The sequence below is a fragment of the Shewanella putrefaciens genome (assembly GCF_016406305.1).
GTDB lineage: Bacteria > Pseudomonadota > Gammaproteobacteria > Enterobacterales > Shewanellaceae > Shewanella > Shewanella putrefaciens_C.
The window spans coordinates 3,566,756-3,624,426 of sequence record NZ_CP066369.1 but is presented as its reverse complement, the minus strand read 5'-3'; the positions used below and the strand labels follow the sequence as shown (position 1 = coordinate 3,624,426).

Annotated in this window: 48 protein-coding genes and 1 pseudogene; 18 read left to right on the top strand and 31 right to left on the bottom strand. The window is 47.5% G+C overall.

The window, feature by feature from the left end:
- Positions 1-34: 34 nt before the first annotated feature.
- The gene (locus tag JFT56_RS15810; protein ID WP_198780960.1) at positions 35-1,021 is read right to left on the bottom strand and encodes a ketopantoate reductase family protein; all 987 of its coding nucleotides are present in this window, start codon (positions 1,019-1,021) and stop codon (positions 35-37) included.
- An 87-nt stretch (positions 1,022-1,108) separates the two neighbouring features.
- Complete coding sequence (locus JFT56_RS15805; RefSeq protein ID WP_198783609.1) at positions 1,109-1,471, bottom strand: VanZ family protein; 363 nt, start codon at positions 1,469-1,471, stop codon at positions 1,109-1,111.
- A 163-nt stretch (positions 1,472-1,634) separates the two neighbouring features.
- Here JFT56_RS15805 and JFT56_RS15800 point away from each other — a divergent pair, with 163 nt between their 5' ends.
- A complete protein-coding gene (locus JFT56_RS15800; protein WP_198780959.1) occupies positions 1,635-2,120 on the top strand; it encodes a YajQ family cyclic di-GMP-binding protein in 486 nt (161 codons plus the stop codon).
- 97 nt (positions 2,121-2,217) lie between these two features.
- On the opposite strand, the gene JFT56_RS15795 is transcribed toward JFT56_RS15800, so the two are convergent.
- From JFT56_RS15795 to JFT56_RS15780, 4 genes are all read right to left on the bottom strand, one after another.
- The gene (locus tag JFT56_RS15795; protein WP_198780958.1) at positions 2,218-3,633 is read right to left on the bottom strand and encodes an AmpG family muropeptide MFS transporter; all 1,416 of its coding nucleotides are present in this window, start codon (positions 3,631-3,633) and stop codon (positions 2,218-2,220) included.
- Positions 3,634-3,819: 186 nt separating this feature from the next.
- Complete coding sequence (locus JFT56_RS15790; protein WP_007645459.1) at positions 3,820-4,140, bottom strand: hypothetical protein; 321 nt, start codon at positions 4,138-4,140, stop codon at positions 3,820-3,822.
- Between the two features lie 69 nt (positions 4,141-4,209).
- Entirely contained in the window at positions 4,210-4,794 is a 585-nt protein-coding gene (locus tag JFT56_RS15785) for a peptidylprolyl isomerase (protein ID WP_198780957.1), read from the bottom strand.
- Between the two features lie 27 nt (positions 4,795-4,821).
- Entirely contained in the window at positions 4,822-5,394 is a 573-nt protein-coding gene (locus JFT56_RS15780) for a YajG family lipoprotein (RefSeq protein WP_198780956.1), read from the bottom strand.
- Between the two features lie 154 nt (positions 5,395-5,548).
- On the opposite strand from JFT56_RS15780, the gene JFT56_RS15775 reads away from it, so the two are divergent.
- From JFT56_RS15775 to JFT56_RS15735, 9 genes are all read left to right on the top strand, one after another.
- Positions 5,549-6,112, top strand: coding sequence for a porin family protein (locus JFT56_RS15775; protein ID WP_198780955.1), 564 nt, complete (start codon positions 5,549-5,551; stop codon positions 6,110-6,112).
- Positions 6,113-6,319: 207 nt separating this feature from the next.
- On the top strand, positions 6,320-7,351 hold the full coding sequence (locus tag JFT56_RS15770) for a DUF2804 domain-containing protein (RefSeq protein WP_198780954.1): 1,032 nt from the start codon (positions 6,320-6,322) through the stop codon (positions 7,349-7,351).
- Positions 7,352-7,396: 45 nt separating this feature from the next.
- The gene (locus JFT56_RS15765) at positions 7,397-8,263 is read left to right on the top strand and encodes a sterol desaturase family protein (RefSeq protein WP_198780953.1); all 867 of its coding nucleotides are present in this window, start codon (positions 7,397-7,399) and stop codon (positions 8,261-8,263) included.
- A 238-nt stretch (positions 8,264-8,501) separates the two neighbouring features.
- Positions 8,502-9,146, top strand: coding sequence for a hypothetical protein (locus tag JFT56_RS15760; protein WP_198783608.1), 645 nt, complete (start codon positions 8,502-8,504; stop codon positions 9,144-9,146).
- A gap of 156 nt (positions 9,147-9,302) precedes the next feature.
- On the top strand, positions 9,303-10,697 hold the full coding sequence (gene mpl, locus JFT56_RS15755) for a UDP-N-acetylmuramate:L-alanyl-gamma-D-glutamyl-meso-diaminopimelate ligase (protein ID WP_198780952.1): 1,395 nt from the start codon (positions 9,303-9,305) through the stop codon (positions 10,695-10,697).
- 4 nt (positions 10,698-10,701) lie between these two features.
- Positions 10,702-11,361 (top strand): flavin prenyltransferase UbiX, encoded by a 660-nt coding sequence (locus JFT56_RS15750; RefSeq protein ID WP_198780951.1) that lies wholly within the window; start codon positions 10,702-10,704, stop codon positions 11,359-11,361.
- Positions 11,362-11,368: 7 nt separating this feature from the next.
- Complete coding sequence (gene hpt, locus JFT56_RS15745; protein ID WP_198780950.1) at positions 11,369-11,896, top strand: hypoxanthine phosphoribosyltransferase; 528 nt, start codon at positions 11,369-11,371, stop codon at positions 11,894-11,896.
- A 238-nt stretch (positions 11,897-12,134) separates the two neighbouring features.
- Positions 12,135-13,073, top strand: a complete 939-nt coding sequence (locus JFT56_RS15740; protein WP_198780949.1) for an ABC transporter ATP-binding protein — start codon at positions 12,135-12,137, stop codon at positions 13,071-13,073.
- Positions 13,070-13,840, top strand: coding sequence for an ABC transporter permease (locus JFT56_RS15735; protein WP_007645477.1), 771 nt, complete (start codon positions 13,070-13,072; stop codon positions 13,838-13,840). The genes JFT56_RS15740 and JFT56_RS15735 overlap by 4 nt, the downstream gene beginning before the upstream one ends.
- A gap of 64 nt (positions 13,841-13,904) precedes the next feature.
- Here JFT56_RS15735 and JFT56_RS15730 read toward each other — a convergent pair whose 3' ends face one another.
- The 3 genes from JFT56_RS15730 to rluA all read right to left on the bottom strand — a co-directional run bounded on the left by JFT56_RS15730 (position 13,905) and on the right by rluA (position 18,974).
- Positions 13,905-17,534: a S8 family serine peptidase gene (locus JFT56_RS15730; RefSeq protein WP_198780948.1), complete on the bottom strand. Its 3,630-nt coding sequence runs from the start codon at positions 17,532-17,534 to the stop codon at positions 13,905-13,907.
- Between the two features lie 205 nt (positions 17,535-17,739).
- A complete protein-coding gene (asnC, locus tag JFT56_RS15725; protein WP_007645479.1) occupies positions 17,740-18,201 on the bottom strand; it encodes a transcriptional regulator AsnC in 462 nt (153 codons plus the stop codon).
- A 95-nt stretch (positions 18,202-18,296) separates the two neighbouring features.
- The gene (gene rluA / locus JFT56_RS15720; RefSeq protein WP_198783607.1) at positions 18,297-18,974 is read right to left on the bottom strand and encodes a bifunctional tRNA pseudouridine(32) synthase/23S rRNA pseudouridine(746) synthase RluA; all 678 of its coding nucleotides are present in this window, start codon (positions 18,972-18,974) and stop codon (positions 18,297-18,299) included.
- Positions 18,975-19,165: 191 nt separating this feature from the next.
- On the opposite strand from rluA, the gene JFT56_RS15715 reads away from it, so the two are divergent.
- Together JFT56_RS15715 and JFT56_RS15710 are read left to right on the top strand one after the other, a co-directional pair.
- The gene (locus JFT56_RS15715) at positions 19,166-21,082 is read left to right on the top strand and encodes a peptidase U32 family protein (protein ID WP_198780947.1); all 1,917 of its coding nucleotides are present in this window, start codon (positions 19,166-19,168) and stop codon (positions 21,080-21,082) included.
- Between the two features lie 172 nt (positions 21,083-21,254).
- Entirely contained in the window at positions 21,255-21,629 is a 375-nt protein-coding gene (locus JFT56_RS15710) for a PH domain-containing protein (protein WP_198780946.1), read from the top strand.
- Positions 21,630-21,715: 86 nt separating this feature from the next.
- On the opposite strand, the gene JFT56_RS15705 is transcribed toward JFT56_RS15710, so the two are convergent.
- Complete coding sequence (locus JFT56_RS15705; RefSeq protein WP_198780945.1) at positions 21,716-23,896, bottom strand: toxin-antitoxin system YwqK family antitoxin; 2,181 nt, start codon at positions 23,894-23,896, stop codon at positions 21,716-21,718.
- A gap of 184 nt (positions 23,897-24,080) precedes the next feature.
- On the opposite strand from JFT56_RS15705, the gene JFT56_RS15700 reads away from it, so the two are divergent.
- Complete coding sequence (locus JFT56_RS15700) at positions 24,081-24,398, top strand: cupin domain-containing protein (protein WP_198780944.1); 318 nt, start codon at positions 24,081-24,083, stop codon at positions 24,396-24,398.
- 63 nt (positions 24,399-24,461) lie between these two features.
- On the opposite strand, the gene JFT56_RS15695 is transcribed toward JFT56_RS15700, so the two are convergent.
- From JFT56_RS15695 to JFT56_RS15680, 4 genes and pseudogenes are all read right to left on the bottom strand, one after another.
- Positions 24,462-25,628, bottom strand: coding sequence for a membrane dipeptidase (locus tag JFT56_RS15695; protein ID WP_198780943.1), 1,167 nt, complete (start codon positions 25,626-25,628; stop codon positions 24,462-24,464).
- A 117-nt stretch (positions 25,629-25,745) separates the two neighbouring features.
- A complete protein-coding gene (locus tag JFT56_RS15690) occupies positions 25,746-26,186 on the bottom strand; it encodes a SufE family protein (protein ID WP_198780942.1) in 441 nt (146 codons plus the stop codon).
- Positions 26,187-26,279: 93 nt separating this feature from the next.
- Complete coding sequence (locus tag JFT56_RS15685) at positions 26,280-27,590, bottom strand: cysteine desulfurase (protein WP_198783606.1); 1,311 nt, start codon at positions 27,588-27,590, stop codon at positions 26,280-26,282.
- A 233-nt stretch (positions 27,591-27,823) separates the two neighbouring features.
- Positions 27,824-29,218: pseudogene (locus JFT56_RS15680) on the bottom strand (DEAD/DEAH box helicase); the annotation flags it as partial.
- A 473-nt stretch (positions 29,219-29,691) separates the two neighbouring features.
- Between JFT56_RS15680 and JFT56_RS15675 the strand changes: the two are divergent.
- The 3 genes from JFT56_RS15675 to cydC all read left to right on the top strand — a co-directional run bounded on the left by JFT56_RS15675 (position 29,692) and on the right by cydC (position 34,666).
- A complete protein-coding gene (locus tag JFT56_RS15675; protein ID WP_198780941.1) occupies positions 29,692-30,738 on the top strand; it encodes a DUF3626 domain-containing protein in 1,047 nt (348 codons plus the stop codon).
- A gap of 248 nt (positions 30,739-30,986) precedes the next feature.
- Positions 30,987-32,918, top strand: coding sequence for a heme ABC transporter permease/ATP-binding protein CydD (cydD, locus tag JFT56_RS15670; protein ID WP_198780940.1), 1,932 nt, complete (start codon positions 30,987-30,989; stop codon positions 32,916-32,918).
- A complete protein-coding gene (gene cydC / locus JFT56_RS15665; RefSeq protein ID WP_198780939.1) occupies positions 32,915-34,666 on the top strand; it encodes a heme ABC transporter ATP-binding protein/permease CydC in 1,752 nt (583 codons plus the stop codon). Before cydD ends, cydC begins: the two co-directional genes overlap by 4 nt.
- A gap of 96 nt (positions 34,667-34,762) precedes the next feature.
- On the opposite strand, the gene JFT56_RS15660 is transcribed toward cydC, so the two are convergent.
- From JFT56_RS15660 to JFT56_RS15620, 9 genes are all read right to left on the bottom strand, one after another.
- On the bottom strand, positions 34,763-34,939 hold the full coding sequence (locus JFT56_RS15660) for a helix-turn-helix domain-containing protein (RefSeq protein ID WP_198780938.1): 177 nt from the start codon (positions 34,937-34,939) through the stop codon (positions 34,763-34,765).
- A gap of 91 nt (positions 34,940-35,030) precedes the next feature.
- A complete protein-coding gene (locus JFT56_RS15655) occupies positions 35,031-35,765 on the bottom strand; it encodes a DUF599 domain-containing protein (RefSeq protein ID WP_198780937.1) in 735 nt (244 codons plus the stop codon).
- A gap of 584 nt (positions 35,766-36,349) precedes the next feature.
- Complete coding sequence (locus JFT56_RS15650; protein ID WP_198780936.1) at positions 36,350-37,324, bottom strand: DNA-processing protein DprA; 975 nt, start codon at positions 37,322-37,324, stop codon at positions 36,350-36,352.
- A gap of 13 nt (positions 37,325-37,337) precedes the next feature.
- Complete coding sequence (locus tag JFT56_RS15645) at positions 37,338-37,946, bottom strand: hypothetical protein (protein WP_198780935.1); 609 nt, start codon at positions 37,944-37,946, stop codon at positions 37,338-37,340.
- Positions 37,933-38,565 (bottom strand): HAD family hydrolase, encoded by a 633-nt coding sequence (locus tag JFT56_RS15640; protein WP_198780934.1) that lies wholly within the window; start codon positions 38,563-38,565, stop codon positions 37,933-37,935. Before JFT56_RS15640 ends, JFT56_RS15645 begins: the two co-directional genes overlap by 14 nt.
- A 767-nt stretch (positions 38,566-39,332) precedes the next feature.
- Positions 39,333-42,527, bottom strand: a complete 3,195-nt coding sequence (putA, locus tag JFT56_RS15635; RefSeq protein ID WP_198780933.1) for a bifunctional proline dehydrogenase/L-glutamate gamma-semialdehyde dehydrogenase PutA — start codon at positions 42,525-42,527, stop codon at positions 39,333-39,335.
- A 259-nt stretch (positions 42,528-42,786) separates the two neighbouring features.
- The gene (locus tag JFT56_RS15630; protein WP_198783605.1) at positions 42,787-43,335 is read right to left on the bottom strand and encodes a TIGR04211 family SH3 domain-containing protein; all 549 of its coding nucleotides are present in this window, start codon (positions 43,333-43,335) and stop codon (positions 42,787-42,789) included.
- Between the two features lie 195 nt (positions 43,336-43,530).
- Positions 43,531-44,820 (bottom strand): inorganic phosphate transporter, encoded by a 1,290-nt coding sequence (locus JFT56_RS15625; protein ID WP_198780932.1) that lies wholly within the window; start codon positions 44,818-44,820, stop codon positions 43,531-43,533.
- A 25-nt stretch (positions 44,821-44,845) separates the two neighbouring features.
- Positions 44,846-45,526, bottom strand: coding sequence for a TIGR00153 family protein (locus JFT56_RS15620; RefSeq protein ID WP_007645532.1), 681 nt, complete (start codon positions 45,524-45,526; stop codon positions 44,846-44,848).
- Between the two features lie 231 nt (positions 45,527-45,757).
- On the opposite strand from JFT56_RS15620, the gene JFT56_RS15615 reads away from it, so the two are divergent.
- Positions 45,758-47,269 carry an inorganic triphosphatase gene (locus JFT56_RS15615; RefSeq protein WP_198783604.1) on the top strand — a complete coding sequence of 504 codons (1,512 nt, stop codon included), beginning with the start codon at positions 45,758-45,760 and terminating at the stop codon, positions 47,267-47,269.
- Between the two features lie 35 nt (positions 47,270-47,304).
- On the opposite strand, the gene JFT56_RS15610 is transcribed toward JFT56_RS15615, so the two are convergent.
- The 8 genes from JFT56_RS15610 to JFT56_RS15575 form a co-directional block, all read right to left on the bottom strand.
- A complete protein-coding gene (locus tag JFT56_RS15610; RefSeq protein ID WP_198780931.1) occupies positions 47,305-48,129 on the bottom strand; it encodes an ion transporter in 825 nt (274 codons plus the stop codon).
- A 145-nt stretch (positions 48,130-48,274) separates the two neighbouring features.
- Complete coding sequence (locus JFT56_RS15605) at positions 48,275-48,604, bottom strand: hypothetical protein (protein ID WP_007645538.1); 330 nt, start codon at positions 48,602-48,604, stop codon at positions 48,275-48,277.
- 183 nt (positions 48,605-48,787) lie between these two features.
- Entirely contained in the window at positions 48,788-49,441 is a 654-nt protein-coding gene (locus tag JFT56_RS15600) for a hypothetical protein (RefSeq protein ID WP_198780930.1), read from the bottom strand.
- Between the two features lie 224 nt (positions 49,442-49,665).
- Positions 49,666-50,355 carry a PspA/IM30 family protein gene (locus JFT56_RS15595; protein WP_198780929.1) on the bottom strand — a complete coding sequence of 230 codons (690 nt, stop codon included), beginning with the start codon at positions 50,353-50,355 and terminating at the stop codon, positions 49,666-49,668.
- Between the two features lie 11 nt (positions 50,356-50,366).
- Positions 50,367-50,780 carry a YjfI family protein gene (locus JFT56_RS15590; RefSeq protein ID WP_007645549.1) on the bottom strand — a complete coding sequence of 138 codons (414 nt, stop codon included), beginning with the start codon at positions 50,778-50,780 and terminating at the stop codon, positions 50,367-50,369.
- 78 nt (positions 50,781-50,858) lie between these two features.
- A complete protein-coding gene (locus JFT56_RS15585; RefSeq protein WP_198780928.1) occupies positions 50,859-52,583 on the bottom strand; it encodes a polyamine aminopropyltransferase in 1,725 nt (574 codons plus the stop codon).
- A 4-nt stretch (positions 52,584-52,587) separates the two neighbouring features.
- Positions 52,588-53,487 carry a DUF350 domain-containing protein gene (locus JFT56_RS15580; RefSeq protein WP_198780927.1) on the bottom strand — a complete coding sequence of 300 codons (900 nt, stop codon included), beginning with the start codon at positions 53,485-53,487 and terminating at the stop codon, positions 52,588-52,590.
- Between the two features lie 13 nt (positions 53,488-53,500).
- Positions 53,501-54,472: a hypothetical protein gene (locus JFT56_RS15575; RefSeq protein WP_198780926.1), complete on the bottom strand. Its 972-nt coding sequence runs from the start codon at positions 54,470-54,472 to the stop codon at positions 53,501-53,503.
- Between the two features lie 238 nt (positions 54,473-54,710).
- Here JFT56_RS15575 and glnE point away from each other — a divergent pair, with 238 nt between their 5' ends.
- Positions 54,711-57,572 (top strand): bifunctional [glutamate--ammonia ligase]-adenylyl-L-tyrosine phosphorylase/[glutamate--ammonia-ligase] adenylyltransferase, encoded by a 2,862-nt coding sequence (glnE, locus tag JFT56_RS15570; RefSeq protein ID WP_198780925.1) that lies wholly within the window; start codon positions 54,711-54,713, stop codon positions 57,570-57,572.
- The last annotated feature ends 99 nt before the right edge of the window (positions 57,573-57,671 follow it).

The window sequence follows — 57,671 nt, the reverse complement described above, 5'->3', positions numbered from 1 at the left end:
CTTTAAATGAGTGCAAATGGGAATAAAGTTGCCCTCATTTGGTGCATTCTTGGCGGTGTTTTGCTTCTAGCTGTTTAACTAATTCCCATAGTTGTGCATTGACTGGTGCACTTAAATTGTGCGCTTGCGCTCGTTCACAGATATAGCCATTGATTTGATCTATCTCTGTCCGCCTTTGGTGGGCAATATCTTGGTGCATAGAAGAATAGTTTGCCGCCGTGAGTTCGATAACACGGTAAACCCTTTCCTGCAAATTGTGTCTATCTAGGCTGATGCCATCATGGGCGGCGACATTTACTAGCTCATCGAGTATGTTGCTAATAGTGTCGCAAAACTCGGATTGGGCAAGTGCGCCATTATTGCAGCTATGGATGGCGGTTAAGGGGTTGATGGCGGCATTGACAGCAAGTTTTTGCCACAGGCAAGGAATGATGGCGTCCACCCATTCACTGCCGGGAATGGCATGTAACAGGGCATGACGGTAATGCTCACCGAGGGGGAGCCCTGTAAAATGACCGAACTGAGTGAGCCCTTGTCCGGTTTGTTTAATTTGCCAAGGGGCTTGGCGTAACACTCCTTGGGAAGTGGTTCCTAGGCTTAATCCTTTGCCATCCGCTTGCGCATCAATGAGCGGTGCCAGAGCTAAGTGAGGCCCCATACCATTATGCAGCAGTAAAATATGGCATTGGCTGGGTAGGTGCTTGAGTAAGGGCGAGAGCGCATCGAGCACTTGATAGGCTTTAACGCACACAATCAGCAGACGAATATTGTCGAGTGCATCGACCGCTAAGATAGGCACCGAATAGTGAATGGCTTGGGCCTGCTGCTGATCGCTATGTTGATTGCCATTTTGATAGTCATTGGCTGACACTAATGGGCTGAAGCTGAGTGTCTGCTCGCTAGAGCCGAGGGCATTGCGGCCGATAAAACCGACCTTCATGCCCGCAGCAACCAGTTGGCGACAAATCAGCTGCCCAACGGCACCTGCACCTAAAATGGCAATATCCACAGCTTGGTTCATCTTCACTGCTCCATCTTCACTGCTCCATCTCACTGTAATGGTCATATTTGCGGCCTTTTGCATTAGTGCCAGTGTGAAGTGTTTGGATTAATCTTCCCGCAACTGCGCGGCGCGGAAATATTTACCATAGGCCCAAAGGCTAAAGTAAAATAATGCGATACCCGTAAAATCGGCGAGCACATCACCTATGGATGCACTGCGATAGGGTAAACGGGATTGCACTAATTCAATCAGAATGGCATAACCGGCAAGCACTGAGGATAACCAATACCACCGAGGGCGAAAGGCCAGATAGGTGAGATAAGACAGGCAAAAGAAGCTGCCAAGATGGCCAATCTTATCGAGATTAGGGATGCTTTGCGAATAGCTCGGTCTGGAAAACACCAGATAACTGATCACAACAACGGCTACGGCTAATGCCAGTTTGAATAGGGTGTTTTTAGTTATCACAAATACGGTTTTATTATCTTCGAGTGGGGCAATAATAGGAAAATGCGCAGTCAAAGTCACCCATAAGCCGAGTTTTATCTTGCTGAGGGTGAAGTTAACCTTCAACTTGTAGTGGGGAGTCGGTAAACTATCGGCATTTATCATCACCTAAGGGGCGGCAACCATGCCTTCATTTGATATTGTGTCCGAAGTGGACGAAGTTGAGTTACGTAATGCGGTCGATAATTCTCGCCGTGAGCTCAGCAGCCGATTTGATTTTCGCGGTAAAGATGCCAGCATCGAATATAAAGACCATGTTGTGACGCTAACGGCGGAAGACGACTTCCAATGCAAACAACTCGTGGATATTTTGCGTACCCAGCTGAGTAAGCGAAATGTCGAACCCTCTACGATGGATGTAGATGAAAAGTCTGTCCATAGTGGTAAAACCTTCTCCCTGAAGGTGCGTTTTAAGCAGGGTATTGAAACCGATATCGCTAAAAAAGTCGTTAAGATGATTAAAGACAGCAAGCTTAAAGTACAGTCCTCTATCCAAGGTGACACTGTACGGGTAACGGGTAAGGCCCGTGATGATTTGCAAGCGGTAATGGCCTTGATGCGTCAGTCAGAACTGGGGCAACCTTTTCAATTCAATAACTTCCGTGATTAACTCTGCTTGATGCAGGCTTAACTCTGGCATAAAAATAAAGCCCCCAATGCTAAGCATTGGGGGCTTTTTGTTAGGAATGTGGTGCCTCAGTGACAGGCTAAGTCTCTGATTTATTGATGTTGTCCTCAGCGTCATTCATTAACGATGTACTTGGGTGCGGCGCATACTTATTGACTAAGACAATTAAAAACAACACGGGAAAGCCGATCACACTGGCGGCGACAAAGAAGTTCACATAGCCAAAAGCATCGACATAGGCGCCAGAGAAGCCGGCAATAAACTTAGGAAATAACAACATGATAGATGAAAGTAGCGCATATTGGGTCGCACTGTAACCACTGCTCGTTAGGCTCGATAGATAGGCAATAAATGCCGCTGTGGCTATCCCGGCACTGAAATTATCGACCGAAATCGCAAAGGTTAAAAAGGGCACGTCATAGCCAATCACCGCCTGCCAGGCGAATAACAGATTGGTGACGGCCACCAGCAAAGCGCCGAGGAAGAGGATTTTCATAGTACCAAAGCGGGCTAGCAGTACACCGCCGAAGGCGGCGCCGACCAAGGTCATGATCAAACCGTAGATTTTACTGAGATAGGCAATTTCTTCCTTAGTGAATCCCATATCGACATAGAAGACGTTCGCCATAATCCCCATCACAATATCCGAGATCCGGTAGCAGGAAATCAGCAGCAAAATAAGGATTGCACTGCGGCCATAGCGCTTAAAAAAATCGATAAAGGGCAGCACACTGGCGGTATAAATCCATGAAATACTGGCGGCAACAGGTTTAGGATAACTGGCGCTTAGACGTTGTTTTAATGCGAGTTCGGTTGCATCGGCGGCGCGGGTGTCGACCTTGGGCTCGCGGCTAAAGAGGGTGGTTAATATCCCAATCGACATTAAGCCCGCCATCACTAGGTAGGATGTTTGCCATGCCACTAAGTTGTATGCCGTGTTACCGGGTTCAACCCAGGCCGCTATGGTGAGCGCACCTGCGGTGGCGACTATCATGGCGCTGCGATAACCCACTTGATAGGCGGCGGCTAATGCGGCTTGCATCTTCTCCGGCGCGGATTCAATCCGAAAGGCATCGATCACTATATCTTGGGTGGCCGAGGCAAAGGCAACCATAAGTGCGAAAACGGCGAGGCGTTCGAGATCTTTTAAGGGATCGCTGAACGACATTCCGAGAATAGCGACAACCAATAGCAGCTGGGCAAATAATATCCAACTGCGCCGCCGTCCCAAAAAGCGCGTGAGCAAAGGCAGAGAAAGCCTGTCAACTAAGGGAGACCAAGCCCACTTAAAGGCATAGGCTAAGGCTATCCAACTGAAATAGCCGATAGACGTTCGGTCGACCCCAGCCTCGCGTAACCAAAAGGACAAGGTTGAAAACACGAGCATTAAAGGCAGGCCTGCGGAAAAACCAAGCAGTAGCAAGATTAACACGCGCTTATGGTTGTAAACGCTTAAAGCATTGAGAGTACGTTGAATAAAACCTGGTGCGGACATAAGCATAAGCCGAAGAATCGAATCCGCCTAGCTTACGGGCAAGGTGCTATTGGGTTCAAGGACTAACTTTGGGCGCATATGGCTCGCGTCCATATTTTGTAGGGGCGGATCTCGCCTGCGCTGCGCTACTTGGCATAAAAAAAGACTCAGCAAGCTGAGTCTTTTTAGGGCGATGTGATTTGAACACTAAGGTCGAATACCGATACAACCCGCTGGCATTCGGCCCCCTAAACTGAGGAAGTCACAGCAATCATCAATGTGTTTACGCAGATAATGATTGCCGCGGATCATCCAGTCTGGCCACTTGTTAAAACTGTGGAGCACATGCCAAAACACTTTTTCTGTTTCCGTTTGCGCTTCGCCTGTCGGGACTAGCTGTTGCCATTCCTCAAGGGTATCCCAAAGATAGAGCTGGACTTCATGGAAATCGAGTTCGTCGCTCAAAAACGCTTTTCCATACAGCGCAAGTTGGGGCGCTTTATTATCGATGAATTCTACTACCGTCATCGTTGCCTCCTTTCTATTGCTCCCTGAGTATAGGTGTTGAATTAGCGCTTTTGCTCGAATTTTTTTGGATTATTTTTTCGGGAGTAATTTTGCTGTTTTTAAAATAATGGGAGTGACTGGGACATCGGGCCAATTGAGTTTGGCGTTGGTCGTGGTTTCGACCACGGCCATTGCCTCTAATACGGTTTTTCCTTCGATGATTTCGCCAAACACAGCATAACCCCAACGGCGTTTCGACGGGTCGAGTTTAGTGTTGTCGGCCACGTTGAAATAAAACTGGCGAGTCGCCGAATGGGGTTCATTATCCCGAGCCATGGCAATAGTGCCCATGCTGTTGGTTAAGCCATTACCCGATTCGTTAACGATTGGCTTGCCGGCTGGTAGCTCCTCTAACTTGGTATTTAGTCCGCCCCCTTGCACCACAAAGTCACTGATCACGCGGTGGAAAATGGTGTTGTCGTATTCGCCTTTGACAACATAAGTTAAAAAGTTATCGACGGTAATGGGCGCGCGGGTTCTATCTAGCTCGACCACTATTTTGCCTAAACTGGTATCAAACTCGACTTGGGGATAGAGAGTGTCGGGCTGAATGTCGACAGCCCAGCTACAGTGACTGGCGCCTAGGAGTAAGAGTGCAGATATCCAACGAAGCATTTTGATTTCCTTATTAATTGCTGAGCATTACTGTTGTTGCTGCAAAAATTGGTTGAGTTCAGGGTCGTTTAAAATTTCCCCTGTGAGCTGGCCAAGAAGCTTATTCATATCCAGTTCTAGGGTGGCAAAATCCGGTGTTAAAGGGCCTTTGAGTACGCCTTTTGCCTTGTAACGCTTAACCAGTTCTTGGGTTGCATTGCGAGCCTGTACCGAAATTAAGATGCTGTGCTTTGCTTCATAGCCGAAGGTGTTTTTGGTCACATCCATCTGTAATTCTGCCAATTGAATTTGGACAGAATGGGCGGCACTGGGATCGATTTGGTAGCCCGCCTGTGTAAACCCATTGCGAAACACTTCATCGAGTTGCAACTTAGGCGGTTCGCTCGGGCCCACTAAGCGTGTCTTAGTGCCTTCTTCTATAAAGCTGGCCACATAGTCGACATTACGAGTATCAATAGTGTCGAGTGAAATCGAAATAGGTCTAGGTGTTTGTTGGCTGACATCGGGCACTTGGGGACTGAAAGCCATATGGGTTGGATTTTGGCTTGCGCAGCCCACGAATAGCAGGGGAAAAGTTAAGGTCAGTAATAGCCGTTTCATGGGATCTCTCGTGCAAATATAAAGTGGCTACAGCATACCAGAAATCACTTTTGATGCCACGGAGCACTTTTTTAAGGGCGCTTAGGTTCAGTTGCGATACAGGATGGAGGAGTATGATGAACGCTTTTAGAGCTGTAGATAGGAAAGCCGAAAGATGAAAAAATGCTACTTAATATTGGGAGTTTTAGCCCTAGGCATGAATGTTGGGATGTTTAGCCTTAATGCCAATGCTAACGAGTCCTCACACATTTTGGGCGGAAGTTTAGGTTACGGTAGCCAAGAGCTTAAAGCGAAAAGTGGCGATTATGATGCGGGCGATAGTTTTACGAGTGACATTTATTATCGCTATATGCTCAATGAACATTTTGGCATTGAAGCTGGCTATTTTGCGGGGACGGGCGGGGTTGTTAGCGCGTTTAGCGAGGCCATAGGCGACATTAAAAACCTGAGTTATCAAGGTGTTCGTGGGGCTGTGTACGGTGAATATGCATTGTCTAGTGGTAACAGTCTTTATGCTAAGGTCGGTACTGGTTATAGCAAAGTGAGTTATGAAGTCGGGCAGCAGGATAAAGACTCAAATGACATGGGTTTTTATGGTGCTGCGGGATGGCAATACCGCTTTAAATCCGGTTTAGGCCTTAATGTTGAATATCAATATGTGCCGATGGACGAGTTGCAAGTGCAGGGCGTCAGTTTGGGTATGAGCTATCGTTTCTAAGATGAGTGTTAAGCGCCTTTAAGGCGCTTTTTTTTTGCTTATATTTTAAACGTGCGAGATTAAATAGTGTGGCGTTCTATAACAAAGTTACAACAATTTGATGTTGCACTCTTTTAATGCAGAGGGGGACAGGTTAGAGTAAAAATTCAACGTTGAATTAGAGCGCATTTATGCTCCAAATTACTTATGCAAGCGCAAGGCGAAGTCATGTTACCCATCACCACTCAAATTGCCCCTGATAGTTTAATCAATCCTAAAGGTGTCCCGCATTTCGGTCATTTCGATGGCATAGTTAAGTCCTTAGGTGTGGCCAATTTTGCCTATTTTGACACTATGGATAGACCCGCTTCGGCCTGGGCAAGACGCTTTGACTACAAACAATTCCAGTTCGTTTCCTTGGTTACACCCAGATACGTGATTGGCGTAGCGCTGGCCGATATTGCCTATCTTGGCAGTGCTTTTTGCTATATATATGACATAAAAAACAATCGTTTAACCCAGCAAAGCTGGCTAAAACCCTTAAGGTTTGGCTATCGGATGAGCGCCTCTCCCGCCAATGGCAAGAGTGGCATTGGCCGCAAAGGGGCTGGGTTTAGTTTTGAGATAGTCGATGGTGGGTGGCGCTTGCTCCTCGATACGCAACACCTTCAAGCCGACCTTAAGTTGCAGCCAGCGCCACTCAGTTTACCTATGGCGATGTGCAGTCCAACGGGTTACAACGGCTGGACCTATACGCAGAAACACAATGGCCTCACCGTTAAAGGCAGTTTGACCGTTGAACATGAGCCACAGCCACTCAATCAAGCTTTAGCAGGATATGATTTTTCGGCGGGTTTTATGCGCCGCGATACCAGTTGGCGCTGGGCTTCGATTAACGCCCAAATCGAGGGTGGCATTATGGGGCTTAATCTTGCCGCGGGAGTCAATGAAACCGGCGCCAATGAAAATGTCTTTTGGATTAATGGTGAGCGACATTTACTTGGGCCTGTCCAGTTTGAATTTGACCGTCATGCCAGCCAAGGGGCTGAAGTGTGGCGCATCTATAGCCATAACGGGCAAGTCGAGCTGCAGTTTTCAGCTAGGAACTGTCGTAGCGAAAAACGCAATTTGCTCCTACTAAAGAGCAATTTTCGCCAGTATATCGGCCATTTTAGCGGCACTATTATCGATAATCAGGGACGACGCCATTCGTTGAATAATGTACTTGGTTTAACCGAAGATCATTACGCTCGTTGGTAATTAATCTCGTAGACAATAAATAATAATAAAAATAGGAAAAATCATATGGATATCGCCGCATTAATTCAGCATCCCGAAGTGCTGTTATTAGTCTTAGCTCCGATTTTTTTCGTGTGTATTTTGCTGGAATGGTATTTGGGTGATAGGCAACAAAAACTGCCCTTGAGTGCAGGTTATCGCGGCCCTGAAGTACTCTGTAATTTTAGCCTTGCGGCCATGCACCAAGGCGCCGATCTGCTTACCGGTTTGCTGATCGCTAAGCTATATCTCGCGGTCTTTGGTTGGAAACTCTTCGATATTGAAATGGGTCCCCTCAGTTTTATCGCCCTAATGGTCGCGCAGGATTTTTGTTATTACTGGTTTCACCGGGCGAGCCACCGAGTACGTTGGATGTGGGCGGCACATGTGGTCCACCATAGTTCTGAAAATATGAATTTTAGCACTGCGTTTCGCCAGAGTTTAATGTACCCCTTTGCCGGTATGTGGATCTTCTGGTTACCGCTGGTGATAGTCGGTTTTGATCCTAATTGGGTGGTTTTTGTGGTGTTACTCAATCTTGGTTTGCAATTTTTTGTGCATACCCAAGCCGTTAAATCCCTTGGCCCCTTGGAATGGATTTTTAACACCCCATCACACCATAGAGTTCACCATGGCCGCAACCCACAGTATATCGATAAAAACTATGCAGGGATTTTGATCATTTGGGACAAGCTCTTTGGGACTTTTGAGCTTGAGGTTGACACTGTGATTTACGGCATCACTAAACCGATAAACAGTTTTAACCCCCTAAAAGTCACTTTTAGCGAATGGCGCGACATGTTCACTGAAGTGACGGCGACGGGATTAAGCCTTAAGCAGAGGTTGCAGGTCCTCTTTGCTCCCCCGGCGGCGACCGTCAAACACGACGACTAAATTCTGCAGGTTCTGCTACGGTAAAGTTTAGCTACGAGAAAGTTTGTCTACGCACAAGCTCAGTTCCGTATAAGCTCAACCATCAAGCGCTATCAATAAATAGTCTAAATGGCTAATGGTGCAAGGGCATTTGCACCGTTAGGCTAGGGTTCTTTTTTGTGTGGAGAACAAAAAATGTACAGCGCCAGGCTTTGGTGGTAGTTTTTTGGATAAGTCTCTCGTTTTAGGTGATGGTCGTATGGTGGATGAACCCCATTTATCCCTAGAGGAATTAGCTTGTTTTAGGGAGTTATTTACCCCTACACGGCTCGATAGTGGATTGAGCCGAGATAATTTCCCTCAAGAGCCTATGGTCAACCATGTGTTGACTGTATCGACTGAGGTTCCGCAGGTGATTGCCTCTATTTTAGGTAAGGCCAAATTGACCTTACTCGCTGAAGTCGGCCCCTATAAACTTTGGTTCCCCCTGTGCCTGAAAGTGGATGATTTTGGACAACTGCAACCGACATTAGGTGTGCCCGAAGTGTTAGATGCATCGGGCGTCGAACGTAGCTGGCGTTTAACTCAGGCCGAAGATGTGTGGATATTTGACCATGATCAGGGCGAGCAATGGTCAGTGGTATCCCTATCGAGTTCGGGAATGGCTATTCGGGCTAAGTCGCAGCAACAATTCACCCAATTGCTTGGGAGTAAAGATTTACAATTGCAGCTTCCCGATGGTGAGACTCTGCGAGTGGATATCGAGCCCATCCGCAGTGAGAAGGGCTTAGCCATAGTGAAATTTCAAGCTGAGGCCGAAGAGCGTGAGGCGCTACGTCAGTTCCTGTTTAATCGTCACCGTAGCCAACATGCTAAACTTTACGCCAGTGTACAAGCCAAGTGATTCGGCGCTGTTAGAGAAAAATCATTGAATTGTAAAATATCCTCGCGCCCCTTCAGATCTTTTCTTATTGAGCCGCTTTTCCGTGATCCTAACCTGCCAATCTGCCCTGTGATGGATTAGAATGGCCTTGAATTCAAAAACATCAGAGCGAGCGGTATGCACGTACATATTTTAGGCATTTGCGGAACCTTCATGGGTGGCTTAGCATTATTAGCTAGGGCAAAAGGGCATAGAGTGACGGGCTCAGACGCCAATGTCTATCCCCCGATGAGTACACAGCTTGAAGATCAAGGCATTGAACTTATTCAAGGTTTTGACCCAAGCCAATTGGGTGATGCAGGGCACTATCCTGACTTAGTCGTTATTGGCAATGCCATGAGTCGTGGCAATCCTTGCGTCGAAGCTGTATTGAATCTGGGCATACCTTATACCTCTGGCCCGCAGTTTTTAGCCGACCATATTTTACCTGAACGTTGGGTTTTAGCGGTTGCGGGTACCCACGGCAAGACCTCAACCTCGAGCATGCTCGCTTGGATTTTAGAAGATTGCGGCTATGAGCCTGGTTTTTTAATCGGTGGCGTTCCGCAAAATTTCGGGGTTTCGGCCCGTTTAGGTCAATCCGCTTTCTTTGTGGTTGAGGCCGATGAATACGACAGTGCCTTCTTCGATAAGCGTTCCAAATTCGTGCACTATCATCCGCGTACCTTAGCCATTAATAACCTTGAGTTTGACCACGCCGATATTTTTGCCGATCTTGCTGCTATCCAAAAACAGTTTAATCACCTTATCCGCACCGTTCCCGGAGAAGGCAAAATCCTCTGGCCAGCCGATTCCCAAGCGGTAAAACAAACAATCGATATGGGTTGCTGGAGCGAGCAGGAAACCTTCCATGGCGGCGAATCGGCAACGGGTTGGTATGGCAAAGCGCTCAGTGATGATTGCCATCAATTTGAAGTGTTTTTCGATGGCGGATCCCAAGGGGTACTCGAGTGGGATCTTATCGGGCAACATAATATCGAAAATGCCATTATGGCCATTGCTGCGGCGCGCCATGTGGGTGTACAGCCGAGTGCTGCGATTGCGGCATTGGCAAAGTTTGTTCCGCCTAAGCGCCGTCTCGAGTTGTTAGGTACTGTTAATGGCGTCAGTGTGTACGATGATTTTGCTCATCACCCAACGGCAATCGCAACGACCCTAAAGGGCATGCGTGCTAAGGTTGGCCAGAGCAAAATCACTGTGGTGTTGGAGCCGCGCTCGAATACGATGAAGAGCGGAGTGCATAAAGACACTTTAGCTTATTCTATGATGCAGGCCGATGAAGCCTTTTTATATCAAGCCGATACCATCGACTGGAATATGAAAGAAGCTATGGAAGCCGCGGTGATCCCTGTCACTGTGCTGCACCAGATTGATGATGTGGTCGCTAAAGTGGCCAGTACGGCAAAAGCGGGAGATACCATAGTGGTGATGAGCAACGGCGGGTTTGGTGGCCTACATAAAAAGCTCTTGGCTGCCCTCGAGGTGAGCCCGCAATTGATGGAACAGGTTTAATCCCATGGCCTATGTAAAGTCCGCTAAGGCGATAAGCTTAGCTTGGACAGGTGCCTCGGGCGCCCCCTATGGGTTGAAGCTACTCGAATGCTTATTGGCCTCGGGTTATCAAGTGTTTTTGATGATCTCCAGTGCCGCGCGCGTCGTGCTGGCTACCGAGCACGGGGTGCAGCTCAGCGCCAATAGCGATAAAGCCAAAACACAATTGCTGGAACTGCTTGCCCAAAGACATGTGGCGATAGCGGGTGAGCTGGTGGTGCTGGGTAAGGATGAATGGTTTTCACCGCCAGCCTCGGGCAGTGCTGCACCTAAGCAAATGGTGATTTGCCCTTGTTCCACCGGGACATTAGCGGCGGTTGCTACGGGAATGAGCAATAATTTGCTCGAGAGGGCGGCGGATGTCGTCATCAAAGAACGCGGGCAACTCATCCTTGTCCCTAGGGAAACTCCCTTTAATTCCATTCACTTAGAGCATATGCTTAACCTTTCTCGCCTAGGCGTCACTATTATGCCTGCCGCGCCAGGTTTTTATCATAATCCCAAATCGGTGGAAGATCTGGTAGACTTCATGGTCGCTCGGATCTTAGATCATTTGGGCGTTGACCATGCATTAACGAGTCGCTGGGGTTACAGCAAGATAACTGACCGCGACATCGACAATTGAGATTAATATGAAACACACCACCGAAGTGATGATCTCTGCAGAAGAGATCAGCCAAAAATTGGATCAAATGGCCGAGCTTATTAATGCCCACTATGCCAACAGCGAACGCCTGCTGATGGTAGGGCTGTTAAAGGGCTCAGTGGTTTTTATGGCTGATTTATGCCGCCGTATCAAAGGCCATGTTGAAATCGACTTTATGGCGGTTTCCAGTTATGGCAATGCTATGACCAGTTCACGGGATGTGAAAGTGCTGAAAGATGTACAATCGGATATCGCTGGCCGAGACGTATTGATTGTGGAAGATCTGATTGACTCGGGTAATACATTAAGCAAAGTACGTGAAATGCTGTTGCTGCGCGAACCTAAGAGCTTAGCCCTGTGTACGCTGCTCGATAAACCCGAGCGCCGCGAAGTGGATGTTAAAGTAGACTTTATCGGTTTTACCATTCCCGATGAGTTTATCGTTGGCTACGGTATCGATTACGCCGAGCAGTATCGCAATCTGCCTTATATTGCCAAAGTGGTACCGCTCTAATTAAGGCCCCGTTCGGTCTTGAACAAAACTCCCGCCCTGTGTGGGAGTTTTGCTTTTATCTATCCGGCGGTTTGAGCCGTGACGCAACCAAGGTTAAAGTTAAGCATATTTAATAAATTTAAGCGCTTACAGTTCAACTGATTAGCCCTAGCTTTGACTTTTAACCCTGTTAACGTATTGCATTTGGTTTTTTTGCCACCATCTTATAACTCTCGCTATTGAAAGATCAGGAATCACTATGGCCAATACAGCCCATGCTCTGGTACTCGAAGGACTTAAAAAAACCTATAAAGGCGGTGTCGAAGCGGTAAAAGGCATCAGTCTTGAGGTTAAGCAGGGGGACTTTTTTGCCTTACTCGGCCCGAATGGGGCGGGAAAATCAACCACCATTGGGATTATCAGCTCCTTGGTGCAAAAGACTGAAGGGACGGTAAAAGTCTTTGGTTATGATATAGATAAACAGCTAGAACACGCTAAGCTTTGCATAGGTTTAGTGCCGCAGGAGTTCAATTTCAATCAGTTTGAAACCGTATTGCAAATTGTGGTGAATCAGGCGGGCTACTATGGTGTGCCAAAAACTGTGGCCCTCGAGCGTGCCGAAAAATATTTAAGCCAATTGGATCTATGGGAAAAACGTAACAGCCAGTCGCGGGAGTTATCCGGCGGTATGAAACGGCGTTTAATGATTGCCCGCGCCCTGATGCACGAACCTAAGCTACTGATTTTAGATGAGCCTACCGCCGGGGTGGATATAGAACTACGCCGCTCTATGTGGGCATTTCTCAAGCAAATCAATCAACAGGGCGTGACGATTATCCTTACCACCCATTACCTCGAAGAAGCGGAAATGCTCTGCCGTAACATTGGCATTATCGATAAGGGGATACTGGTTGAGTGCACGAGTATGAAGGCGCTACTCAGTAAGCTCAATATGGAGACCTTTATCCTCGATCTGCGCCGGGATATACCCGCGGCGCCTTCGCTCAATGGTATGGTCTGTCGTTTAACCGATCCCCACACCTTAGAGGTAGATGTAGCCAAAGAGCATAATCTGAATGATGTTTTTAGCCAGTTAACTGCCGCCAATGTGGAAGTGTTATCGATGCGCAATAAGTCGAATCGTTTAGAAGAACTCTTTGTTGAATTAGTGAAGAAAACGCCGGGGGCCAAGGCATGAAACAGCTCTACTTTATCGCCTTTAAAAGTATTTTAACGAAAGAAATTAATCGGTTTACACGGATTTGGATCCAAACGTTAGTGCCGCCTGCGATTACTATGACCTTGTATTTTTTGATTTTTGGTAATTTGGTCGGCAGCCGAATAGGGGAAATGGGCGGGGTGTCCTACATGGAATTTATTGCCCCTGGTTTGATTATGATGTCGGTGATCACTAACTCTTACTCGAACGTGGCCAGTTCCTTTTACAGTGCAAAGTTTCAGCGCAATCTAGAAGAACTCATGGTCGCGCCTGTGCCCCATTATGTGATGATTGCGGGCTATGTTGGCGGTGGCGTCGCCCGAGGTTTATGTGTGGGGTTGATAGTGACACTCGTCGCTATGTTCTTTGTCGATATTAGCCTGCATCATGCCGGTTTAGTGGTGATGACGGTCTTTTTAACCTCAGTGTTATTCTCATTGGGTGGGCTTATCAATGCGGTATTTGCTAAAAGTTTCGATGATATCAGCATCATACCGACTTTTGTGCTCACACCATTAACTTACCTTGGTGGCGTGTTTTACTCCCTGTCACTCTTGCCATCCTTCTGGCAGGGCGTTTCATCCCTTAACCCCGTTGTGTATATGATCAACGTATTCCGCTACGGATTTTTAGGGTTTGCCGATATTAGCATTCCCTTATCCATCGCCATTATGGTGGGTTTCTGTGCCGCGCTATGGGGCGTTGCTTATTACCTTATCTCCCGAGGAATAGGATTGCGAACTTAGTTGGTAGGTTGATAACCAAATAAGAAGGGAGCCATTAGGCTCCCTTCTTCATGTCCGTAGATTATTACTTCATACGACGACGCATTGCCGCTAATGGTAATAACAGGGCTGTTAACCAACCAAGAGCACCACCAGATGATTCTGCTTCTTTAGCATTCACTGTAATAGTTGCCGTGCCTGCATCACTTTCTAGTTTTCCATCCGAAGCTGTCACTGAGAAAGTTAACACATGATCGCCACTAGGAGCAGCGAAGCTTATTGCGTTTCCACCGTTAGTAAACGCAACTTTAGTTCCGCCAGTCTGTACCCAGTTATAAGTTAAAACATCTTTATCAGCATCTTTACCATTTGCCTGGGCCGTTACAACAAAGCCTTCAGTACTTGTCATCCCTGTAGGCGCCACTGTTGGCTTAGTATTGTTGATTAAGACAGTGATCTTAGCTGGCGTAGAAGTATTGCCCATAGTATCTATGGCAGCGACTTCAAGCTCAATAGTGCCACTTTGTTGGTTAATAACAGCATCGTCACTCAATCTGACTGTACCGTCTTTAGCAACTAATACCATACTGCTATTGGAGCTGAGTGTCACAAACTCTGAGAATGGGCTGGTCAGCATATCAGGGTCTGTAGCCGTTATTTGGCCTAACACTGTGCCTGCAGCTGTGCCTTTATCTACTGTCAGAGTTGTATCTGCTACTGTTGGAGCTGAGTTACCCTCATCGGTTGTATTGGCTACAACTGACATAGATCCCGAATCGGATAGGAACATAAAGCCCTTCACATCATCGCCGACTTCAGCTTCTAAAAGAGCACTTGCTCCTGGCTTCAACTCAGTCACTTCTTTACCATCAGAATCCACTAACATTGCTGATGTGCCTGAAGCGTCAAGAACGAGTGTCGCAACTGTGCTGTCCTCATCCCCTGATGGTGTTGGAGCCCAGTCGCTATCTTCGACACGGTAGCGAACTTTAATCGTTTTTCCTAAGTCGGTTTCGGTCAAACCTACATCTTCAAAGCACACTTTACTGGTTAAAAAGTCATTGCCAGTAACATGGAAAACGGGCTCTAAAAATCCGTCTGATGTGCCGTATGGAGAGACTAAACCGTAAATCGATCTTGGGTACGCATCGTCAAACCAGTTTAAGTTTACTGTTGCTGCGGTATAGTCCCAAACACCATCATTATTGAGGTCATAGTCAACATTGTAACTTGCAGTTAAGGCATGAACGATAGGATCGCGCATTTGTAGCGTGTTATAGATGGCAATACCTGCGTCACATGAACTACTTAATAAGAGTTCACTTGATGCATTGAGTAAATCGTGACGCTTTGATGCATCAACGGGGCTTGTTGCAATTAACGGTGCAGTGAATGGATCTGTGATGGACGTAGCACCAATGTTGGTTAGTGTACGAACTAGGCCCGCTTCAGTTGCTTCCGTTGAGACTGAAATTGCCGCAGCAGCTTTTGGCAAAATATGATAAACCAAATGCAGTGCTTTTTCTTCGCCATCCATAAACTGGATCGCACCATCATACTCAGACAATGTCAGCGCAGTAGAAGCATCTGCTGCAGTGCCATCAAGTTCATATGATGAAGTTAGTGACCATTCAGGCAGTTTGGTGGGGTCAATGGTCGCTGTAACGTCAAAATCAATAGTTTGCCCAGCAGGAATGGTCACGCTTGTTGGTAACGCAAAGCTGAGTGCACCGGAATCTAAGTCATTCTGGAAACGTTGATCGACTTTTAATGTGTAAGTTTTTTCAGCCGTTGAGAAGTTTTTAACTGTGACTGTTTTAGTCATAGTGGTTGTTTTATTAAGAGCAAGCAAACCAAAAGCGAGTGCTGCTTGGTTTGTTTCTTTGTTCCAAGCTGCGACAGGAAGATTTATCGCTTTCTCAACATCGACCAGTCCTGAACCAATATAACTAATCGGCGCTAACTCAGTGTCTGGGTTAATTTCTTTTGGCTCAAGCGTTATATCTAAGTTAGCTGCGTTCATTATCGTAGCTTTAACTTCAAATGCATTGCGATGGGGTAAAGCTTCACGGATGATGCTGACTGCACCAGCTGTGATAGGGCTGGAGAATGAAGTACCACTAATTGGCGATAATTTATCCCCGTAACCAGGGTGAGCGGTCAGAATATCTGTGCCTGGAGCCGTAATTTCTGGCTTTAAAGTGCCTGCAATTGATGGTCCACGTGAAGTAAATGTTGCTATTGCACCTGCAGTAGTGACTTCAGTTGATGAAATGCTAAATGGTACATCTCCAGCTGCTAGGGCCGTTTTGATTACATCACCATCTTCTTTTGAAACCATTACCGAAGGTATAGTGATATTATCGTCTGTGCCACCCATGACAATGGCACCAGCGCCAGCGGCGTTATTGGCGACGATAACAAATGACGCGCCTTTCAATTGTGCATTTAATACCTTGACAACGAAGCCGCAAACACCACGATCAATTAATACGGTTTTGCCCGTTAAATCTTCGCTATAGGCTGCGCAACCATTCTTATTAGCTGCGGGATAGACAATCGGAGCTGTTGTATTAGTGAAGCTATACACATTCGACTTGTTAAAACCTGCAGCAACAGCCGTGACTGAATTACCCGCAATCAGTGCTTCTACTTTACCGACTTTTGTCGTTGGGTGTGTCATTGCACCTACAGATAGTGCGCTGTTCGTCGTACTAGGGCCTCCGACCACAAAAGGTGTTGGGCCATCATTTCCCGCAGAAATAACTAGGTTCACACCCAGCTGAACCATCTCATCAATCATCACTTGAACGGCACCGCCGTCAGTATCACCAAAGTCACCGCCTAATGACATGTTCACTGTATCCACGCGGTCACTAATATCGCCATCACCGTTTGGATCCATAGAGGCTTCAAGTGCGTTTAATTGAGCGATACCAGGACAACTCAAGTTAGTACAAACGGAATAAACGAGTAGTTCTATATCAGGAGCTACGCCAACCACAGAATGGCTCACATGGGTGCCGTGGTTGGTGCCAGCATCAATTGGATTTGGATCGTTATTAATAAAGTCCCAACCACCAATGATTTTACCTTGCGGCCAGTTTGGTTGTTCACTCTTTGCCGCAACGGCCGCTTGGTAATCTGCAACTAAACCTGAACCGCCGAGGGCTTTATGAGTGTAGTCAACACCAGTATCCAAAACTGCAACTTTTTGGCCTTTACCCGAGGCAACACCTGCCTCAATGACTGCTTTGGCTTTTATATATTCAGCGCTATCTGCGACATCTAGTTTGTAGTCATAGATAGGTAAAATATCTGCGACTTCAGGATTTTTAAGTAAAGAGACAAATTTTTTACGATCGCCTTGAACAACAATGGAATTCACTAATTTTGAGGTGGTTGCGACAATTTTAATGTCAGCATCCATACTTTGAATCGCATTTCTAACATTGGCCTGTGAGCTTTCAATGTTGCTCATTACTGATTGTTGGTTAAAACCCTTCTGCTGGCTTTGTTGGGCAAGTGAAGGCGATTTAAGTTTGATCATCCAAGCAACAGCTTGCTTTTGCTCATTGTTTCCATTTTTTGAAACGCTGATACCAGCATACTTATCTGTGGTTTGGTTGGTCGTATTGTATTGAGCTGTTGTACCAGCAATGGCCGCACTTGATAGTAGAGCTGCTGATATAGCAATCGATAGTTTTGTCTTCACAACTTCTTCCTTGTCAATAAATGTCTAAGCACTTTGTAAAACGCGCTTGTTTCTAGATTGTTATGGTTTTGCTGCGCTCTTTTGGCGTTAGCAATGAAGTTGTAACACAAAAATGTTTTGTGGTTAACACTTTTAGTTGAAAAAAGACTTTGGTCGCATTTTTACGGTATTTTGTTCTGATTGTAATAACTTAGTCGATTTCCATCTAAGGCTTTACCGCCCTGACTATCGGGTTTTGCAGGCTGATGAGTGTTTCAGTCGACTGAATTTCATCGATGGATTGAATGCGATTGATGAGCACGTGCTGCAGGCCATCGATGGATTGGCACATTACCTTTACAAAGATGCTGTAGTTACCTGTGGTGTAATAGGCTTCGACCACTTCTTCGAGGGCATTGAGTTTGGCGATTGCGGCGGGGTAATCTCCCGCGCTTTTTAGATTGATGCCGATAAAGCAACAAACATCATAGCCTAGCGCCTTAGGATTTACTGTGATCTGCGCGCCTGTGATTATGCCCGCTTGTTTCATCTTTTCTACCCGAACATGGATAGTGCCGGCACTCACTGCGAAACGTTTAGCGAGTTCGGCAAAGGGAGTACGCGCATCCTGCATTAGGGCTTCGAGTATATGATTATCCAGCTGATCACGTTGAAATGCGGTTTCCATAAACAAACTCTCTATAACATAATGAATTGTCATAAAGTTACGTTTTTTTATGGGGAATTGCTACTGCTTTTGCGGTTATCAGTTAATTTTAGTGATCATTGTTCGCCCTGTGGCTCACAAAATGGCGCTGCGGCACTAAAAGTCATACTGACGCCTGTGTACGGATGTTTAATCGTGAGTTCTGCCGCATGTAGTAGAAGACGAGGGGCTAAGGATTTAGCGAGCGGATCGGCATAGAAACCGTCGCCTAGGATTGGGTGCCCAATCGCCATCATATGGACCCTTAATTGGTGTGAGCGGCCAGTGATGGGGGTGAGTTTGACTAAGGTTGAGTGCTTGGCACGGCTTAATACTTCATAGTGCGTCAATGAAGGTTTACCAACCAGATGATCGACCTTCTGTTTAGGGCGATTTGGCCAGTCACAGATCAGCGGGTAATCGACGCTGCCAGTGTGGTGTTTAATATGGCCAGCCACCCGTGCGATATAGGTTTTGCTGGTTTCTCGGTCGTGGAATTGACGTTTTAGCTCGCGCTCGGCACTGCGGATCAAGGCGACGACTATCACGCCTGAAGTCGCCATATCGAGGCGATGAACGATTTGGCAGTGGGGATGCTCGGCTTTTACTCGGGCATAGACACTGTCGTAGTGGGCGGGATCTCGACCGGGCACCGACAATAATCCCGAGGGTTTGTTGATAACGATAATGTCTTTATCTTGATAAAGAATATCGAGCCAAGGTGTTGTCGGTGGTTGGTAAATAAAATCAGTCATCATAGTGCCTATTCGTCAATGCGGGGCAAAGATACTCTGCTAGGCTTGAGGGTGCAAGTATGTGCCTTGAAAGATGCCAGCTTTAGAGCAAACTAAAGCGCATTAGTTGATGATTTGCTGATAGAGGTGTTTTTCAGTTCTTGCTATACTCCCGTCCTTTTCGTTACCGATTATTTTGAGCCTGTGAAGCCATGAGCCAGCCAGAAATTTACACACCAGAGAATCTTTCTCACGTCCATAACCGCCTTGAGTTATTGGCGCCAGCAAAGAATGCCGATTATGGTATTGAAGCCATTCGCCACGGTGCGGATGCGGTCTATATTGGTGGCCCTGCATTTGGAGCGCGGGCAACGGCTGGCAACAGTGTTGAAGATATCGCTCGCCTATGTACCTATGCCCATCAATACCATGCTCAAGTGTTTGTGGCGCTCAATACCATCCTGATGGACGATGAGCTGGACGCGGCCGAAAAACTGATTTGGGCCTTGTACGAAGCCGGCGCCGATGCACTGATTGTGCAGGATATGGGCGTGTTGCAACTCAATTTGCCGCCTATTGCCTTACATGCCAGCACCCAAATGGATAACCGTAATCCTGAAAAGGTCGCCTTCTTAGAGCAAGTTGGCTTCTCCCAGGTAGTGCTCGCCCGTGAGCTTGGCCTAAGCCAAATTCGTGAAGTGGCGGCGCACACTAATATGCAGCTCGAATTCTTTATTCACGGTGCACTTTGTGTGGCTTATAGTGGTTTATGTAACTTGAGCCATGCCTTTAGTAATCGCAGTGCTAACCGCGGTGAGTGCTCGCAAATGTGCCGTTTACCGGGGAATTTAAAAACTCGTGCGGGGGATGTGTTAGCGCAGAATGAACATTTATTGTCCCTCAAGGATAATAACCAAACCGATAACCTCGAAGCCTTAATCGATGCGGGTATTCGTTCATTTAAGATTGAAGGCCGCCTCAAGGATTTAAGCTACGTTAAAAACGTCACCGCCCATTATCGTCAAAAATTAGATGCGATTATGGCCCGTCGCCCAGAGTTTAAGGCGTCATCCCACGGTCGCTGCGAACATACTTTTACCCCAGATCCTGAAAAAACCTTTAACCGTGGCAGTACAGATTATTTTGTCCATGAGCGTAGCCAAGGGATCAAGGATTTCCGCTCGCCTAAGTATATTGGTCAGGATGTGGGCCAAGTGGTTGCCATTGGTAAAGATTTTATTCAAGTCAGTTCAAGCCATACATTTAACAATGGCGATGGTCTAGCCTATTTCCCGCCAAATTATGCGATGGCAAAACAATCCGATGACAAACTCCAAGGCCTGCGGATTAACCGCGCCGAAGGCCATAAACTGCATGTGTTGCAGGTGCCAAAGGATCTAAAAGTCGGTATGACCTTATACCGTAACCACAATCAAGCCTTTGAAACCTTATTATCTAAGGAATCAGCTAAGCGGATTATTGGCGTGGATATGCGCTTAATCGATACCGCAGCAGGGATAGCGCTGACGCTAACGGATGTGTATGGCTTGAGCGCAACGGTTGAACTTGAAGTTGAAAAGACGCCCGCAACCGATGCCGAAAAAACCTTGCAGACTATCCGTACCCAACTGGCAAAGCTGGGCAGTACAGACTTTGTTGCTCGCCAAATCAGTATTGAAACCGCTAAGCCATGGTTCCTACCTGCCTCTGTGTTGAACGGTTTGCGCCGTGATGCCGTCGCTGCACTCGAGCTTGCCCGTGTCGCTGGCTATCAGCGTCCTAAACCTTGGAAATATAATCAAGATGCTGTCTATCCGGTTAAACATCTGAGTTACTTAGGTAACGTCGCCAATGAAAAGGCTAAGAGTTTTTATCAACGCCACGGTGTGATTGAAATTCAAGATACCTATGAGAAAAACGGTGTCACCGAAGATGTGCCTTTGATGATCACTAAGCACTGCCTGAGATTTAACTTTAATCTTTGTCCTAAAGAAGTGCCGGGTATCAAAGCCGATCCTATGGTGCTCGAAATCGGTAACGATGTGCTTAAGCTGGTTTTTGATTGTCCAAAATGTGAAATGATGGTAGTAGGTGAAAACCGCCAAGTTCGGGGCCAGAAGCATCTCTAAATAGCGGCTTTACGCTCAAGATGAGCCGAGACTGAGCGAGTATTTCACATGAAATCAGCCCGTTAAATCGATCTTTTAAGCCCAGTTTATGTCCGCCCATTAACTTGTGTTGCACTGGGGGTTATGAGCGGATATCTTATTGAAAATAAAATTAATAATAGGGAATGTAACTATGGGATTATTAGACGGTTTACTGGGCAATGCCTCCGAGGTGGATTTACAGGAACTTGCCGAGGAATTAAGGCCGATTATGGGGATCCAGGAAGAACTCAAACTTGCCTATAAAGTGATCCGCGATCTGTTTATTTTTACCAATAAACGCCTGATCTTAATTGATAAGCAGGGGATGACGGGTAAAAAAGTCACTTATCATTCAGTGCCCTATAAATCTATTACCCATTTTGAAGTGGAAACCACAGGCCATTTCGATATGGATGCAGAGCTTAAAATTTGGATCTCAGGCCAGCGCGATCCCTTAGTCAAAGAGCTTAAACGCGGCACCGATGTGGTCGGTATTCAAAAAACGATCGCCACTTTTGCGCTTTAGTTTTCCGTTGATTGCGTTTCTACAATGACCTAAAGTAAGCCTTATTTTACTGAGGCTTACTTTATTTTCCGCCCTAATACCCAACATCAGTTAAACATAATCGAGCTAGAATTAGTGGTATGTTCTATTGGCTCACCTGCCATAGTGTAGGTTTCTGAGAGCTTAAGCTTACCTTGCTCATCATATTGATTATGAATGCCTACCCAGAATTTTTCTTGCCCTTGGATATTCAGATTACCCTCTTCGGCGAGGCGGCCATTGGGGTGATAGCGTTTCATCCCATAGAGTTTGCTCGCGGGATCATATTTGAGCTGATAGGACAAAACGGCCGCTTCAGCCTGATAAATGCCCGGGGTTGACTCAGATCCCTTTTCATTAGTATCAAAGTAGTGACGGCTTTCGATGAGCACACCTTGGTCATCTAGCCAGACTTCGCGGTTCACTTGGCCTTGGGCATTAAATCTTTGCCAATGGCCTATGTCTGTGTAGTTATCGTCAAGGATCTTGATCGTGCCCGTTTCGAGTATCGCGCCTTCCGGGGACAGGGTTTTAGCACTAAAGTTATCGTCCATAGTTCGGGTTAATAACCAACGAATTGCCCCATTTTCATAGTATTCGATGCGGGTATCAGCTATGCCCTCTTGATAATATTCCCTTTGATTATTATCAAGAAGATAACCACAGCGGGTGTTGGAATGGTGCTGATACGAGGTTAGCACGCCCTGCTCATTATAGAAGCTTGATTCCTTAAGATACCCTTGACCATCACGGACTTCATATACCGAAATAGAACGAATAGTGCCGTCTTCATAGAACCAGCGAGCGGTGCCGTCGCGATTGCCCGCCGTGTGGGGTAAATACATCTGGATTTGCTGGTTTTCGTAGTATTCGATAAACGGGGCAATCGAAAGATTATCTTTATATTGGCCTTCGGCCGAAAGCACTCCACTTGGAAAGTAGCTTCTAAATTTGCCTTCCCTTAACCCATTTTCTAAGTCAATTTCTAGGGCGAGCTGGCCATTCTCATGGTACCAGAGGGCTGTGCCTTGCTCTTTGCCGTTCTCAAAATAATTCTGCTCTTCGAGCTGGCCATTGGGGTGCCATTTTAAGCTTTCGCCCTGTAACTTGCCGTTCGCATTAAATGATTCACGCCATGCGGGCTTGCCCGTGTCATAAAACTCTTCAATGACTTTGCCCGAATGATCGGCTGACATTTTTTGCTTGATTACGCCATTAGCATGGTACCAGGTGGCTTGATATTCACGGCCTTGGTCGTAGTGTCTTTCCGCTTCTAGCGAACCATCCTGATAATATTGTTTTTCAATACCATGGAGCGTATCGGTCAACAAAGGGCGGATAAGCTGCACTTGGCCTGAGGGATAGTAACGGGTTAAGGTGTTGATATAGCGACCATCGCTGTCAAGTTCTGCGGTTTCTTTCAGCTGACCATCTTCATAGTAGTGGCTGATAAACATGCCATTGGGATGGCGATCTTCCCTTTGATTTATTCTGCCATCATGGTCGTACCAAGTTTGCTGCCCAAGCTGCTGATCATTGATGAAATGTCCCTCAAATAACAAAGTACCAAGGGCATCGAACTGGCGGGTCACACCCTCACGCTCACCAAAATAGTTTGAGTCTACGGCTTGGGTCAGATCCGGGGCTTGGGTGACAATTCTTAAGATCCTTAGGCCCTGCTCGGTATCAATTTGATGGAAAGTGCGATGCAATTTTCCTGTAAGGCTTGCGTAGTCTTGAATATCGCCTTGTACTATTTGATGGCTGTCTATCGTGAAGTGACTTATCAGTAAGGCATCGATATTATTAAATTCTACCTGCCACAATATCGCCGCGGCCTGCGGATAAGAGCCTTGGGTGTTTTTAGGGAGAATACTGCAGACTTTCTCTTTAGCTAACCAGAAATGCTTTTCTAATCCATTAGTTTTATGAATGATCTCAAGGCGATCAAATTGGGTTTCATGGAAAGCGCATGACTCGTTTTCCCGCTCCCAACCTAGGAGTTCGATGGTTTGCTGTGCCTGGTAGTGGTAGATAACCATGTCGCTCGCAACGTTTTCTTCCCGTGATGTTGCATCCGCCTCGCTCGCACTGATGCTTAAACTAAAATTTCGCTGAAAATCCGTAGCCTTGCTGGGCGATACAGGTTGTTGATCTTCTTGGGGATTTAAAGGCTTATTGTCCTTGGGCTCGTGGTGATTTTCTCGGGAATTAAACAACTTAGCTTTGAGTGCGCGAAACAACGACATCGGGCGAAATCTCCATATCCATATGTAAAACAATAAGCTTATCTGAGGGATACTCACGACTGGTGAGTTTTCAGTGCGCATATCATAGCGGTTTATGGTTTCATTTCTCAATGTGGTATTGGTTAAAATACCCGAATATATGGGATGGAATGGCCCATAAATTGGAACAAGATAAGGATAAAAAATGGTTCACAACTTTTTTAGTGATATCCCCGCCGCTCTCTCTGCGGAGGTATTTGAAAAATTGGCGGGGAGTTCCAATGTGACTATCGAGCGCATTATCTCCCATGGGCAATCGACCCCAGCCGGGCAATGGTACGACCAAACCCAACATGAGTTTGTGCTCTTGCTGAAGGGGGAGGCGACCTTAGCATTTGAGCTAGGTGAGCAGGTGGTATTAACCCCAGGGGACTATTTAACTATTCTGCCCCATCAAAAACACCGCGTCGCTTCGACCTCGACGCATAGCGAAACCCTCTGGCTCGCGGTATTTTACGATTGATAAGGGCGGCCCTTTGTCCTGTAAGTTAGCTTAAAATCAAACGGGTCGATATAACAATGGCATTTACACTAGTACGTTATTAAGCACCCTTTGCCAGTTGCCGCCCATAAAGCGGTCGCGGTCGGTGGACTTAAAGCGTGCTTTGGCGAGGGCGTCATCGATGCGGCTCATACGGTCGATATGATTTAACTCGGGGATCACTACGTGTCTTGGTTCTGCATCGAAGCCTAATACTTTTTTGGCCCTTAGGCTGTACCACCATTCTTGATATTCTTTAATGCCCTGGGCGTTGTCATTATTGAGCGCCAGCAGGTTTTCTTGGCCGCGTAGCGGAAAATCGTTAGCGATGGCGACACAATCCACCCCGCCGACCCGCATCACGTATTCCAGTTGGCGAATATAGTCATCAAGTGTGGGCACGGGTTTATTGGTCAGCCAAAAGCTCATCATAAATACCCCAAACACCCCACCCGTATTGGCTATGGCGCGGATCACTTCATCGGGTGAGCAGCGGGCATGATTGACTATGCCGCGGGCCGCGCCGTGGCTTTGCACTATGGGTGACTTAGATATTTTTGCCACATCTAAGGCGGTTTGGGCGCTGGAATGGCTGACATCGATGAGGATATTGGCATGGTTAAGCTTGGCAATCAGCGCTCGCCCGTGGGCGGTGAGCGGGTTGTTGAGTCCACCGTTAGCATCATTGTCTAAGGCGCCTCCGGCGAAGGTATTGCCATAGTGGTGAGTGAGTTGCAGTGCCCGCAGCCCCTGCTGATGGAATTCATCGAGGCGTGCCCATTGGTTGGCATCGCTGTCTTCTTCGACACAATCCGCGCCTTGAATTTGAAAAAATACCGCCGTTCGTTGGCTCTCCCGCGCGAGCTGGATATCGCGCCCCGTCAGACCTTGCAGCAAAATATCCGGATGTTCGCTTACCCGTTTGGCGGCCTGTTTAATGCTGTCCATACAGGCTTTGTAGGTGCGTTTGTAGTTTTGAGTACCGTCGGCCTGTTCTATGGTTTCAATGGCGGAGATATCGCAAAGGTAGGCGTCGAGTTTAGAGGCGGTTACATCACCTAAGTCATCGGGAAGAAACGATAAACCATCGATATAGAGCCGTCTGGGAGCGGCGGCTAAGCTTGGGAAACTGGCCATTTGGCTTAACAGTGTGGCTGCGCCAAGGCCTTTAAGCAGGGTTCGACGTGGGTGATTGACTGCCTTGTTGGGCATGCTCTGTTCCTATCCATTAACGCAAATATAACTTCTTTATACCCTATAACTGCGGTTGAAGTCTTTGATTAAATCCCTTTTTTGGTTATCTAGGCTGTAAATTGAAATCCCTTTTGGTTATTGGGCACAGTCTTTGATTGCCCTTGCAAGTGCATTAAGGCCGTTAGTGCGGGATGGGCTCAGTTGGCCTTCTAGACCCAATTGTTTGAAATAGGCATTAGGGTCAAAATCCTGGATTTCCTGCGCGGTTTTACCTTGATAGGCACCGAGCAATAAGCCAATCAATCCTTTAACGATGCGGGCGTCGCTATCGGCTAAATAGTAATGTTTACCCGCTTGGGCTAAGTGGTAGAGCCAGGCATCACTTTCACAGCCCTGTACCTTTGCCGCCTCGAGGCGAAACTCACTACTTAAGCTAGGTAAGTCTTTGCCGAGCAGCATAATCTGACGGTATCTTTCCTGCCAATTTGCCGCCTGTGTGAAGCGTGCGACAAGGGTGTCTGCATCCTGCACTGGATAGTGAAAATCGGCCTCGAGTGGCCTTGGCTGAGTTGTCATAGTGAATCCTGATTTTACGGGCCTGCTGGTTTTATGAGTCTGCTGATTTTACGAGTTAGCAGATTGAGCCATAGTCGACTTAGTCATTATCAATTACAGCAATAGCGCTTTTACCGAGGTGAGGGCGCTAATAAAACGGTCGATATCCGCTTTGTTAGTGTAGATACCAATAGAGGCACGGCAACAGCCCTTAAGGTGTAAGCTTTGCATTAATGGCATGGCACAGTGATGGCCGCAACGGACGGCAACCCCTTGTTGATCCAGCAAAATACCCACATCTTGATGGTGCTCATCGGCAAGGTTAAAGGCGACAACACCGATATTGTCATCGAAGGCCGCGTATAAATGCACCTCACCGAGTGCGCGCAATTGGCTTTGTAAATAGTGAAGTAGTTCAGCTTCATGGGCTCGAACTTGGGGCGTGAGCTCGGTTTGAAGAAAGCTAATCGCAGCGCCTAAGCCTATTACTTCGGCAATCGGCGGCGTGCCCGCTTCTAGGCGATTCGGCAGACTGCCAAACTCTGTCGCCTCAAAGCTCACACGTTTGATCATCTCGCCGCCAGTGAGCAGGGGCTTGAGATTATCTAAAACCTCGAAACGGCCATAGAGCACGCCAACGCCGGTTGGACCATACATTTTATGCCCCGAGAAGACGTAAAAATCACAGTCGATTTCAGTCACATCGATAGGCATATGGGCGATCGCCTGCGCGCCATCGACTAAGGTGATGGCCCCCACAGCCTTGGCCAATTGCACTAATTGCGCCACTGGGTTGACTGTGCCTAACGCATTGGAAACATGGCAAAGGGCGACTATTTTGGGTTTTAAAGCGAGCAAGGCTCGATAGGCATTAATATCCAAACGGCAGTCTTGCGTGAGTGGAATGGGCTTAATCACCGCCCCGGTGCGTTTGGCCAGCTCCTGCCAAGGCACAATATTGGCGTGGTGGGCGGCGGTGTCGATTAATATCAGATCGCCCACAGTGAGCTGCGCCGTGAGCCCAAAGGCGACTAAGTTGATAGATTCGGTCGTACCATGGGTGAAGATGATTTCTTCACGGCGTTTTGCCCGTAAAAATTGCTGTAATTGATCGCGCACCTTTTCATAGTTTACCGTCGAGCGCGCCGATAACTGGTGTGCTGCCCTGTGCACATTGGCATTGTCGTGGGCGTAATACTGCGCCATCGCATCCAATACGCTTTGCGGTTTTTGGCTGGTGGCCGCGGTATCGAGGTAGCAGAGCGGATAGCCATCAAGCATTTGATTCAATACGGGGAATTGCGAGCGGATCTGAGTGTTAAGCGCTTCTGCCTGCAATGTCGCAGCTACCTTAGGATCTAAAGCCGCATTGGCAGTAGCTTGGGCATTGGCTGGGTTAGGCGTTGGCGCGGCAGATTGAGTCATGGATAAGGCTAAGGGCAATGAAAAGGCCAAGGGATCTTCTGTTATCTTAAATCTGAATGCAAGTATTAGCGATTTGAGCCATGAGCGGCAACTGGCCGAGATGCTCCATCGTTAAGCACATCAAGGGCCAAATCTATGGATTTGGGCCTTGATGTTTATTGGAGCTAATGCTTATTGGAGCCGATGTTTATTGGAGTTAAAGAGAACCCGCTACATTATCCCCATGGCTTAACGTGCCTTGGATTTTTATCCTTAGGTTGATGGCCGCGGGCGACATCACCACTGCGTTGTCCATCTTTATGTTCGTGGCTTTTGGGTGTCGAGGCTTTTTGTTGACGTTGGCTATTGTCTTTATTGCCTTCGGTTTTTTGAGCATCACGGCCAGAACCCGTTCTTGGGGCTGGTTTACCCGCACTACGGTGATTGCGACGGCTAGGGATAGTCTTCACAGTGTTATTTTTGCCACTCGCATTTAAACGTGATTCTGGCAAGGCATGTACCGGGCTGAAGCCTTCCACCATTTCACGGTCGAGTACGCGGTTAATTAAACGCTCGATATCGTTGAGCAGTTTAATTTCTTCACTGCTGACTAATGACACGGCTTGCCCAGAAGCGCCCGCGCGTCCAGTCCGGCCGATACGGTGCACATAATCCTCAGGTACATTGGGTAAGTCGAAGTTAACCACTTGAGGTAACTGATCTATATCTAACCCGCGGGCGGCAATATCGGTCGCGACTAATACGCGAACTTGGCCAGTTTTAAAATCGGCTAAGGCCTTAGTGCGAGCGGTTTGACTCTTATTCCCGTGGATGGCAGCCGCTTTAATTCCGGCTTCTTCGAGATTTTTAGCTAAACGGTTGGCGCCATGTTTAGTGCGTGAAAATACCAGCACTTGTTGCCAATCGTGCTGTTTAATCAGTTGGATTAACAGCGCCGATTTTTGGGTTTTATCGACGGGGCAAACCCATTGTTTTACCGTCGTGGCCGCCGCGTTACGCGGAGTGACTGATATTTCAACCGGATTATTGACTAAGCCCTTAGCCAGCTCACGAATTTCGTCGGAGAAAGTGGCCGAGAACATCAGGTTCTGGCGCTGCTTAGGCAATATGGCGAGGATCTTGCGGATATCGCGGATAAAGCCCATATCGAGCATGCGATCCGCTTCATCTAACACTAAGATCTCAAGCTGGTTGAACTTCACCGCTTTTTGATTGTACAAATCCATCAATCGACCCGGGGTGGCGACTAACACGTCGACACCGTGGCGCAGCTTAGCGATTTGTGGGTTGATAGGCACACCCCCAAATACGACGGCGGAGCGCAGTGGCAGATATTTGCCATAGGTTTCAACACTTTCAGCAACCTGTGCGGCCAACTCGCGGGTGGGAGTCAGCACTAAAGTGCGCACTTGACCCGCCTGAGCCCTTTGACCTTTGCTGAGCAATTCGAGCAGAGGCAAGGTGAAACCTGCCGTTTTACCTGTTCCTGTTTGGGCGGCCGCCATCACATCTTGGCCTTGAAGCACAGCAGGAATCGCTTGCGCTTGGATAGGCGAAGGTGTGTCGTAGCCCTGTTCGGCGACGGCTTTAAGTATCGGGGCGGATAGGCCCAGGGAGGTAAAACTCATAGATAGGTCTCTTGTGGCAACACTGTGCTGCATTTGTGGTCAATGGCCAGGTACGCTGGCGGGCGTGCAGCTTACAGGATCAGGCCCTTAAGTGCCATCGAATAAAGTTTATCTCCCCCAGCTGATGGCGTTATCGGCGGTATTAGGGCGGCCTTGGCCGGTCCTGTAAATCTGTCACTCTTTAGTGTAGTCGCATTAGTGTAGCGGTATTTAGCGATAGCTAATTTATCTGCCTGTCAGTATCTTGTTCAGGAGTTAGCGAAAGATCACGCTTATGTTGATTTGTTTGCTTTTAAGTTATTGCTCTTGGAGTAGAATAATCAACAGGTTGTAATGGTTTTATCCTTAAGTTGAAAAACAGGCATTAGCTAAGATAGCCATAGGGGGAAAGCGATTTGCGCTTGCCTACGGCCCCGTTTCTTTTTTAGGATAAAATTTCAAGAGATGATTATGCACCTCATTACAGGTGGATTATGACAGCGATACAGCACATTGAACGCCTTGCCCGTGAACGCAGTGAACAGGCCGTTGCCGTTATTAAAAACGTGCAGCAGATGTCAAACATTCCCATGCATGAGATGCAACTTGCCCTCAAGCAGCTCTTGAGTTGTGGCCGTATCGCGCTGCATTTTCACCCCGATAGAATCGATAGCCGTGGGCTCACTGTGGCCGAAGGTTTGCTGCGCGATGGCCAGTATCGTAGCCAGTTCGAAACCCATATCTCCAATGGTCAGTTATCTCCTGAGTTAGGTGGACCTAGGGATCACTGGGAAAATCAACTATTTGGAAATGTCTACAAGGGGACTAAATCGCGCCCTAAGTATGGTGCCCTAGATCTGGGCATGTGGCAGGATGGCCCAGCGCCACGTTTTGGTAGCTGTTATCTACTGACCCATCCCCATGTGATGGCACGCTCGACCTTTAGCTATCTTGATTCCTACCGCAACCCCAAAGAAAAGGGCACTCTGGCATGCTTCGACGATATTCTCGCCGCGCTGCTGACCGAGAGTTTTGAGCGCCACTATGCTTTGGGTAAAATCGATTTTAAGCCGCTGAATATTATTCATTACTTAGGGCATCAGCTTAATGCTTCCGTGCATTCTCGCTTCGAACGCCCGCTATCGAGCAATCTGGACCATTATATTGAGGCGCAGATCCACGGGGATGTTGCCCTCGATGAAGACATTGCCTTATTAGTCGCCGACGCCAGTTTTAAGGGCACAGATATTGGTGAAACCCTCGCGAAAATGTGCCGTAGATATGGTATTGAACTGCAATTCCACCAAGGGTTTAGGCTTCATACGGCCCAGATCCCCAGCGATTTTCGTGGGCCGACTATGCCATCTCTGGCGAGCCGGATTGCGATAGACGAGCAGGTGAATGCCTATCACCTTGGTGTGGCGGCAAGGGATCTATATCATTTTCCACAGCATTGGCGCGACCGTGGTAACCGTGCCCAGGTGGCCCACGAACTTAAATTGCTCTGGCATGTGTTAGTGAAATACGGCGCCCAACCATAAAACGGATTGGTTACTGAAGATCCAGCCCCAAGATTGTCCGCCTTAAGTTCCATTACCATAGGAATTTATTGATCTTTGTCTCATTTTTGTGAGTCTGATAGCAAAAGCCTGTGATGGGGTTTCATCTACCTTAGATGCCTGCGATACTGCGTCCCTATCGAAACTTTGAGCCTCTTGCAAGTTTCTTGTGTGGAGTGAAGCTCGCGTGCATTTTGACTATCAATTGAGCCATTTTTTGTTGGAGCACCATGGATAAGTCGTTAGAAAAATCCCTTCTTGTGTGGCTTAAGGCGCAAAAAAAAGCCTGCGGCGGGTTCCTTAAATTATCGGTATGCTTGGGAATGCTAAGTGCTATCGCCATGGTGGCGCAGGCCTTTATTATTGCCACTATTCTCGATGGCGTGATTATCGCTAATAAACTTCTTCCCCTTGAGGATGCTGCGTCGTCCGTTGCCATTAATGCCAGCAGTTATATCCCCCATTTGATGGCCTTGATTGGCTTAATCTTGCTGCGTTCATTGCTTGCCTATGGCCGTGAAAGGGCAAGTTTTGAGGCCGGGAAACGACTACGTGAACATATTCGCAGCCAAGTTTTAGATAAATTGACTCGGCTCGGTCCAGCCTTCATTAAGGGCAAACCCGCGGGCAGTTGGGCCAGTATAGTGCTAGAGCAAGTTGAAGATTTACAAGACTTTTACGCTCGATATTTACCCCAAATCACCCTAGCGGGTTTTATTCCGATTTTGATCCTTGCGGCGGTATTCCCCATTAACTGGGCGGCGGGATTGATCCTGCTGCTGACTGCGCCCCTCATTCCCTTATTTATGATCTTGGTGGGAATGGGGGCCGCCGATGCTAATCGTAAAAACTTCAGTGCGCTTGCAAGATTGAGCGGCCATTTTATGGATAGATTAAAAGGCTTAAGCACTTTGAAACTATTCCACCGTGGTGATGCGGAGCTTAAGGTGATCGCCGATGCTTCTGAGGAGTTTCGCAGCCGCACTATGGCGGTGCTGCGTATGGCGTTTTTAAGTTCGGCAGTGTTGGAGTTTTTTGCGGCCGTATCGATTGCCGTGTTAGCCGTTTACTTTGGATTCAGCTACTTAGGTCACTTAGACTTTGGTTACTACGGCGCACACGCCAATATCAGTTCGAGTGCTGCCCCTGATATGGGCGGCATTCCCTTTAGCCTCTTTACTGGGCTATTTATTTTGATTTTAGCCCCGGAGTTTTATCAACCGCTGCGGGATATGGGCGCCCATTATCATGCTAAGGCGCAGGCCATTGGCGCCGCCGAAGCACTATTGGTACTACTCGAGCACCCTGAGTCTGAAACTGTGGGGACAGTGCAGCTCGGGGAGCTAGACAGCCTGCGCGCAGAGGATCTTGAAGTATTTAGCCTCGATGGCACTCGTCTATTAGGCCCCTTAAGTTTTAGCCTCAAACAGGGCCAGCATTTGGCTTTAGTAGGGCCGAGCGGTGCGGGTAAGAGCAGTTTACTCAACGCCATTTTAGGTTTTTTACCCTACCAAGGCAGCCTACAGATTAACGGCCATGAACTGGCCTCACTCGATTTAGCCCATTGGCGTCGGCAATTGGCTTGGCTTGGGCAAGAGCCGCAATTATTCCATGGCACAGTGCGGGAAAACGTGGCCTTGGCCAATCCTTCAATGACAGATGAGCAAATTTGGCACTGGCTAGAGGCGGCCAATATCAAGGACTTTTTTAAGGCGCAACCACAGGGCTTAGCGTCCGCCGTTGGCGAACAATCCTCAGGATTATCCGTCGGCCAAGCCCAGCGGATCGCCCTTGCACGGGCTTTGGGGCAGGAGGCGCGTTTATTTGTCCTCGATGAGCCCACCGCCAGCTTAGATAGCCAGAGTGAGCAACTGGTGAGTTCGGCCCTAAATGCCGCCATGAAAGACAGCATGTGCCTGATGGTCACCCATAGATTAGACCTTTTAGATCAAATGGATACCATTCTAGTGCTGGATAAGGGCGAGATAGTGCAGCGGGGGGATTTTGCATCCTTATCTACAAGTGATGGGTTATTTCGAACTATGTTGCGTGAAAATGTTGAGTCTATCGCGGATATAGAGCTTGTGCCTTTAGATACGATCACCCAAGAGGGAACTTCATTCGATGGTGTTCGAGAACCGGCCAAAGGAGAGGCGCAATGAGAGTCTTAATCCCTTTTATCCGTTTGTTTTCCCGCCAATGGTTAATGATGTCCGTGGGCTTGCTGTTGACCATTATTACCCTAATGGCGGGCATAGGTTTATTGTCACTTTCTGGCTGGTTTCTTTCCGCTACGGCTGTCGCGGGTTTGACAATAGTCACGGCGCAGTCCTTTAACTTTTTCACCCCCGCGGGCGGGGTACGTTTTTTATCCATCGCCCGCACCGCCAGTCGTTATGGCGAGCGTTTAGCGACCCACGAGGCGACCTTTAAGCTGCTGACCGAGCTGCGGGTATGGGCGTGGCGAAAGCTTTTTCCATTAAGTGCCAAGGATTTACAGGGTTTACGCCGCGGCGATATGCTCAATCGGTTAGTGGCCGATATTGATACTCTCGATCACTTGTACCTACGACTTTTGACTCCCATGGCGTCGTCGCTGTTGATGACGGGGCTGTTGTATCTGTTTCTCGCTTGGTTTGATGTCAAGCTTGCCTTAAGCCTGTGTTTATTCTTAGTCGCCGTTTGGTTAGTGATGCCTTTGTTGTTTTATCGTCTTGGCCATGGGCCGAGCCGCAGCATGCTAGAGACTAAGCGTCAGTATCGAGTGCAATTGCTGGATATAGTGCAAGGTCAAGCCGAACTGAGCCTATTTGGGGCAAATGACCGCTATAGGCAAAAACTGAGCGACGCCGAAGTTGCGCTCTATCGCAGCCAAAGTGCGATGGCCAAGATCACCGCGCTGAGTCAAGCCATGCTGATCATTGCCACGGGGTCGGCGCTGATTATTATGTTGTACCTTGCGGCAAATGGGGTGGGTGATGCTAAGCCGCCCGGGCCTATGTTTGCGCTTATGGTGTTTGCGACTATGGCCTGCGTGGAGATGATGATGCCGATTGCGGGGGCATTTCAGCATTTATCGGGTTGTGTGCTTGCGGCAACGCGGATTAATGGGATCACAGAACAAGCATCCGACATCTTATTTTCGGCGGATCATTCCCTTAGGGCGACAACGGGAGCCCTAGCCATCGAAGACATTCATTTTGCTTACAATGAAAATCAAACCGTGCTGCGGGGATTATCACTCGAGATAAAGGCGGGGCAGAAGGTTGCTCTGCTTGGTCCAACAGGATGTGGTAAATCGAGTCTATTGGCGCTGATTACCCGTGAATGGCAGGCGCAGCAGGGGCAAATTCGCCTCGATGGACAGTTAATCACTGAGTACAGCGAGCGCGCGTTGCGGGAGTCTATGACTGTGGTGAGCCAACGGATTTATTTGTTTGCAGGCACTCTGAGGGAAAATTTGGCCCTCGCATTGCCAGTGGTTGAAGGTCAAAAGCGCACCGCCCAGGATGCGCGCTTTATTGATGTGCTTAAGCGAGTGGGATTGGGTGCCTTACTCGCGCAGGATAAACCGCTGGATATGTGGATTGGCGAAGGTGGCAGGCAATTATCCGGTGGTGAGCAGCGCCGTATTGGGGTAGCAAGGGCTTTGCTGCGAGATGCGCCGCTGCTATTACTGGATGAGCCAACCGAAGGGCTAGATAAGCGCACCGAGCGGGAGATTTTAAGTTTACTGTTTGAATTCGCTAAGGATAAAACCATGCTTATGATTAGCCACCGATTAACGGCTATGGCTAAGATGGATCAAATCCACCTGCTGGATGGCGGCAAGATAATGGCATCGGGTAGTCATCAAAGTTTGATGCAAAGCTGCCCAGCCTATCAGGCACTTTACAATCGCCTTGGTTAATCGCCTGCCGAGCTAGAGTGGCATCAAGTCCTTTTGGTCAGGTATCCAGATTAACTTATTGATAGTATTGCGAGAACGCTAGGCTATTCGCTCGAACTAGCCTAAGCGTTGTGAAAAGGCTAAATAACGTTTTACTTCATCCTCTGGGAAACGTAATTCTTCCCCTTCTTTAATACTGCTAAGTAAATTTTCCCGCGCGTAACGCTTAATGGTGGCGGGGGATTTATCGAGCAACTTACAAACTTCATCTAAGGTGAGCAAATTATCACTCATAGCAAGCTCCCAAGTGTTGGTTGGAAAATAACTAGATGAGTATAGAACAAGAATGAGACTGCAATCCTAAGAGACTGCAGTCTTAACGGGGCTAGGATTGTTGGCGTTTAGCTTCACGGGTTTGGTATTCGACACCTAAGTGTGCTTTGGCCGCAGTGATCGCTAAAACGGCGCGGGATTTAAATTCACGGCGGTATAGGGTGATCACCACAAAGAGGCTGGCCGAAATAAAGAGGATGGGATGGACAAACCAACAGAGGACCGCCATCGAGAAATAGTAAGCCCGTAGGCCATAGTTATAGGAGTGAGCCGCTTGATCTTGTACCGTGGCCATCTGCCTTGCATAGGCTTTGAGATTGTCATTTGAGCCATCGGCATCCAATGGGCCTGCGCCAATCATCACATTGACAAAGCCGTATTGGCGCATCGACCAAGTAAACTGGAAGAAGGCCATCACAAAAATCACCACTAATAGGGCTAATTTCACTTGTACCAGTGAATGATTGGGTGGCGTCGCATAGGGAATCGTGGCTATCACAGCTTCGAGGCGCTCGACTTGGGCAAATAAGGTTAACACCCCCGCGAGCACAAACAGCGTGGTCGAAGCAAAAAAGGCAATATTGCGCTCAAGGTTTGCCAGTAACGCTGCATCCCCTACACGCACACCGCGGGTCATCACCTCAAGCATCCAGTAAATTCTATGCTTATGCAGACCCCTAGCAATACAGTCGGTATTCTTCGCCTTACGCCGGGCAAAGGCGGTATAGCCAGCCCAAGCCACGATAAACCACACCAATGCAGAAATATCTAACAACGAAAATGTCATAGTTACCTTATGAAAGTGACCTTGAAAAAGTGACCTTGATAAAATGAAAATCAATCGAATGATTAAAGGCTGATTATGAAGGTTTTTATCTTCTAGGCGCAATCCCCTAACATCACTTTGAAATCCATCTTATTCACAATTTGAAGCCGCTCACATTGGTGTTGAAACCTTTCGCTTGGTGAGACTTAGTTTGGGAACGTGAGCTAAAAAGTTAAATGGGTAAGTGTGTTGTTTCGCTGAGAGAGAGTTATTATCGGCATCAGGTCAAACATAGGAGTGAGGCCAATCATGGTACTGACTCGACGACACGCAGCTAGTCCGTCCGTGGATGCTCGACCGCCCCGTCCATGGGGCGGACGGTCGTCTCGTCCATCACCATGGTTTGCCTTTCGAGCATCAGCATAATCTGCTGATTTAATAGATTATAGTTACTTGATGTGGACGATCACTTTTATGGTAATACTTAATTACTCTAAACCCTTCATAAACCTAAAATTGAGTTATTAATAACTGAACATCTAAACATTTTACTATAGGGATTCATTAAATTAGTGCGGGCGTTATGTGAACACGCCCTTATAACTCTATATCAAACTATGCTGAATTGAGCGATTTTCAGTAGTTTTGGGTGTTAACAGCAATATATCGCCGATGATAGAAGATCTATTGTGTCTGCTAACCATAAACACATTCGGATCTTCGTCGAGGATTTGTCTGTTCAAATCATATTTTGGATTATCTAAGTCTTTTTCTTTGTCATAGATAACTATTCTCGGGATTGAGTAATCTTTTGCATACCCCATTGCTAACCTTGAGCCGCTGTCATTGCCAACATCATTTTTAGCGTAACTGGCAGCCAGAACTATTGAATTACTATAAAGTGCTTGCAATCGATCCCTTTCCTGATACCGCCCAATTAACTCACTCTTAGATTTTGCACTAGTCAAGTATTCAGAAATCAACAAACCATTCTTTTCAACTATCTCCTCAGCTAAGCTGCGATTTTTTGCTGGCAGGATGTCATTTAGTGGTCCGGGAAGAATGGCTATAGTGCGCCCCATAGAGTCAAGAGCCTGTCTATGCGCAATAGTATCGCAACCCAAAGCTAAGCCACTTACTACTACCGCCCCATTTTCCACTATCTCAGCAACAAGCTCCCTCTCGACCGTCTCTATTTCTTGATCGGGACTTAATAAACCGATGACTGCGATATTTTTGCTATCTACCGCCAGAAGAGATAGATCACCACGATAAAAAATAAAAATTGGTTTTTCGCTATTTTTCACTATGCCTCTATGCGGGGGAAAATCATCGTCGCCTATAGCAACAACACCATCCACTACATATTTTGACTCAGCCAGCTTAGTCTTTAGCATAGCTTTTTTTCGATTGAATTCATCTAATGTAATTTGACCCGTTTCTTTAGAGGAATAGTTCAGTAACTGTACGATTTCTATATCGGTCTTAGGCACAGAAAGATTTTTTGTGATCCACGCCTTCCCTATACCTTTGAAAGTCCTAGCTGCCATTACATTAATAGCATTATCTGTAAACTTCATAATATTCTGCCTATTAAACTTTACCCACTGCATAAAAAGTTACTGTGCGAGCCCTTAATTTTAATAAGGAGTTAATGGCGTCCTCATCGACATTGACGCCAGGTGTGTATATGTCGTCGATAAGTAAAATATCTTTACCTGCAACATTAGGCGAAATATCACAGGTATCCTCTAAAATTCCTGAATAGGGCTCCGCTCCATCATTTGTATAATTTGCGACTGGATTACGGAGGTGTGTAGTTTTCGTGTTGGTATTACGGCGTAAATAGCTAGTTCCATCAACAAGACCTGGAATTTGACTAACGACTGTCTGCACTGTTGAACGAAATAGTTGCTGATTGGCATGGTAGGATGCTTCGGCTTTTGCTCTAGGGATGACACACACTACCATTTCTTTATAACCCAACGACTTAAAGATTATCGGCAGATCTGCTTGAAGAGTATGTTTTAATTCCTGAACGGCTAATTGTAACTTTGCCTGTGAGAAATCGTTGAAGGTATTTTTCAAGTCATTGAGATAGTTTGGATTACCAGGGTTACCCATCCTAGTGTATGACACATGAAAGAATGCCGTAACCTTAATCGATAAGTAATCATTGGCGAAAATTTCAAATTGATTCATCACAATCCCTCGGTTCAATAAAAATTTTTTGAATATTTTTTCTTGGCACTCCAGCCCTTACAGCATCTTCAATACAGATATCATCATCTTCAAATATAAAAATATAATCTGGGATTGCTCCTGTTAATTTAATAGCGCTCTCGTATTTATTTGACGAGTCGCTCTGGTTAGTATCTTCCCAACATATTAGTCGAGCAAAGTCGTTCAGTACATTGTGATGCTTCAGAATTTCTAAGGCTCTTTTCCCTCGACATCCCGTTACCAAGATTAGCCGATTATTCTGACAACACCCTTTGACTAAGTTTGCCAGCTCAGTATTCAATCTAGTTTCTGATATAAATTCCATGAAGTACTCTTCCTTAAGTGCAACAATGGTTTCTAATTGAGTAGTCGTTAGTGATGGAGCTAGTTCCTTTAAGCTCTCCCGATTGAGCCTTTCATTTGTGAATTCAATATCGAATATTCCACAATTCGTACCTACATCTATAAGTGCCCGTTTGTAGGATAGAAAGTTGGCATAATCGGTATCAACCAGAGTACCATCCATGTCGCAGAAAATCGTAAACCCAAGAGGGATTTCAAGATTGGCAATATGCTCATGCTTTAACTCGATACTCATTGCACGCAGTCCTTACTCGCATAAGGTTTTAGTATTTATGTGCGCTGCTGTTTGCAGGGGCATAAATAGCTTGTTGGACTTGGCCGCTGCCACATCCATGTAAATGGGTATAAATGATGCTATAGGAATTTACTTTTTTGCGGTAGCGATTTTTTATACAGTTTAGAGGGTAATCACTTGATATCGTTTCAGCTTTATCATTCTTTTAAGCTCTCTTTTGACTAACTAATGCGCGTGGTTCACTGCATTCCAGCCCAGACTCTGGCTAACACTCACACTAATGACGGGACATCTCAGCAGGCATAACTCTCTTGGAGAACTTTATTGAGACATCCATTGTTAAATTTAGCGACAGGTATACTCGGGAATTAACGAGATTAAGTACTTGCATGGAAGTGACCGTTGGCGGCAAGGATGCCGCCGTCGAGCCCTCAGGGATGAGTTTACGGCGTGTCACTGGAATGCAAGTACTTAATCTTTTAGCGAATCAGAAAAGAGATAGGGCATGCATAACTTTTTCGATGTGAGAAGTTAACTCTGCTGTCACGGAAGTTCATCGATCCTTTACTAAGTAACAGCTGGGCGTTGAAGAAAATAGTGTGAGCTCGGCAGGTCGTTCTAGTGCATTAATGAACTTCACGAGATCTTGTTGTCATGAATGATATCAGCGATCATTTCTCGAATTGAATTTAGGTATAAGCATTCATTAGCAAATAAAAAAGCCAGACTCAGTCTGGCTTTTGTTTAATACTCACTGGTGAGCAAGATTATTCTTCGCTATCGCCCAGAGACAGCAGAGTCGCGTTACCACCGATGGCGGTGATGTTGTTAGTGCGGGTCTTTTCGGTCACAAAACGGGTTAAGTAGTGTGGGCCGCCGGCTTTAGGGCCAGTTCCTGATAGACCTTGACCACCAAAAGGTTGTACGCCCACTACGGCACCGATTTGGTTACGGTTGATGTAGACGTTACCGACATTCACTTTATCTGCCACTTCAAGGGCATGGCCTTCGTTACGACTGTGGATGCCTAAGGTTAAGCCAAAACCTGTGCTGTTTATCTCATCGATCACTTTGCCAAGATCGGCGGCTTTATAACGGATCACATGCAGGATTGGGCCAAAGTGTTCTTTCTCAAGCACTTTAATCGAATCGATTTCAACGGCGGTTGGCGACACGAAGTGGCCATTTGCAGTGCCTGCTGGCAGTGGCATCTGCTTGATAAGCTTACCTACTTGCTTGATATGGTCGATATGCGCATCAAGGTTGGCTTTGGCGGTGGCGTCAATCACTGGGCCTACGTCGGTTTTCACTGAGCTTGGGTTGCCAATGACTAATTCATCCATAGCGCCTTGCAGCACTTCGATCACGCGATCGGCGATATCTTCTTGCAGGAAGAGTACGCGCAGCGCTGAGCAGCGTTGGCCTGCACTGGTGAATGACGATGAAACCACATCGTTCACTACTTGCTCAGGTTGCGAGGTTGAGTCCACCACCATGGCATTTTGACCGCCGGTTTCAGCAATCAAAGGAATAATCGCGCCTTCGCGGTTTGCAAGTGTACGATTAATCAGTTTTGCCGTGCCAGTCGAACCGGTAAAGCAGACGCCACCGATACGCTCATCGGCGGTAATGGCAGCGCCGACAGTTGCGCCGGTTCCGGGGAGGAATTGCAGCACGTCGCTTGGAATACCTGCTTGGTGAGCAAGTTGCACAGCGCGGTAACCAATAATCGAGGTTTGCTCCGCAGGTTTTGCGATAACAGTGTTACCCGCCGCTAGGGCAGCAGACACTTGGCCTAGGAAAATCGCCAATGGGAAGTTCCATGGGCTGATACATACGAATACGCCGCGGCCTTGGAGGAAGAGTTCGTTTAACTCACCCGTTGGGCCTGGGAGCAGTTCAGGCTTTGCCATCATCTTCTTGGCTTGTACTGCGTAGTAACGGCAGAAATCAACGGCTTCACGCACTTCATCGATGCCGTCTTGAATGCTCTTACCCGCTTCACGGGTACAAAGCGCGATCAATTCTTCGCGGTTTTCTTCTAATAAATCCGCCAACTTTTGCAGTGCAGAGGCGCGAACTTCAACCGGCGTGCGTGCCCAAGAAGTGAATGCCGCTTCGGCGGAAGACACAGCTTGTTCTATGGCCGCTTTATCTGCAAAGGCGACTTGACCCACGGTTTGAGTGGTGTCAAATGGGCTCACTATAGTCTTGTGCTCACCGGTTAAGGTGTTGCCGTTAACCAGAGGACCCGCTTGCCATTGGGTATTTTGGAATTTTTCGAGGGCCGCGAAGAATGGCTCAGATTCGGAAATAATGTTCATATTGAGTCCCTTGGAATTTTTGCGATCGCTACCGAAAATATCGGTAGGTAAAACGATTTTGTTGTTAGCCAGGGTTTTGTAGCCGGTCAATGTCTTTAACGGATGCACCACTAAGGACTCGATTGGCGTTTTAGGATCGACTAGCTTGTGGACGAACGAAGTGTTCGCGCCGTTTTCCAGCAGGCGACGTACTAAGTAAGGCAGCAGATCCTTATGGGCGCCGATAGGCGCATAGATACGCACCGCTTTCGCGCCAGCTTCCGACAGAATAGTGTCGTACAGTTCTTGTCCCATGCCGTGTAGGCGCTGGAACTCGTGATTACGATCGCCCGCCATATCGGAAATGGCAGCCACGGTTTGCGCGTTATGGCTGGCAAATTGTGGGTAAATCGCGCCGCGAGTGGCGTCAGATAACAAGTAACGGGCGCAGGCTAAGTAAGAAACGTCGGTACCGGCTTTGCGAGTGTAGAGTGGGTAAGCGGCTTCACCCGCTTGCTGAGCCCATTTAAGTTCGCTATCCCAGTAGGCGCCTTTCACTAAGCGAACTGGGATTTCATCCCCTTGATCTTTCGCGAGGCGAGTCAACCAAACTAACACGGGCAAGGCACGTTTAGAGTAGGCTTGTACAACTATGCCGAGTAATCCCCAGCCTTTAGTGGCTTCAGAATTAAACAGTTTTTGGAATAATTTTAGCGATAGCTCAAGGCGATCGACTTCTTCAGCATCGATAGAAATACCGATGTTTAAGCCGCGCGCGAGTTTAATTAGGCGGATAACGGTATCGTACAGCTCAGTCAATACACGGTCTTCGTTGGCGACTTCGTAACGCGGGTGCAGCGCCGATAATTTGATGGAGATTGTTGGGCGCGGTGACTCGTTTTCATTATAGTTTTGAGCGCCTAACTCTGTGATTGCATTGGCGTAATCGGTAAAGTATTTTTCGGCGTCTTTACGGGTTAACGCCGCTTCGCCCAGCATGTCGTAGGAATGGGTATAACCCAGTTTACGCTTGTCTTCGCTGTTCTTGAGCGCTTCTTTCATAGTGCGGCCCAGCACGAACTGCTTACCCATGATCTTCATCGCCGCCATCATGGCTTGACGGATAACGGGCTCACCGAGGCGATTCACTAAACGGCCCAATAGGCTACTTGGGGTGCCATCGATTTTTTTATCTAAGCTGACAATTTTACCCGTGAGCATTAGGCCCCAGGTTGATGCGTTAACGAGCACAGAATCACTCTTGCTCATATGTTCATCCCACTTAGCGCCTGATAGTTTATCTTCAATCAGCGCATCGGCGGTGGCGGCATCGGGAATACGTAACAGGGCTTCGGCTAAACACATCAGGATAATGCCTTCCTGTGTTTCTAAGCTGTACTGTTGGAGGAAGGCGTCGATGCCAACCATTAAGCCTTTTTTCTCGAATTGACGAACCTTGTTGACCAGTTCGTGGGCACGACGAGTGACGCGCTCTATGGCTTCATCACTGGAGGGTACTAGTTTGATTAACTCTGACAAGTATTGTTCTTCATCGACAATGTAGTTGTCGGTGACGGCTCTGAACAGTTCGTCGAGATTGGCAGAGTTGTATCGGCCTGCCAGCACTTCACTCGCTTTGAACATAGTAATCGCTTCCATCTTGGCCAATTATCTTGGCGCTATTGTTGAAACAAAAATGGGGGGCGCGAAACGCATTTGATATTTTGTATACAATATGAAGGTTTGCGCGCGCAGATTATACAACCAAAATGTGACGGACAACACTCTAGCGTAGAAGAATGTGAAGAATGTTTAACTGGGACGTAAATGAGTTGATGTAACGCTTGATTGACAAAAAAGCCAGTGTTTGAAAACACTGGCTTTTTAGAGGAATAAATCGCACTGAGGCGTTAAATCATTACATCCAGCGTTTCTTGTTTCTGCGCTGTGGTCTAGGCAAATAAACTAAAATCACCCCAATAATTAAGCCTGCAGCCGCGATCAGCCCTCCTTCGCGCCATAGGGCAAATTGAGCATCTTGGGCGCTACGGTCAACGGCTACTTTGAGACTATCACGCTCCTGCGTGGTTTGGCTCAGCATGGTTTCGGCCTCGTTTAACTTGGCTTTGAGCTCAGCGATTTCATCGGTATGGTTATCCTTAGAACTTAACACTTCTGCCAGTTTCGCTTTTGCTTCGTTTAGCTCATTTGTCAATGTTGACACTTGCTCACGAAAACTTGGGGTTGAACTGATTAGGTTGGTCGGCACCCAACCTTCACGACCTTTGTGATCGATTATTTTTGAATAATCGCCCTGGGTTTCGCCCAGTAAGCTAATAGGTTGTCCCGCTTCAATCGAACCCAAAATACGATAATCAGTACCTGGGCCATTGAGAATATAAAGAAACACGTTATCCGAGATGTAGCGGGATTGGCCTTCGGCCAGCAGGTTGGAAGACAGTAACATCATTCCCACCAGAGTCAGGAGTCTTAACACTTTTGTATTCTCATCAACGAAATAGTGACCACATGCTAGGGATTTGAGGCCTGTAATGCAAGAGGGAAGTCCTAGACTTCCCTCAACTTTGCCGCATCCATGCCTGCTATTCCTGTATTGTCATGCATTTCTATGGCGAACGTGCCATAGAAGTTCTCATTCTTCTTAGTTAAAGATGCCTTTAATCATAAAGAAGAAGATGATGGATAAACCCGCACCCGCAGGTAAGGTGACCACCCAAGAGACCACGATATTACGTACTACGCCGATGTTAATCGCCGCGATACCACGGGCCATACCCACACCTAATACCGCACCTACTAAGGTTTGAGTCGTAGAGATAGGTAAACCTGTACCAGAGGCGATAACCACAGTAGAAGCCGCCGCTAACTCAGCCGCAAAGCCACGACTCGGGGTTAAGTGAGTAATGTTTTTACCAATGGTTTGCATCACGCGCTTACCGAAAATCGCCAGACCCATGACGATACCTACGGCGCCTAAGGGTAAAATCCACCACACTAACGGAGACTTAGAGGCAATCTCACCGCCGCTGTTTACTACTGAAACCACAGCAGCTAAAGGACCAATGGCGTTAGCCACGTCGTTTGAACCGTGGGCGAAAGCCATACAACAGGCGGTGACGACCATGAGGATCGCAAACACTTTTTCTACGTTGGCGAACATAGTTTGGCGATTGGCTTTTTCACTCATTTTCAAACGCGAAATGGCGATTCTGCCGAAAATGCCTACGGCTAATGCGACCACACCCGCGAGCATATAAGCATCAACACCTTTAATACTGATACCGACATGGCTTAAGCCCTTCAAAATCGTGACTAATGCCATGATAAAGCCCGCAAATGCCATGTAGAAAGGCACATAGCGTTTAGCATTGCTCAATGGATCATCGGTATTGAAGATTAACTTTTGTGTACTCTGGAATATGGTAAAGGCAATAAAACCCGAAATGGCAGGGGTAATAATCCAAGAGCCAACGATGCCGCCGACTTTATCCCATGAAACAGATTCACTACCCACGCCCACAGCGGCGAAGCCGATGATCGCGCCCACAATAGAGTGGGTGGTAGACACAGGCCAGCCTAAGGCCGATGCTACGACTAACCAAATCCCTGCGGCTAACAGTGAGCCAATCATACCGTAAACCAGTAATTCTGGTGTTTCGGTGAAATAGCTAGGATCAATAATCCCGTTACGGATTGTACTGGTGACTTCGCCACCCGCTAAATAAGCGCCTGCAAATTCAAAAATCATAGCGATAATAATCGCTTGTTTAATTGTGATTGCATTTGAACCTACAGAGGTTCCCATCGCATTGGCGACGTCATTCGCGCCAATACCCCACGCCATGAGAAAACCAAATGCGGCCGCAACGGCAATAAGCCACGGGCCGTTGGTGACTAAGACGTTAGCCACCTCAATACCTGCATCAACCATATTGATACCTTGATAACCTTATTTATTAAACGCGAGCCAGCATAAGCTCAAGACGTGACCCGACGCGTTCGGCGAGGTCCGCAAGACCACCGACCCATTCAATCGTTTTATAGAGGAACATCACATCGACAGGATTCAATTCTGATTCCAGGGCGAACAGCTGACGGCGTAACTGAATTTGTAAATCGTCAGTATCTTCTTCGATGATATCGAGCTCGTTGATCATTTTGGCCACTAGGTCGACTTCACGACCGCGGAAACCCGTTTCTAATAGATCTTCTAGCTCGTTAATGACTTGTTGTGCCAGACCTACCGCATCAATACAGCGTTGTAGATAGGCAATAAAAGGCACTTGCATGACCTGAGGGATAAGCAATTGACGGCCGATAACACGACCAGAGATGTCTTTTGCTTTATTAGCGATTTTATCTTGTTGAGTTAATAGTTCCAATAAATCAGTACGTTCTACCGGCATAAACAAACCGCTTGGCAGAGTGAGACGAATTTCACGTTTGAGTGAATCACCTTGCTTTTCGGCTAAACTGATTTGCTTACGTAGTTGAACTGCATTATCCCAGTTGCCTGTGATAGTGGCTTCAAAAAAGGGGACCAGTAACGATGCGCAATCGTAGACCTTGTCCATGTGCTCTTGAAGAGGCTTAATTGGCGATTTTGCAAACACGCCCAAAATAGAGTTTACTGGCATTGCCGTTTACCTATTTAGATTGTTCCATGATTGGAAAAAGCGGGCGCATGTTAACCTATGCGTCCGCGTATTGAAACTGTGTTTTTTGAGAAAAAATCACAGCTATATTCTAACGGGTTCTATACCAACTTCAAAACCAAATCCTAAGGGATTTTTATGACACATTTGTGACATTATGAATTAAAGATGACACATGGGTGAATGTTTGATGACAAAGTGAGCGATCGTGCAATGAATGCTGAGATTGAATTAAAGCTGTTTTTCCTGCCACAATACCAAGAATCCTTGATAAATAAGTTAGATAGCCTCGATAGCTCCGTACCTCAAGGCAAACGTCGTTTAGCAAATGGTTATTTTGATACACCCGACCTCCAGTTACGTCGCTGGGACATGGGATTGCGGGTGCGGGGTTACGATGAGCATAAAGAACAGACCATAAAAACCGCAGGACAAGTGGTCGGGGGGATCCATTCCCGGCCTGAATATAATGTAACCATTCAAGCGGATAGCCCAGATTTAAGCCTATTCCCAGCCACAATTTGGCCAGCGGCTGCAGATATTGCCGCCGTCCAAGCTCAGTTGAGTTGTGTTTTTCACACCGATTTTTATCGCCGTACTTGGCATGTTGAAATTGACAAAAGTGTGATCGAAGTCGCATTGGATGTTGGGGAGATCACCGCGAATGGACAGCATGAAGCCCTATGCGAGTTAGAATTTGAATTACTCAGTGGTGACACTCAAGCACTGTTAACCCTAGCGCTGCAGGTGGCGAATGCCGTTCCCGTGCGTTTAGGTAAAGCCAGTAAGGCGCAGCGCGGCTATCGACTTGCGGGTAAACAAAAGCCCTTAGCGCTTAGCGCGCTCGAATTTCTACCGCTGCCAACGCCAGTGGATATGAATCTACACCAACCCTATCAGCAAGAACTCACGACCACCTGTCAGGTGCTACTCGAAACCGCGCTCGAGCGTTGGCAACTGCTTGAGGGCATGATTACGGAGGAGGTTGATAACGAAGCGTGCATCGCCCTTTGGTGGCGGATGCGGGCCTGTATCCGTTTACTGCGGATGACCTTAACCCAGTTTGATTTGCTCGATGCTACCTTGGCGCAGCGGTTTATGGATATCGAACCTCAGTTAGATTTTATTGAAAAGGCTCAATCGCTTACGGCTTTGCTTGGTAGTCAAAAGGCTTTAGTGAATAGACTCACTGAAAGTCGCACATTAGCACTGCAACTGCGTGCTCAGTTGGATGAACTTAAGCTCAGCGAGCAGTTACCTTCTCTTTGGCGACAAGTGGAGTATGGTCAATTGCAATTGGCGATTGTCGACATTCTACTCAATATCAGTGCGGGCAATATTCCCTTAAATGGTGAGCTGGGGTTACAGCAACATGCCGATAGGGCTCAGCAAGCCTCATGGCAGGCTGTTCTCGATGCTATGCCTTTAGATAAAATTCTGGGGGGCGATGATTACCTAGGGTGTGCAAGGCTATTGGATGAAAGCATTCAAGTGGGGCAAGCCTATGGCGCGTTATATGAGGCTAAATCCCGTGACGCTTTTCGTGCCCCTTGGCAGGACATAGTACTTGGGATCAAAACCTTAGCCTGTTATCACACCTTAAACGGGACGGCCCAGCAATTGGGAATGGATTTAAGTGAATGGCTTGAGGACAAACAGCAAAGCTTACTCTTCGCCTTGGAATCCTCCAGACAAAATGCGCTGCAGCAAACGGTCTATTGGTAGTTTAATTGTGACGAATAGGGCCCAAGGAGTGGGCTCTAGTGTTTTTTATCTTCTAATGCCTGTTTTAGTTCGGCAATTTTAGCCAGCATTTGTGCTTGATTTTGCTCCATTTGTTTTTGACTCTCCTCCATCCTCGCTAGCGCGACTTCTAACTCTGACTTGATTTCGGCCTTATGGGCGTCTTGGCGTTCCTGTCTCTCGGTTTCATCGGGCGCGACAAATACCGATGCCATATAACCTGAAATCACCCCGAAGAAGCTGACGCCACTCACGATAACTATGCCGCCGACGATATGGCCTGCGGTGCTGACCGGGTAATAATCCCCATAACCTACGGTCGAAATAGTGACTAAGGCCCACCAAATGGCTTGTTCGGCGGTTTGAATATTCGCGCCTTCGGTGCCGCTTTCGACGAGTAAAATAATGATTGAGGCAAAGGTGAGGATAGTCACCATGGCGACCAATAGGCTAGCTAAGGTGGTTTGTTTACGCTGTTTTATTAGAGGTAAGAGTAGGGAACGGCTCATGCGGATCAGCCGGATAACCCTGAGGATTTGGAATACTCGGGCGATACGTAGGGCTTCAATTGCCGGAATACTGGCAATAAAATCAATCCAATGATGGCGCAGATAATAGGTTTTATCCCGGGCTCGAAACAGGCCAATAAAAAAATTAGCCATGAAAATCAAGCAAATGGTCGTATCAATAAAAAACAGTAACCGATAGGTTTCACCATCGAGGCGACCAAAGGTCATAACCAGCACTATGACCACAGATAGCAATGATAACAACATCATAGCTAGCTCGAAGGGAGAAGGGCCACCGAGCGTACGGAGTGACCAAGGGGTTTTATCAGTCATGCTTAACATGATCCCTGTGTTGTGCGGTAAGTCGCTAAGGTAAAAGACTTTACCCTATGAGTAAATTAACTTTGTGATAAATGATGGGCTATCACTTGGGTATTAACTGCACTACATAATGACCATAGCCAGACACTGCCCTCGCTCATTTTTTATCGACGAAGTGCACTAAATCATCTAGAACTCGGCGCTTAATTTCCAATTGCGCATCGGCACTAAGGCCATATTTTTCGGCGAGTTGTACATAGTCTTCGGCATTGAGGGATACGGTTAAGCGTGGACGAGTCGGGCGTTTTGATACGCTGAGGCCTAAAATGGTACGGATTTGATCCGAAGGGCTCACACCCGCATCCAGTGCCGCTTTACGGATAGAGTATTGAAATTTTTCATCGAGATCGAATGCCACTTGCGTCGCCTTGGCGGCCTGTTGATTCTTCAACCATTGTTCTGGAAGTGGGTTTTTCGTTTTGCTCATTACGTATTACCTATTGCTATCAACCATTTATATCACTAACTATAGCGAGACTACACACTGAGATTGTATTTAGGAACTGTATTCGCGATGATCTTTGGCGTCTTTGGCGTCTTTGGCGTCTTTGGCGATTGTATTTCGCTTAGCGATAAAGTGCGAGCCTCGCACTTTATCTTATTCTAACCACTACTTACCAGGCCAGTAGTCTCTAATGTCTGTGATTGGTCTATACAGGGTTAATACAACATCGGTATCGCCACCTTCGTAGACTTCAACTTCCAGCGCGCGGCTCTCGTCATCATCGAGTAAGAGATAATATTCAAAGGGTTCACCCGTGGCACCATTGGCATCTTGGGGCGGCTTAAGATTGCGGTAATCTTCACGGTGAAAGTAACCAAAGGCGGCAAAAGTCACTTGGTGGTACTGTTTCCCAAGCCATTGCTCCAGTTGACTCGCGATATCTGCGGGTAATTCCTGGGTCAGTAGTGCGGCATGGCCTGGCTCATCAAACAGAGTACTAAATTGCTCCAAATCGAAAATCTGTTCCACCTGGGAGCGAGAAATCTTTAAGGAGAAGGCGAGGTAGGTTTCATCGTCCTCTTCAATGCTTAAATAAATGGTGTCACTGCCATGGCCCTTGAGCACCCATTCTGCCTGCTGACGGCGTTCAAACTCATAGGTGTTGACGGCTTCGACCTTAAGCTGTTGGCCGCGTAATTGTGCGGGCAAAGCAAAGCTGTTATCGATGGAGATCATATCCCCCACATTGAGCGCTGATGGGTGATTGAGCTCGCGCTGTGGGGGCGCTTTTTTGCCAAAAATACTGTTGAAAAATCCCATATTCACTCCTAATGACGGCGCCCGTGTGCGGCAAAATCCAATACGGCCTAGCTCGCCATAACGGCATAGTTAGCCATAACGGCATAATTAGTCATAACGACATAGTTAGCCATAGGCTGCAAAATATCACGGGCTAAGATCCAATTGCGAATAAAGCAAAAAAATGCCGAGCTCAATAGGGGGGTGATGATCCCATTGAAGCCCGGCATTTGCTCATGTATTACTTAGCTTTTACGTGCTTTGATACGGTCAAGCACGGCATTAGCATTAGACTTTTGCTCGCCAATTCCCGCTTCGGCTAATTTAGCTTGCAGTGACTTATCACTGTTTTCTTCGGCTAAGGTTTCAGCGGCTTTTAATCTGTCATCAAACTGTTGTTGACGAGCCTTGATACGTTCTAATGAATCTTTAGCATTCAGCAGCTTAGAGTTGCTAGAAGCGAAAGAGTCGGTAATGGTTGCCGTGGCTTTTTGCACGCTCTCAGTGGTTTTCACCATGCTCAACTGACGCTGATAATCAGACAGTTGACGCTCGGTTTTCTTCACTAAATCCTTCAGACGCAGTGCATGGGCACTGAAGCTGTCGTTGGCGCTTTGCTGCTCGGCTAATTGCTGATCAAGCTCGGCAATTTTTTCAGCCACTTCAATAGCTAAGGCTTCGTTACCTTTATCGAGCGCTTGGGTTGCATACCCTTCGTGTTCGGCAATTGAACGCTTCAAGCGATCGATTTCACGGCTGGCTTGCATTTCTTTTGCCATCACATCGGTCAGCTCGCGCTTAGCGTTGGTTAAATGTTTCTCGGCGTCACGGATTTCCTGTTCGAAAATACGGGTTGAGTTTGCGTCAACGATGCTTTGGCCAACTTCGGTGGCACCACCGCGAAACGCTGTCAAAATTTTATTCAGAATGCCCATTTTGTGGCTCCTTATTTCAGATAGTCGACCATTTCATCGATAACCTCTAAGCAGTTATCGGATAAAACTGCTAATTCTTGCTCGATTTCGAGCATGCTAGATTGCAGTGATAGCGCGCCGTAAACCACGTATTTGTCATCAATTTTCGCAAAGGCTGACAGGGGCATTGGAATGTTGAGTTCTAGCATGGTCTCAAACATTTCACTGCGACGTTCTTGGTTTACTTCGTTCTCGCCCCACAGGTAACTGATGCAGAGAATCTGGTTATCCGTCACCGATACGAATACCGGGATTTCTTCACGGCCAACCACATTCACTTGCAATACTTCGACTTCGCCATCAATAGGATAACAATCGAATTGAAAGCCTGTTTGGCTGTTGTTGCCAAGACTGTTGAGGTGATTGGCAAGGGTATGGATATTCATATTTGTCCTTATTGACATATTATGTCTGTGTTCAAAGATAGCACTAAGACATAATATGTCAAGCACTATCTTTATCCGTTAAAAAAGTTCCAGTCCTTGGGTTTCGGACCAAGCCTGTAGATGGTAGTGGTACAACTGCAACGATCCGAGTTCATTAGGTTTGATATTGGCGGCACCTTGGTAAAAGTTGGCCGGAAACTCAAAGGCTCCGTTCACCAAACCTAAGGTTAACCAATCATCTTTTATAGGCAGAGCCTTAAGCTCGGCCAACCTATGCTGGGCATCTTTGCCGCTTAATGTTGCAATACTCCAGCCCCATTCACCGAAACTGGGCACATTATGATGGTACTGTTTGACGTCAAATCCCGCTAATGCCAAGGTTTTTGCTATCGATATAAATGCCATCTGAGCATGGTAAGGCGAGGTTGACTGTACTGTCAGAGCGCCATCATGGCTCATTAGTTCCTGTAATTTACGGTAAAAATAGTCCGAGTAGAGCTTATTCAGATCTGGGTGACTCGGATCGGGCAAGTCCACAATAATCGCATCGTATTTCACGCCCGTGGCAATCAGTTTATCGACGCCATTAAAGGCATCATCATGGATCACTGTGACGCGGGGATCGTTAAAGGCATCGCCATTAAGTGCCAACATGGCGCGACTCAATCTGTCGGGCATATCGGTATCGGGGGCTTTAAACAGTTGCACCAGCGCCGCATCCAGATCGAGCAGGGTAACTTGCTCAGGCTGCCAGCGCAGCACTTGTTTGAGACCCAGTCCGTCACCGCCGCCAATAATCAATACTTTGTTATGGCGAGCACTGGCCGCGAGTGTGGGGTGTACCAGAAACGCGTGGTAAATATGCTCATCAATACTAGAAAACTGCAGACGGCCATTGATATATAAAGCATAAATGGGCGGCAGGCCGTTCCCACGCAGGCGTTCAGTAAAGGTAAGTTGTTGAAACCGAGTCGCTTTACTGTAAATCACTTTATCTTTATAGAGCAAATTATTGAAGTGCTGCTCCCATTGCGGGCCCTGGGTTGCGAGTATCAACAAGACTCCTGTGACCAGAAAGTGCCCGGTTAATAGAAGCTTAGGTCGGTGGATTTTGGACCAGAAGCGCCAGATAAACACAAAACCCGCCAGCAGGTTGAAACTGGCGGTTAAGGCCGCGGCGAGTTGAATATCGATGGCGAGCATAAAGCCCACCCAAATGGCGGCACCTATGCCTGCACCTATATAATCGGCGCCGTAAATCGTCCCAGCGTTATGCAGCAAATGTTCGTCCGAAAGGGACTGGCGAACTCTTGCGATCAGTGGGATTTCCATACCAATTATCAGGCCCAGTAATACGCCCCATACATAGGGTAAATATTCGCTGAGTTTCTGTAGTTGACCAATCACACCGCCTTCGGGGAGTTGATCCGGTGGTAAGCCTAAGGTACTGGCGATCAACATGGGCAGCTGCTGGCCAAAACCAATCACGGCGGCGGTGATAAGAATGGCCAATGAGCCACAGAGTGCGACCGTGAGTTCTAAAATCACAAAACCAGTAAAGGCATCACGGATCTTACGGGCGGCAAAGGCACCTAAGCCCATGGAGACTATCATCAAGCCGATCATAGTGTAGATGGCGGCTTCTAACGCCCCTAAAATGCGGCCCGCATAGTGGGATAACAGATATTCGTAAATCAGGCCGCAACCTGCTAATACGGCCATAATGCCCAGTAATAGGGCATCATCGAACCAACCTAGGCGGCTAGGTTTAGCCGCTAAGGGGGTTAAGCTGTTGTCTTGCATTCGATTACGCCATCAGTGCCGTGAGGATAAGCGCGATAGCGATACTGATAGCCATTTCCACCGCAGCGATACCGATATTGTGTTGTCTTTCGACCTCGTCGGCTAAATTGATGCTGGCGAGTACCAGTTTTTTCACCATAAACAGCAGCAAGGTCAGCACGAATAACATGATCACTGAGAACACTAGCCAACCGATCACGTTCGTGACATAGGCCGTTGGGTTATAAATGATAAAGTGACTGGCGGCATTGAAACTGAGTGCCATCGCAATCATATAACCCGCGTGGCGTATAGCTACAGCCGTGTGCCCCTGCACTAAAGCCTGCTGCATTGAGGAGTCTTGATTACGACTGGCGAAGCGATTTTCACGCCAGCGAGTCAGTAGCACTAACATCAACTGCGAAATCGCAAAGGCGCTGAAGATAGCGATAAAAGTATCTAGGGTTAAATCTTCCGCCCATAACAGCACGGAGCGGATGATTATGGCTGTCGCTATAGCAACGCTGGCATCGACAATGGCGACGGACACATTCCCTTTGATGATTTGCTCGTTCTTATTGAACTCGTTTAAGGCAATTTTATCGTGGAAGAAACGGCCTAATTTAATCAGCACTAAACCGAATAAACCGTAGGCGCTCATACCAATGGCTTCGGTTAAATACGAGGGCGCGGCGGCGCCAGTAATTGCACCAGTAAGTACTATGCCGAGCGCGGCAACGGCGCCGGCGGTACTGATGCCAAAGGCAAAGTTATCCCGCTCGGCTAATTCTCTACTGCTGTTAACTCTTACGCTCCAGCCTTGCAAATAACGCATTAATGTCAGCAAGATAACCGCAATAGTGAGGTCGATTGCCAGTATGGTGACTAGCTCTGGTGTGATACCGAAATCCTGAAATAGTGTCATTGGAAATCCTTAGTTACTTGCCCCGGCGCACACTGCGGGTCGTGCGATTGCTGGAATTGCGAAAGCTGCTGTCTTTAGAATAGTTTGAACGAAACTTGCTGCTCGAACTTTTACTGGCACTGGTGGTATTGGCTTTGGGGGCACTGGTGCTTTCACGGGAGAGTGCCGAAGCTCCGGTGCGCGGCTTAGCGTAGGGGCTATCGAAGCGTTTACCCTGGGAGTCGAAACGTTTTTTAGTTTGCTCGAAGGTTTTTGCCTGGGCATTGGCTTGCTTAGGCGACGTATAGCGATAGCGGCCAACGTCATTGTAATAGCTATACCCGCGATTGCCGGACCATCTGTCGTAATAAATTGGGCGGCTGAAGGCGTTTGAAAACATCGAATACATGCCATACCAGGCCCAAAACGACATGCCGCTCGAGTCAGTTTGCCAGCTACCATAGGACGGATTGCCGACCAATTGACTGCCGGGGCCAAAATCTTCGGCACCATTGGCGAGTGCGGCGGCTTCGCGGCTAATCGCATTGACCCGCGCCAGCTTACCCTCGGACATATCGGCGACCACGTTCACGGGATCGGACAACATATCGTTGTATAAACTGGGGTCGGCTGCCTGATAGAGGTTCTCGGCTTCGGCTAACTGTTGATCCAAATCGGCAAAGTTTGCTGGATTTTTAGACTCTTCTAAACGACGTTTTAGGGAGGAATACATAGGCCCTTGGGTGCCTGAATCCTTGGCTAATTCATCGAGAAGGGGTGCAAAATCGGGTTTTTGCTGTTTTAACAGTGAGCTGTACTGTTTTAATAGATTAGCGTTACGTAGTTGGCCATCATCAAGCATGGTACTCAATGTGGTGAGGCGTTGCTCTGTGAGTTGTTGATACTTTTCGATTTTTGCCGGCCTATCATCGCCACATCCCGTGAGCGATAGCATGACGGCTAAACAGAGTATCGATGCGAGAACACGCATTAGCATTCCTGCCATGTTTTCTCCAAAAGTGTTGAAATAAAACTCAAATACTTGCAGACAATAATAATCCACTTACCCAATATGCCTGCCGTGCAGGTTATAGTACCCTTAAATGCCACGGAAGAAAGGAAGTCTTTTTCGTATTTTGTCATCCTGCGATTAGGACACTGCAAGTTTCATCAAAGCTGATGTGACGCCATTCTATATCATTTGCGACATAATATGTCGATAGTTAAATTTGTTAGGGATTATTATGACCATGCAAAAAGACAGTAATAAGTCATTGTCTACTCTGATCACTCAAACGGCCGAGCGCCATTGGCAGCGGTTAGAGGAAGTGTGGTCTGAAGGGCTCTCGCAACTGACGCCCAGCCAGCAGCAAGAGTTAAAAACTGTGCTTGGGCTCAGTGATTATGTGGCGGCGCAGTTGAGCCGTCACCCCGAATGGATAAGGTCATTGTTTGCCGGTGACTTGCAGCTGATTGAACGCCAAAGCTTTGATACTGAATTGCATGCCAAGCTTGCCAGTGCCACATCCGAAGACATGGCAAAAGCTGTGCTGCGACGCTTTCGTAATTATCAAATGGTGCGTTTGGCTTGGCGTGATTTTTTAGACTATGCCAGTTTAGAAGAATCCTTACTTGATCTGTCGGCACTCGCTGAAGCCTTAGTGATCTGCGCCCGCGATTGGCTCTATAAAGAGATGTGCACTCAGTACGGCACGCCAATGGATAAGGCCGGCACACCACAGCCATTGCTGATTTTAGGCATGGGCAAGTTAGGTGGCCGCGAGCTTAATTTCTCCTCCGATATCGATTTGATTTTTACCTTCCCAGAGCATGGTGAAACCGTCGGTGGCCGCCGTAGTCTTGATAATCAACAGTTTTTTATCCGTATGGGGCAGAGGTTAGTTAATCTGCTCGATCAAATTAGTGTCGATGGCTTTGTCTTTCGGGTGGATATGCGTCTGCGCCCCTACGGTGAGAGTGGTCCGTTGGTAGTGAGTTTTAGCGGTCTTGAGGATTATTACCAAGAACAGGGACGCGATTGGGAGCGTTATGCCATGGTCAAGGCCCGCGCCCTTGGGCCTTGGACCCACTTCAGTGATGAATTGCATTCTATGCTCAGGCCCTTTGTGTATCGCCGCTATATCGATTTTTCGGCGATCGAATCCCTGCGTAAAATGAAACAACTTATCGCCCAAGAAGTGCGTCGCCGCCAACTGACCGACAATATAAAACTCGGTGCCGGGGGAATACGTGAGGTCGAGTTCGTGGTGCAGAGTTTTCAGTTAATTCGCGGTGGCCGCGAACCCGCCCTGCGCCAGCAGAGTTTATTTGGCGCCATGGACACCCTCTATAGTCTTGGGCAATTTGAATATCTGGCGGTGGATGAGCTGAAACACAGCTATTTGCTGCTGCGCCGAGTCGAAAACCTACTGCAAGCCATCGATGATAAACAGACTCAAACACTGCCGAATAACCCGCTCGATTGGGCGCGATTGTGTTATGTGCTCGATATGGCTAATGAAATCGACCTTAGAACCCATATTGAGGCCGCGATGGCGAAAATTCATCGCCACTTTAAAGCGACCGTAGGCGGGGAAGAAGGTGAAGAAAAAGCCGAGCATTGGACGGCGCAGCTGTGGAATGTGCAGCAAGATGACCATGCCATTGCCCTGCTCGCAGAGCAACATATTGAAGATCCACAGTTATGGCCTTTACTCAGTCGTTGGCGTGAAACTGTGACTAAACGCTCCATCGGCCCCCGTGGGCGAGAAACCCTCGATAAGTTAATGCCAAGATTGCTAGAAGAATTGCTTAATCAACCGAGTCCATCGGCGGCCTTTGAACCCGTGTCTAAGGTATTGGAGCAGATTTTAACGCGCACAACTTACCTTGAATTGCTGTGTGAAAACCCCGGTGCGCGCCAGCAGTTGGTGAGTTTATGCTGCGCCAGCCCTTGGATTGCCGCCCAACTGGCTAAGTTTCCCATGTTGCTCGATGAACTTATCGACCCTGCGCATTTATATGATACGACCTCACTCGATGATTACCCCAGCGAGCTGCGCCAGTATCTGCTGCGGGTGCCTGAGGATGATATGGAGCAGCAGATGGAAGCGCTGCGCCAATTTAAGTTATCCCAACAACTTAAAATCGCCGCCGCCGATGTGACTGGGGTTCTTCCTGTGATGCAGGTGAGCGATCACTTAACCTTTTTAGCCGAGGCCATTATCGAGCAAGTGGTGATGCAGGCATGGCAGCAGATCGCTCAGCGTCACGGTGTTCCCACTTATCTTGAGGGCAATGATACTGGTTTTGCCGTTATTGGTTATGGCAAGTTAGGGGGGATTGAACTGGGCTATGGATCGGATCTGGATTTGGTGTTCCTGTATGAGGCACATGCCAGTATGGCCAACAGCCTGACGAATGGCGACAGGCCCATTGAGGTCGGGCATTTTTATCTGAAACTGGCGCAGCGCATTTTGCATTTATTTTCGACTCGCACTACGTCGGGCGAGTTGTATGAGGTGGATATGCGATTGCGCCCGTCGGGGGCGTCGGGTTTGATGGTGAGTGAAATCACCCGTTTTGGTGAATACCAAGCCGATGAAGCTTGGACTTGGGAGCATCAAGCCTTAGTGCGTTCGCGCTTTGTGTTTGGTGATAATAGCTTAGCGGTGAAATTCAGCCGTATCCGAGCCTCGGTACTGGAAAAACCGCGGGATAAAGATGAGCTTAAAAAAGCGGTGCGTGAAATGCGCCAAAAGATGCGCGATCACTTGCTTAAGGCCAGTGAGGGGATATTTGATTTAAAACAGAGCCCAGGGGGCATCGCCGATATCGAATTTATTGCCCAGTATCTTGTGCTGGCCAATGCCCATGAATATCCCGAGCTGTCTATTTGGTCCGACAATGTGCGCATTTTTGGGGTATTGGCCGAGCTTGAGCTTTTACCTATCATGAGCGCCCAGCACTTAACCCAAAGCTATTGTTGGTTAAGGGATGAAAATCATCGGCTTACATTGCAGCAAAAATCGGGGCAACTGCCTTATATTGAGGTGGCGGAGCATGCCGAGCGGGTGCTTAGCATTTATCGCACTGTGCTCGATTAGTATCGCCCCTGTCTCCCTAACTCGTTTGAGACAAAATTGTTGCCGCTGAATTTTGTCCACCCAATGCGGTCATTGAAGGTTGGCGCTAATCTGTAAGAC

What these genes read in the sequence shown, in the direction of transcription:
- hpt (WP_198780950.1), top strand. Translation starts at nt 11,369, where the DNA reads ATGAAACACACCACCGAAGTGATGATCTCTGCAGAAGAGATCAGCCAA.
- JFT56_RS15610 (WP_198780931.1), bottom strand. Translation starts at nt 48,129, where the DNA reads ATGACTGATAAAACCCCTTGGTCACTCCGTACGCTCGGTGGCCCTTCT.
- JFT56_RS15795 (WP_198780958.1), bottom strand. Translation starts at nt 3,633, where the DNA reads ATGTCCGCACCAGGTTTTATTCAACGTACTCTCAATGCTTTAAGCGTT.
- JFT56_RS15740 (WP_198780949.1), top strand. Translation starts at nt 12,135, where the DNA reads ATGGCCAATACAGCCCATGCTCTGGTACTCGAAGGACTTAAAAAAACC.
- JFT56_RS15685 (WP_198783606.1), bottom strand. Translation starts at nt 27,590, where the DNA reads ATGACTCAATCTGCCGCGCCAACGCCTAACCCAGCCAATGCCCAAGCT.
- JFT56_RS15775 (WP_198780955.1), top strand. Translation starts at nt 5,549, where the DNA reads ATGAAAAAATGCTACTTAATATTGGGAGTTTTAGCCCTAGGCATGAAT.
- JFT56_RS15620 (WP_007645532.1), bottom strand. Translation starts at nt 45,526, where the DNA reads ATGCCAGTAAACTCTATTTTGGGCGTGTTTGCAAAATCGCCAATTAAG.
- JFT56_RS15780 (WP_198780956.1), bottom strand. Translation starts at nt 5,394, where the DNA reads ATGAAACGGCTATTACTGACCTTAACTTTTCCCCTGCTATTCGTGGGC.
- JFT56_RS15650 (WP_198780936.1), bottom strand. Translation starts at nt 37,324, where the DNA reads ATGAAGTTTACAGATAATGCTATTAATGTAATGGCAGCTAGGACTTTC.
- JFT56_RS15605 (WP_007645538.1), bottom strand. Translation starts at nt 48,604, where the DNA reads ATGAGCAAAACGAAAAACCCACTTCCAGAACAATGGTTGAAGAATCAA.
- JFT56_RS15700 (WP_198780944.1), top strand. Translation starts at nt 24,081, where the DNA reads ATGGTTCACAACTTTTTTAGTGATATCCCCGCCGCTCTCTCTGCGGAG.
- JFT56_RS15580 (WP_198780927.1), bottom strand. Translation starts at nt 53,487, where the DNA reads ATGACACTATTTCAGGATTTCGGTATCACACCAGAGCTAGTCACCATA.
- JFT56_RS15750 (WP_198780951.1), top strand. Translation starts at nt 10,702, where the DNA reads ATGGCCTATGTAAAGTCCGCTAAGGCGATAAGCTTAGCTTGGACAGGT.
- JFT56_RS15595 (WP_198780929.1), bottom strand. Translation starts at nt 50,355, where the DNA reads ATGGGCATTCTGAATAAAATTTTGACAGCGTTTCGCGGTGGTGCCACC.
- JFT56_RS15690 (WP_198780942.1), bottom strand. Translation starts at nt 26,186, where the DNA reads ATGACAACTCAGCCAAGGCCACTCGAGGCCGATTTTCACTATCCAGTG.
- JFT56_RS15810 (WP_198780960.1), bottom strand. Translation starts at nt 1,021, where the DNA reads ATGAACCAAGCTGTGGATATTGCCATTTTAGGTGCAGGTGCCGTTGGG.
- JFT56_RS15645 (WP_198780935.1), bottom strand. Translation starts at nt 37,946, where the DNA reads ATGAATCAATTTGAAATTTTCGCCAATGATTACTTATCGATTAAGGTT.
- JFT56_RS15590 (WP_007645549.1), bottom strand. Translation starts at nt 50,780, where the DNA reads ATGAATATCCATACCCTTGCCAATCACCTCAACAGTCTTGGCAACAAC.
- JFT56_RS15800 (WP_198780959.1), top strand. Translation starts at nt 1,635, where the DNA reads ATGCCTTCATTTGATATTGTGTCCGAAGTGGACGAAGTTGAGTTACGT.
- JFT56_RS15630 (WP_198783605.1), bottom strand. Translation starts at nt 43,335, where the DNA reads ATGTTACTGTCTTCCAACCTGCTGGCCGAAGGCCAATCCCGCTACATC.
- JFT56_RS15790 (WP_007645459.1), bottom strand. Translation starts at nt 4,140, where the DNA reads ATGACGGTAGTAGAATTCATCGATAATAAAGCGCCCCAACTTGCGCTG.
- JFT56_RS15655 (WP_198780937.1), bottom strand. Translation starts at nt 35,765, where the DNA reads ATGACATTTTCGTTGTTAGATATTTCTGCATTGGTGTGGTTTATCGTG.
- JFT56_RS15770 (WP_198780954.1), top strand. Translation starts at nt 6,320, where the DNA reads ATGTTACCCATCACCACTCAAATTGCCCCTGATAGTTTAATCAATCCT.
- cydC (WP_198780939.1), top strand. Translation starts at nt 32,915, where the DNA reads ATGAGAGTCTTAATCCCTTTTATCCGTTTGTTTTCCCGCCAATGGTTA.
- JFT56_RS15625 (WP_198780932.1), bottom strand. Translation starts at nt 44,820, where the DNA reads ATGGTTGATGCAGGTATTGAGGTGGCTAACGTCTTAGTCACCAACGGC.
- putA (WP_198780933.1), bottom strand. Translation starts at nt 42,527, where the DNA reads ATGGAAGCGATTACTATGTTCAAAGCGAGTGAAGTGCTGGCAGGCCGA.
- JFT56_RS15785 (WP_198780957.1), bottom strand. Translation starts at nt 4,794, where the DNA reads ATGCTTCGTTGGATATCTGCACTCTTACTCCTAGGCGCCAGTCACTGT.
- JFT56_RS15765 (WP_198780953.1), top strand. Translation starts at nt 7,397, where the DNA reads ATGGATATCGCCGCATTAATTCAGCATCCCGAAGTGCTGTTATTAGTC.
- JFT56_RS15600 (WP_198780930.1), bottom strand. Translation starts at nt 49,441, where the DNA reads ATGGGATTTTTCAACAGTATTTTTGGCAAAAAAGCGCCCCCACAGCGC.
- JFT56_RS15710 (WP_198780946.1), top strand. Translation starts at nt 21,255, where the DNA reads ATGGGATTATTAGACGGTTTACTGGGCAATGCCTCCGAGGTGGATTTA.
- glnE (WP_198780925.1), top strand. Translation starts at nt 54,711, where the DNA reads ATGACCATGCAAAAAGACAGTAATAAGTCATTGTCTACTCTGATCACT.
- rluA (WP_198783607.1), bottom strand. Translation starts at nt 18,974, where the DNA reads ATGACTGATTTTATTTACCAACCACCGACAACACCTTGGCTCGATATT.
- mpl (WP_198780952.1), top strand. Translation starts at nt 9,303, where the DNA reads ATGCACGTACATATTTTAGGCATTTGCGGAACCTTCATGGGTGGCTTA.
- JFT56_RS15660 (WP_198780938.1), bottom strand. Translation starts at nt 34,939, where the DNA reads ATGAGTGATAATTTGCTCACCTTAGATGAAGTTTGTAAGTTGCTCGAT.
- asnC (WP_007645479.1), bottom strand. Translation starts at nt 18,201, where the DNA reads ATGGAAACCGCATTTCAACGTGATCAGCTGGATAATCATATACTCGAA.
- JFT56_RS15735 (WP_007645477.1), top strand. Translation starts at nt 13,070, where the DNA reads ATGAAACAGCTCTACTTTATCGCCTTTAAAAGTATTTTAACGAAAGAA.
- JFT56_RS15760 (WP_198783608.1), top strand. Translation starts at nt 8,502, where the DNA reads ATGGTGGATGAACCCCATTTATCCCTAGAGGAATTAGCTTGTTTTAGG.
- JFT56_RS15575 (WP_198780926.1), bottom strand. Translation starts at nt 54,472, where the DNA reads ATGGCAGGAATGCTAATGCGTGTTCTCGCATCGATACTCTGTTTAGCC.
- JFT56_RS15705 (WP_198780945.1), bottom strand. Translation starts at nt 23,896, where the DNA reads ATGTCGTTGTTTCGCGCACTCAAAGCTAAGTTGTTTAATTCCCGAGAA.
- JFT56_RS15715 (WP_198780947.1), top strand. Translation starts at nt 19,166, where the DNA reads ATGAGCCAGCCAGAAATTTACACACCAGAGAATCTTTCTCACGTCCAT.
- JFT56_RS15695 (WP_198780943.1), bottom strand. Translation starts at nt 25,628, where the DNA reads ATGCCCAACAAGGCAGTCAATCACCCACGTCGAACCCTGCTTAAAGGC.
- JFT56_RS15675 (WP_198780941.1), top strand. Translation starts at nt 29,692, where the DNA reads ATGACAGCGATACAGCACATTGAACGCCTTGCCCGTGAACGCAGTGAA.
- JFT56_RS15615 (WP_198783604.1), top strand. Translation starts at nt 45,758, where the DNA reads ATGAATGCTGAGATTGAATTAAAGCTGTTTTTCCTGCCACAATACCAA.
- cydD (WP_198780940.1), top strand. Translation starts at nt 30,987, where the DNA reads ATGGATAAGTCGTTAGAAAAATCCCTTCTTGTGTGGCTTAAGGCGCAA.
- JFT56_RS15585 (WP_198780928.1), bottom strand. Translation starts at nt 52,583, where the DNA reads ATGCAAGACAACAGCTTAACCCCCTTAGCGGCTAAACCTAGCCGCCTA.
- JFT56_RS15640 (WP_198780934.1), bottom strand. Translation starts at nt 38,565, where the DNA reads ATGAGTATCGAGTTAAAGCATGAGCATATTGCCAATCTTGAAATCCCT.